The organism is Acinetobacter sp. GW821-FHT09D10 (assembly GCF_059416285.1).
Map to the genome: position 1 here is coordinate 173,015 of NZ_JBWKOW010000003.1, position 57,671 is coordinate 230,685.

Genomic DNA, 57,671 nt, shown 5'->3' on the forward strand with positions numbered 1-57,671 from the left:
TGATCTAGTAAAAATTTTTCTAACCATTCAATACTTTCAACATCTAAATGGTTCGTTGGTTCGTCTAGAAGTAATACGTCCGGTTGCGTCAAAAGAGCGCGAGCTAATAAAACACGGCGTTTACGTCCACCAGACAGGTCTGCCAAGTCGGCATTTGGATCGAGACCCATTTTGCTTAGAAGAGCATTTACTTTATTTTCGAGTGCCCAACCGTCTAGTTGGTCTAGCTTATGCTGAAGGTTACCCATACGGTCACAGGCTTCCATATCTCCTAGCATACAAGCGTCAGTCGCCTCGTGATAAGCTCTGAGTACTTCTGCCGCTTCTCCTGCACCATCTGCCACAATGTCGGCTACTTTGCCAGAGTCCATGGGAACGTCTTGGGCTAACATTGAAACAGTTAGACCATTTTGAATGGAAACTTCACCAGAATCTGGTAATAGGCTTCCCTCGATCAGTTTAAGTAAAGTAGACTTACCTTCACCATTACGACCAATTAAACAGACTCGTTCGCCACGTTCTAGATTAAAGTTCGCGCCATCGAGTAGGGCAGGTCCTCCAAAAGCAAGTTGGACATCCCTTAGGGTAATATAGGCCATAATGTTTTCCAGAATCTCAAATGAGGATTTAAATGACTAAACCACCATATCATGATGATCAAGCGTCATTGTCCGCACCCATTGAAGATTTGCAAGTGCGAATTACATTTTTGGATGATTTAGTTGAAGAATTAAATCAACAGCTCGCTATTCAGACTCAAGAAATAGCTGATTTAAAAAAACAAATGCAATTTCTTTATCAACGTATGGAATCATCGGATTTATCAGAAGGTATTGCCGCTTTTGACCCATTAACCAATAAACCTCCTCATTATTAATAAAATGGCAAGTTCAATACTTGCCATTTTATTAGGGGATATTTATGAATTTTGTTTAAAAACCATGTAATACGATCTTCCCTTTTGTCGTACCACTTTCAATTTGCTGGTGAGCCATTTTTAGGTTTTGAGCATTAATTGGGCTTAAAACTTGCGAAACAGTGGTCTTGATTTTACCTGCGTCAACAAGCTCGGCAACCTCATTGAGTAATTCACTTTGTTTAACCATGTCTTGGGTTTGATACATAGAACGAGTGAACATAAACTCCCAGTGCACTGATACAGACTTAGATTTAAAAGGTTTAATATCTAACTGTGCCGGATCATCGATTAAGCCAAAATGACCTTGCGGTGCAATCAACTCTACGATGTCTGATAAATGTTGGTCTGTTTGAGTGGTCGAGAACACATATAAAGGTGCATTTAAACCTAATTGCTTGATTTGTGCCGTTAAAGGTTGACGATGATCTAACACATAATCAGCACCGAGTTGCTTAACCCATTCTTTAGTTTCGGTTCGTGATGCAGTAGAAATAATAGTGAGATTAGTCAACTGTTTGAGTAGCTGAATTGTGATTGAGCCTACTCCACCAGCTCCCCCAATCACTAAGATTGATGTATTTTCTGGGGCAACTTTTGGGACCTGTAACCGATTAAATAACATTTCCCACGCCGTGATGGCAGTTAAAGGGAGAGCTGCTGCTTCTCTTGGTTCTAAGGTCTTTGGTTTATGACCCACAATGCGTTCATCAACCAACTGTAATTCACTATTACTGCCTTGATGATTGAGTGCACCCGCATACCAAACCACATCTCCGACTTTAAATTGTGAGACTTTGTCTCCAATGGCTTCAACGACACCTACCGCATCCCAACCAAGAGTCTTCCACTGATTATTATCTGCGCTTACATTCTTACGAATTTTTGTGTCTACAGGGTTCACAGAGACCGCTTGGACACGGACAAGTAGATCATGACCTTCTGCAACAGGTGTCTCTAGTTCGACGTCAACCAGTGCCTCTGGTGATGTAATCGGACCTGCTTTTTGATATGCCACAGCTTTCATAATAATAATTCCTCTTGTTGGGAGTTTGATCATAACGTAAGCTTAAAATAAGTGACTACAGACAAATAACGCTCATAGTGTCAAAAAGGATACTGTAAAATGGCAAAAGCACGACATTCAAGTTTTGATTGCTCTCCGGGTTGTTCAGTTGAAGCAGCCATTAGTTTGATTGATGGAAAGTGGAAATGCGTCATTCTTTGGCATTTATTTAATGAAGGCACCTTAAGGTTTAATGAAATCCGAAAGCGTGTTCCAAGCATTACCCAAAGAATGCTGACAAATCAGTTACGTGAGTTAGAACAAGACGGGATTATTCATCGAGAAGTTTATCCTCAAGTTCCGCCTAAGGTTGAGTACTCTCTAACTGATTTAGGACAAAGTCTAGAGCAAATCTTGTTTGCTTTAAAACTGTGGGGAGATGTCCATCTTGATCGGTTTGGTAAATTGGTATTAGTTGCGAGCAATCGGAACCCTTAAACATATTTAAATAATCTCATGGCAATTTGCTCCGTGAAATACCGATATTTTGGGTCTTGTGATCTTATCAGGGATTATTTTTATGATGTAACTTGCGTTTTCTGGTCAGCTTATGCAACTCTAATAAAAGAGATTAATAGGTTTTGCTATGGACAATATGGGAATTTGGGTTACCGTTATCATTGTTCTTTTCGTAATAGGCTCCATTTTTGGTTTAAGAGTGAGTCCACGTGAAAAGGCGCTTGGTATTATGCGAGATAAAGCCCGTAAAATAGGGTTACATCCGCGTGTAATTGTTGCACCTGAATGGACACATGTCCCAATGGCCACTGAAAAACGTGCCAGCATGGTTGCTTATTATAGTGTATTGATTCCTGATGCCCGTTTATCTTTAATGCGTGCTCGTGTTATAGACGGCAAGTTAAAAGTAATTCAGGGTGATGAGAAATTTAATGATTCTCCCATTGCATTAAAAGGGATTTATGCTATTGATATGCAGGCAAACTGTGTAGGGCTTTATTGGGATGAGGAATCAGACCTAAGAGCGACACAATTAGATGAGATGAAGGCTTATCTGTTGGCCTTGGCTAAAGCCTGATTTTTAAATTTATTGGTATAGGAATAACATTTTATATGGCGAATACCTCGCGCTCTGCATCTCAAAGCACAGCATCTACTGCACCTGCTGCACATAAACGTGCCTTAGTGATTGTGGAGTCGCCTGCCAAAGCGAAAACCATCAATAAATATTTGGGTTCGCAATTCATTGTAAAGTCTTCTGTAGGTCACGTACGTGACTTGCCAACAGGCGGCAGTAAATCAACAGAGAAAAAGCCGGCTGCCCGGACTAAACTCACCGAAGCCGAAAAAGAACAAAAAGCTAGTCAGGCTTTAGTTAATCGTATGGGGGTTGATCCTGAACATGGTTGGGAAGCTCATTACGAAGTTCTGCCCGGTAAAGAAAATGTTGTTGCTGAACTCAAAAAACTCGCCAAAGATGCCGATGCAATCTATCTCGCAACGGACTTGGATAGAGAAGGGGAAGCCATTGCTTGGCACCTAAGAGAAGTTATCGGTGGTGATGACAGTCGTTATCACCGCGTAGTGTTCAACGAAATTACCAAAAATGCCATTCAAGAAGCATTTAAACAGCCAACACGTCTAGATCTAAATCGTGTGAATGCTCAGCAAGCACGCCGTTTCTTAGACCGTGTAGTGGGCTTTATGGTTTCGCCATTACTTTGGGAAAAAATTGCCCGTGGTTTATCTGCCGGACGTGTGCAGTCAGTAGCGGTGAAACTGGTTGTAGAGCGTGAGCGTGAAATCCGTGCGTTTATTCCAGAAGAATATTGGCAAGTTTTTGCAGATACTCAGTCCAAAAAAGATGATATTCGTCTTGAAGCATTTAGGCAGGCTGGTAAAACCCTTAAACTGAAAAATAAAGCTGAAACTGATGCTTTATTAGATGTTTTAAAAGGTGCTGAATATAAAGTTGCACAGCGTGAAGATAAACCAACTAAGGTCAATCCAAGCGCACCTTACATTACTTCAACTTTGCAACAGGCTGCGAGTACACGTTTAGGTTTTTCTGTGAAGAAAACCATGATGTTGGCTCAGCGTTTATATGAAGCAGGTTTTATTACCTATATGCGTACTGACTCAACTTTCTTGAGTGATGATGCGGTAAGCATGGTACGTGCGCATATTGAAAGCCAATATGGTGAAAAATATTTACCGGCAAAGCCAAACCGCTATGGTAACAAAGCGGGTGCTCAAGAAGCCCATGAGGCGATTCGTCCATCAAATGTTGCACTTACTGGCGATCAGCTTGCGGGTGTAGAGCGTGATGCTCAACGCCTATATGATTTGATCTGGCGTCAGTTTGTTGCGTGTCAAATGACACCAGCAGAATATTTATCTTCTACTTTGATTGTTGAAGCAGCGAATGTTGAGTTAAAGGCGAAAGGCCGTACGCTTGTATTTGAAGGCTTTACTAAAGTGCGTGGCGCGAATAAGTCAGATGACGATATTATTTTACCTGCTATTAAAGTAGGCGAAATCTTAAAGTTAGAAAAGTTAGATCCAAGTCAGCACTTTACTAAACCACCTGCACGTTTTACTGAAGCATCTTTAGTTAAAGAGCTTGAAAAACGTAGTATTGGCCGTCCATCGACCTATGCAGCTATTATTTCTACCATTCAGGAACGTGGTTACGTTAAGTTAGAAAACCGTCGTCTTTTTGCCGAGAAAATGGGCGAGATTGTGACAGATCGTCTGGATGAAAGTTTTAATAACCTGATGAATTATGCCTTTACGGCAGATCTCGAAGGCCAGCTTGATAAAGTTGCAACGGGTGAGCGTAACTGGAAAGAGTTGCTAGACACTTTCTATGGCGACTTTAAAAAACGTTTAACTAATGCTCAGGGCGAGCAGGGAATGCGCCGTAACCAACCGGTTGAAGTACCAGCAGTACATTGCCCTGAATGCTCACGTCCAATGCAGATTCGTACGGGTACAACTGGTGTATTCTTAGGATGTTCTGGCTATAACTTGCCACCTAAAGAGCGTTGTAAAGGTACACTGAACTTAACACCTGTTGAGTCGTTAGCTGCGCTATCTGATGATGATGGTGCAGAAACAGCAGACTTGATGTCAAAGCATCGCTGTGAGAAATGTGGCACTGCCATGGACAGCTATGTGATTGATGGTGGTCGTAAACTGCACGTATGTGGTAATAACCCGGACTGTGATGGTTTTGAGCTTGAAGAAGGTGAGTTCAAGATTAAGGGTTATGATGGCCCAACGATCCCATGTGATAAATGTGACGGTGAAATGCAGCTCAAGACTGGTCGTTTTGGCCCGTATTTCGCTTGTACCAGTTGTGACAATACCCGTAAAGTCTTGAAGAGTGGTCAACCTGCACCTCCACGTGTAGAGCCAATCAAGATGGAACACCTACGTTCAGCGAAACATGATGACTTCTTTGTGTTACGTGATGGCGCAGCAGGTTTATTCTTGGCTGCGAGTAAATTCCCGAAAATTCGTGAAACACGCGCACCAAAAGTTGCTGAGTTACGTAGTGTTGCAGCTCAGCTTGATCCAAAATATCAATTTATCTTGCAAGCACCAGATGTAGACCCAGAAGGTAATCCAGCAGTTGTGAAATTCAGTCGTAAGAATCAATCACAATATGTAGGCTCGGAAACACCAGAGGGTAAACAAACTAAATGGAGCCTAATTTATCAAGATGGTAAATGGGTTGAGGGCTAATCAAGTCCAACATAAAAAATGCTAGCTCAGCTAGCATTTTTTATGTCTAAAACAATAAAAGAAAATTTTAATTTTATGGGGAATAAGAATGTGGAAAAACATTCGGATCTTATGCTTATTAATTATTTTATTGATTGTTGCTGTTCAGGCATGGCGAGATCAAAATCAAGATTGGAATCACACAGTTGTAGTCGTTTTACATCCAGTGAATGCTGATGGTTTACAATCAACGCAGAGCTATATTCATCAGTTAAAAAACGAAGATTTTTGGGCAATTAAAAACTATCTAGATGAATGGTCACAGCATTATCGTGGGCAAACAGGAAATTTTGCAATTCGCTTAGGACAACAGTTGCAGCAACGACCACCTGAGGTTCCTCAAAATGCCAATATCTTGCATGTTATTTGGTGGAGCTTAAAATTTCGGTTTTATGCATGGCGACAAAAACAACCCGAGGATAGTGGAGCCTCACTCAAACTTTACTTAAATTATTATGATCCAAATTATCAGAAAGTCTTGATCCATTCGACTGCTTTAGAAAAAGGTCGCATTGGTAGTGTTAATTTATTTGCGACCAAAACACAAGCTTCACAAAATCAGGTCGTGATTGTTCATGAGTTATTACATGGCTTTGGAGCACAGGACAAATATGATTTAAAAACAGGACAGCCGATTTATCCTCTAGGCTATGCTCAACCAGAAAAAATTCCTCTTTATCCGCAAAATCAAGCTGAAATTATGGGAGGTCGCACTGCCTTATCTGAGCAGAGCAGTAAAATGCCCAATAATTTACAAGAAACGATCATAGGTTTACCTACTGCCCGAGAAATTGGCTGGGTGAAATAAAACTGTGGATAAATACTGCTTTATCCACATCAATTATTAAAAAACGATGCAGATTTTATACAGACAAAAAGTGTGAAGTACATCACTATTGTTAGGTAGATGAAATTCTAATACCTGATAATAAGAGTAGCCATGATGAAAACTGTAGGTAATGATTTGGTACGTAATCAGTTACATGCTGACCGTAAATGGTATTTGATATTAGGCTTTGTGCTTATTGGTTTTGGTCTGATTTTATTTAGTTCATTGCCATTTGCGACTTTTTCTGTCGTTTTTTTATTTGGAATACTCATGATGGTCGGCGGTGTGTTACATCTCGTCGCGGCTATGAGTGTTTTTAAAGGCGCAAGCAGATGGTTGTGGGCACTGTTTGGTGTGCTTTATTTAATGGCTGGTTATTACGCTTTTTCTACTCCAGTCACTACAGCTGTGGTTTTGACAAGCCTATTATCAATAGCGCTTATTATTGCGGGTGCTATACGTACCATAAATGCAATTTTACTTAAGCCTATTACAGGATGGGGCTGGACCTTGTTTTCAGCACTGCTCACCTTATTTACTGGTATTTTAATTTTGGTTTCTAAAGATTCACCTTTTTGGGTGCTGGGAATGTTCCTTGCTGTTGATATCTTATTTCAGGGAATTAACTTCCTTGGTTTAGCTTCAGGCATCAAACATCTTCCATCTAGTTCAAAAACAGTATCTTAAAAATAATATCGACTCAAAGAGCACTTTAAGTGCTCTTTTTGTTTTTAGGAGGGGGCAGACCCATCCGTTGCTGGGCTCTGTTAAACTATGCCTTGGTGTGTTAGCGATATGTGTTATGAGTCTTGCAAAATTAATTAATGAACTAAATGCTCAGCAAAAAAAAGCAGCAACAACGTCTGCACAGAACTGTTTAGTTTTGGCAGGTGCTGGTTGTGGCAAGACTAAAACGATTGTTGCGCGTGCAGCCTATTTAATTGATCAAGGCTTACCAGCGAACCAAATTCAGATTTTAACTTTTACTCGACGTGCTGCTAGTGAGATTGTTGCAAGAGTAGAACAACATGTGGGAGCACAGGCAAAGGGTCTGAGAGCTTCAACTTTTCATACTTTTTGTATGTATTTACTGCGCCGTAATCCACAAGCTTTTGGGTTAAATCAATTTAGTATTATTGATCGTGATGATCAGTTGCTCATGTTTCGCTTATTAAGAGGCAAAGACAAAGATAACGTCTTACCTAAAGCCGCAGAGCTGTGTGATTTATATTCTTATGCCCGAAATACTCAAATAAAACTTTCTGAAGCGCTAATCAAACAGCTTCCAGAAGCCTATGAGCATAAGACTCAAATTGCAGATTTAATGAAAACCTATGAGCAGCGTAAAAGAGAACGTAATTTTTTAGATTATGACGATATTCTCTCAATTGTAGCTGTCCATTTGCAAAATTCTGAAGCACTCACCAACTGGGTTGCAGGTTTTTGTCAGGCACTGCTGGTTGATGAAATGCAAGATACCAATCCTTTGCAGTGGGCCTTATTACAACCATTGATTGGCAAAGTGAAGTTGTTTTGTGTTGGCGATGATGCCCAGTCGATTTATGGTTTTCGCGGTGCTGACTTTGAAAATATCCATTCTTTTAAAGAGCGGATACCTGACGCAGTCATTCATACACTGGATTTAAATTACCGTTCGACTCAAGAAATTTTAGATTTATCAAACTGGTTATTAGCAAATAGCCCAATTGATTATCAAAAACAGTTACAAGCACATCGTGGTCAAGGCCAAAAGCCTCAGCTACACCTATTTGGTAATGAGTATGAAGAAGCAAACTGGATTGCACAGGATTTAATAACGCGACATCAGCAAGGTGCAAACTGGCACGACCATATGATTTTAGTGCGTTCCGGCTATAGTGCACGATATCTGGAAGGGGCCTTTATTGCTGCTGAACTACCTTACCGTTTTATTGGTGGTGTAAAACTTCTTGAGTCGGCCCATGTAAAAGACGTGCTTAGCCTGCTACGTATTGTGAGTAATCCTCACGATGATTTGGCGTGGATGCGTTTCTTAACTTTGTGGGATGGTATTGGTGATGTTGGAGCAAGTAAGCTCGCTCAAGAGCTGATGGGAATTGTTGATGTTGAGGAGCGCTGCAATCGTCTAGAACGTCATGGCAAAGTTCCTTTACAAGCGATTTTAATTTTAAAACAGCTAGATGTATTACAGCAGCATGTTGAAGCAAGTATTGGCTTAGCACTCGATGCTTTAGGTGAACAGCTAGAGCAAAATTATAAAACTAAAGATTGGTCACGCCGCTTAAAAGACTTTGATTTGGTCAAGCAACTTGCGCGTAAACATGCATCGTTAGGTGAGTTTCTTGAAGAATATGTGCTTGAACCTATTTCAGTTTCTGAAATTGAAAAAGCAGCTGATCAGGATTTAGTCACTTTAATTACGATCCATTCAGCTAAAGGTGCTGAACAGAAAGTCTGCTATGTACCTCATGTATCGCCAAATCAATATCCTTATGCAAGGGCACAGGGCGATTTTGATGATGTCGAAGAAGAGCGCCGCGTATTGTATGTTGCATTAACACGTGCAGAAAATGAATTAATTTTGACCAAGCAAAACCTCAATACATGGTCAGAAGACAATTACGATGAGCAAGGTCGTAAAATCGAAAGTTATTTCCTAAATGATCTTCCTGCACATTTGGTTCAGGCAAAGATTCATAGGCAAGTACCTCAGCCATTTGCTAAAAAGCAATGGAACCGTTCCCCAACAGTAAATTTAGGTTTTGGTATCGATCTGGATTAAACTACTGTATAAGACATTGTGATTACTTAAATATATTGGCTGCTCCCTTTTATTGCCAATTAAGGTTAGAAAATGAAGATATTAGTTCGTAATTTAGATCGTGCTGTGAGTGAAACTGAAATTTTAGAGTTATTCAAAGCATTTGGTAAAGTTGAAACGTGTGTTCTTGTTACTGATAAAGACACAGGTAAATCGAAAGGTTTTGGTTTTGTTGAAATGCCTAACCCACGTGAAGCAATTAAGGCAATTAAAGGCTTAAACCTGCTTAAAGTTAAAGGCAATGGAATTCGCGTTAAAGCAGCTGAAGAGTAAGTCTTTGTTGTGAAAAGACAGTTTTTAGCTCTTTCGATTGTCGCGCCAAATGGTACTCGTATCGCTGAAGGTATAAAAACACTTGAAGTGCGTTCATGGGTACCTACAAAACTGCCAATCAAAGATCTATTAATTGTCGAGAACCAAAATTTTTTGGTCAAAGATACTGATGAAGAACAGGGAGTTGCTGTCGCTTTGGTTGATATCGACTCTATTCATGCTTGGCGAAATGATGAAATTGAGCCAGCATGTGCAACTGCTTGGGGCGAGGGATATTTTGCTTGGGTTTTAAGTAATGTTCGTCCTATAAGGCAGCCATTAAAAACTTTAGCTAAACGTAAAATTTATCAGGTTGAGCTGGATTTACCATAAATAACGTTGATTTTATTAATGGAGTCGTTAAGCTAAAGATTAGCTGTTGCAATAGCGATTTTAAAACAGGAAAGTTTAGTTATGTCACGTGTTGCTCGTTATCATGCCGATCGTACCAATCAGAAGCTCTATTTTGCGCGCTTAGCGTGTCAACAGGCTGAACAGACCGATCATGTGCAGCAGATACAAGCTCACCGTGAAGCAGCTGTATTTCACCTACATGGTGCAATGTTAGCTTTCTTGCAAGAATTGGTACGTTATTATCGTTTAAATGATTTACAACCCACCTTAAAATCTATTGAGGAACATATGGCGGCAAAAGGGCAGGTTTCTCCTGAAGTCTCTGTTTTGCAGCAATTGGCAAAAGATGGTTTCGTTGCTGAGTTAAAGCGAGCTTATCGTATGTGCCAATATGCGCCGGAACCAAAAGAGCCGACCCCCGAAGAAGAAACATCTTCTAACCTGATTATCAAAGTAACTCAAGGTCCTCAATCTTGGTTGCCTGATGTTAAAATTTTGCGTGAATGGCATCGAGAATTAACCCATTTAATTGATGGTTTTCGTAATGAAATGGTCGAGTTCTAAAATTAAACTGTCCTAGTGCTTGAAATTTAGTGTGGATGTGCCTATATAAATAAGACAAGAGATGCAAAGTGCAAGGGTGCTTTGCCACCATGTTGAAACATGGAGGAAGTATATGTCTATACAGCAATTGAAAGAGTTATTTGGAAATCAAGAAGCAGTGTTGGAATTAGTCCAACTCGAAGGTGGTGAACTTGCCTTGCGTAATGCCGGTTCTGAGAATGAACCCTTGGTCAAAATTCAATTTAGCGATGAAGTAAAAGCAATCTTAGGTGAACAAACACCTGTGGTTGCCCAACATATGATTCAGGCTGCATTGTTTGGACTGCTTGAGAAGCAGGTAAATGAGTGGCAGGCTGAGGTAGTAGACGAACAGCCTAAATTCTTGAGCTAATAAAAAGCGTACTCTTGAGTACGCTTTTTATATCAGTTAATGAATAGTTGACTGATGGGCAAGCTCGATCTGATTTACTATATGATGGCTCATATTCTTTGCCATTTCCTCTTTAGCATAGAACACTTCACCAATATTCTCATCTCGAATGATAGCCGCTTCTTCTTTACTTTCTGCGCAAATTAACACCTGAATTTGAGGGTTTAATTGCTTAGCAATCGCCACAATACGGTGAATATCTAAAATATCCATAGGTGAAATCACCAAGAGTCTTGCATGCATAATATGTGCTTGAATTAAAACACTTGGTTCAGTTGCAACACCACTGACTGCTGCAATATTCGAATGACGTAGCTTTTCTACGATTTCACGATTCTCTTCGGCAATAACGACCTTAATATTCTCATTAATTAAATTTTCAGTGATACGTCGCCCCACACCGCCGTATCCCACAATGACGACCTGATCGCGTAAATAAGCTTGATCAACTTCATCAGGTAACATTGCTAATGGGTCACCACTACGTTCAAGCAGACGAGCCAAGTGAGAGCGCTCACGAATCCAGCGTTGTACAGGCTCAATTGCAGAGAATATAAAAGAGTTCAGCGTAATTGAAAATAAAGCGCCAGCTAGAATTAGGTTTTGTGCTTCTAAAGTTAATAAACCTAATGAGACACCGAGAGTTGCTAAAATAAATGAGAACTCACCAATTTGGGCCAAACTCGCGCCAACTGTAAGGGCTGTATTGATGGGGTAACGAAAGAATAAAACCAAAGCCATTGCCGCAATTGTTTTCCCCACCATAATAATGGCGATAACGGCCAAAATATGTAGTGGACGTTCTACAAGAATACTTGGGTCAAACAGCATCCCCACAGAAACAAAAAACAGAATTGAGAAAATTTCACGTAATGGAAGTGTTTCTTCTTCTGCGCGGTGGCTGAAGTCTGATTCTTTAACTACCATTCCTGCAAAGAATGCGCCTAGTGCCATGGAAACCCCAAAAATGGCATAAGACCCGTAGGCAATTGAAACAGCAGCAGCAACAACGGTCAGGGTAAATAACTCTCTTGAACCTAAACGAGCAACAAACTGCATAATAATAGGAACAACGCGTTTACCTACAATCAGCATAAAGGCAATGAAGCCAACTACTTTTAATAAAGTGAGCCCAAGGGTTAACCAGATATTACCATCTGCACCTTCTGGTGCTTTCCCGCCGAGTAAAACTGCTGTAGCTGGAAGGAGTACTAAAACAAGTACCATGACTAAATCTTCGACTAACAGCCAACCTACAGCAATTTTACCGTTGACTGAATCTAAAAGACCTCGGTCTCCTAAAGCTTTTAATAATACAACAGTACTCGCACACGACAGACTTAAACCAAAAACGAGTGCAGAACCAAAGCTCCATCCCCAGAGCATGGATACGCCAACTCCCAATAGAGTAGCGACCGCAATTTGTAAAATCGCGCCTGGTACAGCAATACGGCGAACGAGCAATAGGTCATTTAATGAAAAGTGCATTCCTACACCAAACATCAGAAACATTACCCCGAGTTCTGCAAGCTGGTTAGCAAGATGCATATCAGCTTCTATGCCGGGTGTATTTGGACTAATAATAATTCCGGCAATTAAATAGCCGATAAGAGGGGGAAGTCGTAATCGGGCTGCAAGATAACCAAAGAAGAGGGCAACACCGAAACCAACAGCAAGTAAAACAATTAAATCTACGTCATGCGGCACTAAAAACTCCTTTTACGTGAGTTAGGCTAAAGACAAGCATAAAAAATGCCAAGGCGAAATATGTGGAAAGTTTAACAAAAAAAAGCCAGGTATAAAAAAAATGCAAAAAAAAACGACCTCATTGTGAAGTCGTTTTTTTCGAGGCTAAAATTATTTGATTTTAGCTTCTTTGAAAATCACGTGTTGACGGATTTTTGGATCAAATTTTTTGATTTCCATTTTTTCCGGCATAGTACGTTTGTTTTTAGTCGTGGTATAGAAATAACCTGTACCAGCTGTAGAAACGAGACGAATCTTATCACGCATTGTTCAGACTCCTTAGATCTTTTGACCTTGAGCACGAAGGTCTGCAACAACCTTTTCGATACCCAATTTGTCAATAATACGCATACCTTTAGTGGTTAAACGAAGACGTACAAAACGTTTTTCGCTTTCTAACCAGAAACGGTGGTGGTGCAGGTTCGGCTCGAACCGGCGCTTGGTTTTGTTGTTGGCGTGTGAGACGTTGTTACCAACGACTGGACGCTTGCCGGTAACTTGGCAAACCTTAGACATGGTGTAACTCCATTGATTCAGCCAACAGCAAATCTGTGGCCAGTCATACTAAATGTAAACGGATGAATTCATTCAAGGGGCGTTTTATACCAAAAATACGATTAAAAGACAAGCGGAATTGGTAAAAACGAGGCATGATTTAGTATAACAGATCATGCCTTGATCAGTTAGCGCAACAAGGTTTTCGAAATGAAACGATGAATGGGCTTATTAAAGGGTGGAAGAATGTATTTAAGACTATAAAGTTTTGGATTTGACATCACCGAACGTTCATGAGAAAGGCTAAAAAAGCCCTCTGGTCCGTGATATTTACCCATACCTGATGCCCCAATCCCTCCAAAGGGTAAATCATCCTGAGCCACATGGGTAATGACCATGTTGATTCCGAAATGCCCTGAGTGGGTGTGCTGTGCAACATAATCAGCACGCGCCTGATCATAGTCGAAATAATACATGGCTAAAGGACGTGGACGACTATTAATAAATTCGATGACTTCTTCTATTTGGTCATATTCTAAAATTGGTAGAACGGGACCAAAAATTTCATTTTGCATAATATCCATTGCCGTAGTGACTCCAGTCACTAAAGTTGGTGGAATTTTGCGTACATCATCTAAAATTTCATTTTGAGGGTTAATTTCAACAATACGAGCACCTTGATCGCGGGCATTTTCAAGATAGCCCTGAATGCGGTTGTATTGTTTGTCATTAATAATAGAAGTGTAATCTTGATTATTGCGGAAATGTGGGTACATACCAGCCACAATCAATTTAAAGTTTTCGATGAACTCAGCAGTTTTCCCGCGTGGTAAGAAAATATGGTCAGGTGCAACACAAGTTTGTCCTGCATTCCATAATTTACCTACAGCAATACGTTGAGCCACATCTTTCATATCCATAGATGCATGCACAAGAGCAGGGGATTTGCCGCCTAACTCAAGAATAACAGGAACCAGATTTTGAGCTGCGGCTGCCATCACTGTTTTACCAACAGAGGTTGAGCCTGTGAAAATCATTTTGTCAAAAGGCAAGTGACTAAAAGCGTCTGAAATAACGCCACCACCATTCACCACAGCAACTAATTCTTGTGGAAAGGCTTCTGCTAATACGCTTTCAAGGACTCGCCCAAAATTTGGAGAAGCACTAGAAATCTTGATCATGGCATGGTTGCCTGCTGCCAGCGCACAGATTAATGGTCCAACTGAAAGCAGCAATGGGTAGTTCCATGGTGTAATAATACCAATTACACCCATAGGTTGATATTGTACCCAACCTTTTGCTGGTTGATGTAATACACTGATATGGCGTTTTGAAGGTTTCATCCACGCTGTCAGATGTTTACTATAATATTTGATTTGTTCCAAACTGGTGAGTAACTCACCAATTTTTGTTTCCATAACTGCACGATTGCCATAATCAAGGTTAATTGCTTCGGCAATCTGATCTTGATATTTTACCAAGACTCTTTTAAGACGAGCTAAACGATCAATACGCTCTTTAGCAGTGGGTACCGGATGACGTAAATAAGCAAGCTTTTGATGTTCAAGCAAGTCATGTAAATGCTTAACATCATAAGGAAGCTGAGTCTCTGGATTTGTTTTTGTTTGACTGTTCATCGGTACTTACCAAATACATTGATATGTTTATTTTTTAGAGTAAATACTCTAAATAGTCAAGTCAGTTTATGTGTTCAAGTCTTAACCATTTGAATTATTAAAGGTTATTAAAATGTCTCAACCTAAAGCTCTGAAGACAAAAGACCGGATTTTACAAATCAGTTTGCAGCTTTTTAACGAGCGAGGTGAACGGTCGGTTACAACCAATCATATTGCTGCGGAGTTAGGTATCAGTCCCGGAAACTTGTATTATCATTTCCGGAATAAGCATGAAATTATTAAGGAATTAATGTATCAATATCAGGCCGAGACTTTGGAAGTACTTTCTTTACCTGACGATAGACCATTAACAACTAATGATAAAATCAACTATTTTCAAGTGCTAAGTGGCCAGTTATGGAGTTACCGTTTTATTCATCGTGATGTTTATCATTTAGTTGAAAGTAACGAAGACTTTAAAAAGATTTATCCACGTTTTGCAGGGCAAGTCATGCAGCAGGGGCAAAGAATTTATCAAGCCTTTGTAGATGCAGGCCTTATGAAAATGACGCCATCGGAAATCGAAGCACTTATTATTAACCTTTGGATTGTATTAACAAACTGGACAAACTTTTTATATATGTCTGGTCATATTAGTGACAATAACCATTTAGAAGAAAAATGGGTTTGGCAAGCATTACGTCAAATGGTTTTCCTTGAAGGCCCTTATCTTATGGGTGAAAGCCGAGCAACTTATGAGCAGTTGCTTGAATCTCTTGGGCCTTCAGATCTATTTGCTAGCTTATCATCCTTAAAAGACGAATAGTTGTGCTTGTTTATTTAGGGCGCTAGAATACTCGGCCTATTAAAAAATTTATCTCAATTAAGTGATATTAACCAAATGAATATGACCACTGCCAATACAGCCCGTTTACTGATTACTTGTGAAGACAAGCCAGGGATCGTACAAGCGGTATCGAGCTTTTTGTATCACCAAGGTGCAAACATTACCGCGCTTGATCAGTATGCGACGGAAGCTCAGGGCGGACGTTATTTCATGCGTGTTGAATTTGAACTTGATCATTTACAGTCGCGTAAAGATGCATTAATTCAAACTTTTGCTGCGAACGTTGCGGAGCGTTATAGCATGCAATGGCGTCTTGCTTTCGTAGGCGATGTTAAAAAAGTTGGTATTTTAGTTTCTAAAGTTGACCATGCATTGCTTGAGTTGTTATGGCGTCATGCACGCGGTTCGTTACCTTGTGAAATTACTCATGTCATTTCAAATCATGAAGATTTACGTGAATCTGTTGAAAACTTCGGTATTCCATTTTCTGTAATTAAAGTCACCAAAGACAATAAAGCTGAAGCTTATGCGCAAATTGATGAAATGATGCAAGGCAATGATTTATTGGTTCTTGCACGTTACATGCAGATTTTAAGCGAAGATTTTGTTGCAAAATGGGAAATGAAAATCATCAATATTCACCATTCTTTCTTGCCAGCTTTTGTGGGTGCTAACCCATATAAGCAAGCTTATGAAAAAGGTGTGAAGTTGATTGGTGCGACAGCTCACTATGTGACTGCTGACCTTGATCAAGGCCCAATTATTGAGCAAGACGTTGAGCGTGTGAGTCATGACTATAATGTTGAGCAATTACGTGAGTTAGGTGAAGATGTAGAGCGTAATGTATTGGCTCGTGCAGTAAAGTGGCATTTAGAAGATCGTATTATTGTTGATGGTAATAAGACTGTTGTTTTTTAAATAATGCTTATTATAAAAAAGCACGCTTCTTGCGTGTTTTTTTATATTTAAAATTAATTTGAAATGATATAACGTATCAATAATAAGTGGGTTTATTGTAGGATTAGATCTGTTCGTGGTGCAAATAGCTAAACTATTTTAAGTTTGACTAAACAAATTGTGAACAGGAGGTATCTATTGATGTAACTATGAGAAAAGTAAAGCAAAGATACTGAGCAGGCACGAAGTCATAACACAGAGTAAATGTTTTTCTCAAAAAATAGTTGCAAATGAAAACACTTCTCATTTATTATTGTGGCACTTTATTGTTCTATCCGATGTTTGAAATCGTTTCTATAAATAGAAATCTGAAATCATCGTCCATTAGGTAATTAGATTCTTATGAGTCAATCTTCCGCAGCCTTAAACGCTCCCAATCCGATGAAAAAGAAAGTCATCACAGCACTAATTGCAGTTGCAATTGGTCATATCGGGGTCTTATGGGCAGTTAGCCATATTAAGCCTGCTGAATTAAAGCCAATCGATAAGAAACCTTTACAGGTACGTTTCGTAAAAATTCAAGATCAGCCAAAACCATTACCTCCTAAACCAAAGGAACCGCCAAAAAAACCGGAACCTAAAAAAGAGGTAAAAGAAGTTAAAGTTGTTGAAAAACCTGTAACACCACCTAAAAAAGTGGAAAAAATTCAACAGGTGAAAAAGGCTGAAACACCAAAACAAACAGTAAAGACAGAACCTAAAGTTGAAACCAAAGTGGTGACAACGACGACTACTGTTACTGAAAAAGTCGTTGAAAAACCAAAGCCAGTGGTACAAGAAGCGCCTAAAGCTCAACCCGCTCCAGATCCATCACCAAAACGAGTTTCGATTGGTGGTTCGGGTGTACAGTGGAGTCGTTCACCACGATTAACAGTTTCTTCAAAAGATTTACAAGGCGAAGCACGCTCTGTCATGGTACTGATTGAAGCCGATGAAAAAGGCAAGATTATTAATGTGCGAGTGACTAGAAGTAGTGGTATTTCTAGTCTAGATGATAAAGTTGTCCGTGCTGTTCGCGGTGCGAAATTTAAACCTTATATGGAAAACGGGGTTGCTTACCCAATTAAAGCAGAGCAACCTTTTGATTTAACCCCTTAAATGAATTTGAGTCCCAACGGCTAACCTTAATCAGGAGTTCATATGAACTTTTCAATCTATTGGCAACATGCAGATGCAGTGAGTAAAACCCTGTATTTCATCTTATTGGCAATGTCGATTGCTACTTGGACAGTTTTCATCTTACGTTTGATGGGGACTCGCCAATTAAAGCAACAAGCTTATACTCAACTTTCTCAGGCTATCACTTCGCTAAAAGCAAAGTTACAACCATTAAGTTTTGAGCAGCGTAAAGCGGTTGCAGAGCAGGCTCTACTTCGTCAAATTTCTGCTGAAAAAGTCAATGCTGAGAAAGGTATTTCTGTTTTAGGAACAATTGCTTCAATTGCACCATTCGTTGGTTTGTTTGGTACGGTATGGGGTATTTTCCATGCACTTGTTGCAGTAGGTAAAAGTGGACAAGCAGGTTTGGCTCAAGTGGCTACACCAGTAGGTGAAGCGCTTATTATGACGGGTCTTGGTCTTGCAGTTGCGATTCCTGCGGTATTAGCTTACAACATCTGTGTACGTGCTAACCGTGGTCTTGCTCATGATTTACAAGATCAAGCACACAGCTTGTTAATTGACACGATGTTGCAGCAAGATTCTACTGTAAAGTCTGATGTTAAAACTGCACAGCAAAGTTATGTTGGAGGTCAAGCTTAATGGCTTTTCAATTGGGTGAAGACCACGATAGTGGCATAAATGAGATGAACCTCATTCCGCTAATCGACATTATGTTGGTGTTAATGATCATCTTTTTGGTCACAGCAACAGTTGCCAACCCATCGATTCCATTAACGCTTCCTAAAACAACTGCTGAAATTATTGATCCACCACCAAAAGCAATTACGATTAGTATTAATGCAAATGGTGAAGTGGCTTGGGATACTCAAGTAATTAGCCTTGATGAGCTTCAAAAACGTTTTCAAGAAGCAGGTCAAGGTGATGTTAAACCCACAGTTCAACTTCGTGCTGATAAAGAGTCGAAGTACGATACTGTTGCACAGGTAATGTCTCGCGCCAGTGAAGCCGGACTGAGCGATATTGCCTTTGTCAGTGAAAACTAAAATTTAGTTTAAGCAATAAAAAAGCAACCTCATCGGTTGCTTTTTTATTGCTTTGATTTATTGATCTTTCATGAGGTGCTGGAATTTACTATATAGCTTGAGTAGCTTAGGTGGAATCGCAAAGTTGCAATAACCTTGTGAAGGATTCTTTGCATAGTAATTCTGGTGATATTCTTCTGCCGGATAGAACGTCGGGACTGGAGACAACTCAGTCACAATATCAAGCTCATCATCTTTTAGCGTTTGAATCGTATGTTCTGCTGCCTGCTTTTGCTCTTCATTATAATAGTAAATAACAGAGCGGTATTGCGTGCCGATATCATTACCTTGGCGATTTAAAGTCGTTGGATCATGAGTCGCGAAGAACACATCGAGTAACTGGGAGTAGGTTACTTGCTCTTCATCAAAATCTACCAAGATCACCTCAGCGTGCTGGGTGTCTCCTTGGCAGACTTGCTCATAAGTTGGATGAGTTGTATGCCCACCAGCATAACCACTAGTTACTTTTTCTACACCACGAATTTGTAAAAAAACGGCTTCGACGCACCAAAAGCAGCCGCCGCCAAATAAGGCCTGTTGCATTGTTTTTTCCTCTATTTCCTGCCTATTACAATAGGGGTTATGTATTTAAAATACAAAGTAAAGCATGTATAAAAAAGTAAAGAAAAGTGCATTACTTATTTCGGTTTTGGTAAACCTTGTCGAACGATTTGAGAGAAATGTTCGCTACTCTGATCTGAAAGCTGTTCAAAATTTTCAGTACGTGGGTTGATATGTGCAATTTGATACCACTGTTTTAAACTGATAGTTTGATTAAGTGCTTTAAGATCATATAAATAATTAGGTAAGTAACCTGAAGCGATTAGACGGTAATCTTTAGGAAGTTGATAGGGGTTAATCGCTTGAACCATATCAAAAATTAAGGTGGTGCAGTTACTGGTGAGGGTGTTGTACCACTTTGGTTCTGCACGAAGTTCATCTGATTTCTTTAGATATTCTAAAAATAAAGCCTTTTGTTCGCGACGTGGCATATTGATAGGGAAATTATAAACTTGCTCTTTGCGGATGTTACTGCGCGTGTACACAATATCTTTTTCATCAGAAGCAATTAGACTAAGTTCATATTTTCTAAAAAATCCACCAATTGCCGAAAATTCTTCGGTTTTTTCTTTACGAATCTCGATTGAGAAGACTAAAGGTTGCTGATTGGTAAATTCAAAGCTGACCAGTGTATGAGCAATTTGTGGTCCCATCCAGTAAGAGGCAATGATGTTTATGCCATTCAACTGGTTGAGGTCAAAAGTTCGAGTTTCCCACTGCACATCATAAGTACCATCGGGATGCCAGTTGAAGTTACGAACATTATGCAGGGTAATCACATCGCCATGCTTTTCGTAGCTCAGCATATTGGCAACTTCAGGGTTCCAGTCGCGGTCTTGGCGTGCAGTAATCGAAAAATACCAAACAAGAGAGCAGGCAAATGCCAAAAGATAAATCAGGATGTCTGTACGGCGACTAATAATATGGCCTTCAACATATAAGCCAGCCATACTGAGCGCAAAAGCAATCCAGATGCCAATGAGTATGCGGCTGCCTAACCAGCCAAAAGGTTGTTGGACCCAGAGCGCTACACATATCCAAATGCTGGAGAGCACAATAAACAGCGTGAATAGACTATGTAATAGCCCCAAAAGTAGGGCAGTAATAAATTCACGTGTTCCGATATTGTGCATAGGCATCCATAGAATTATTTTTTATATGTGGCAAATTCGAATGAAGTTCCTGATTTTTCATCAACTTGCTGTTCACTCGCAGTTTTATGAAATTCACTCGGTATTGTTGGATAATGTGCATCACCTTGCACATCTAAGTCAACATGAGTGAGTTCAAGACGGTCTGCAATCGACAAAGTCTGCTTGAATATCTCGCCGCCACCAATGATGAACAATGCCTGTTTTTCAGTATTTTTCACATCTTCTAAAGCTGCATTTAAAGCATCTTCAATTGAATAGGCAATTTTAACACCGTCAAATTGCCAGTTAATGTCGCGGGTAATGATCCAGTTCACACGGTTGGGTAGCGCACGGCCCATAGACTCAAGGGTTTTACGCCCCATCACGACCACGCCGCCTTGTGTGATTTCTTTAAAGTGTTTTAAGTCGGCAGAAATATGCCATGGCAACGCATTGCCTTTACCAATACAGTGGTTTTTATCCATTGCCACAACGTGAACAACTTCTACATTTTGCCATGCCATAATCTTATTCTCTAAACCGTAACCTAATGAAATTTGAGACGTCGTTATACTGCAACTGGTGCTTTAATAGCAGGATGCGACTCATATCCTACAATTTCAACATCTTCAAATTTGAAATCAAATAAGTCTTTTACTTCTGGATTCAGTTTCAATTGGCATAGTGGTAAAGGCTCACGTGTCAATTGAAGTTGTGCTTGTTCAAAATGATTGACATAAAGATGCGTATCACCACCAGTCCAAACAAAGTCACCGACTCCTAAACCGCACACTTGAGCAATCATATGAGTGAGTAAAGCATAACTGGCAATGTTAAAAGGAACCCCTAAAAACACGTCTGCACTACGTTGATAAAGCTGGCATGACAATTTGTTATCTTGTACGAAAAATTGAAAAAGCGTGTGGCAAGGTGGTAAGGCTACTTGTCCAGCTTCATTTGGATTCCAGCCAGAAATAATTAAGCGACGTGAGTTTGGATTGGTTTTAATTTCATTAATTAACCATTTAATTTGGTCAAAACCATCTTGGTTATAAGTACCATCGGCATTTTTGGTTGCGCCGAAATTACGCCACTGATGACCATATACTGGTCCAAGTTCATGCTCTGGGCGGCCAAAACGAGCAGTTTGTTCTGCTGTTGCCCATTCATCCCAAATCGAAACTTTATTATCTTTTAGATATTGGACGTTGGTGTCGCCTTTTAAAAACCACAGTAACTCAATCACGATAGAGCGGAAGTGAACTTTTTTTGTGGTGAGTAAAGGAAAACCTTTAGAGAGATCAAAACGCATTTGATGACCAAATACAGAACGGGTTCCTGTGCCTGTACGGTCGCCTTTGTCGCCGCCATTATCAAGGATATGTTGTAGAAGGTCTAAATATGCACGCATAACACTCTCGAGTTCGGATTAATTCCATAAAATAAAAGGGGGAGATAGCTCAATGATAAATAATTACGCAATAGAGCTGCTTCATCATGAACCATTGAAGATGATACCTGTTGTAGCTCAAGATGAAAATCTAAAAATAGTTCTATGACATTTCAATGGGTGTAATTAATCAAATCGTTTAGCACGATTTTGATAAATCGAAACAAGAAAAAAGCCAACCAGTACAAAGCCTAAAGCTTGTAGCGCAAGAATCCATTTATGTTGAGCAGGAAGCAGATACATCAAAATAACAACGATAAAAATAGGATAGATGCTGCTTAAAATTCCAAAGCTCGATTTATATGATTTGTTATTTGAAATTTTGCTATTTAAGTAATGTCCAGCATGTAAACCAAAACCGAAAATAAGGCTGAGTACAGTATAGATAGGAGATAAAGGCTGAACTTGATTAGCTAGATAAACTGCAACACAAACGGCAACAATAAAGATAAGTTTGATATGGCGCGGAGCGTTGTACCAATAAGCCAACATGAAAACGAAACCTATTTCTTAAAAAGTGATTGAGGTGAAAAAATGAAAACTGCTAAAGCCATAAAGGCGATTCCCTGAACACCCCAGATGAGTAAATTAGGTAAGGCTTTAACAAAAATCAGCGCGAATAAAAGCGCAATAGGCACCCAAGTCAGCAGACGATAAAGTAAACCAGACGGATTTTTTTGAGCAAAGTGCAATTTAAAGTAACGGCAGATTAAAAAAATTACCCCAGTTCCAGTAAACATCAGAATCGTATCTAAAGGTAGCGGTTGGTATTGATATAGCGCAATACAAATAAGCAGCGTAATAATTAAAATCACTAGTTTTTTAAATGTCGGGACTTGCACGTTAAACCAGAATTCCAGCATGGTATATCTTCATTTTGGGAGAGTAAAAACTGTAGCATAAAAAAGAAAAGAGGAGCCGAAACTCCTCTAATTTAGATATTAACTATTCTTTTGTGGACCCCAGTCGTAAATTTTCTTTTGATAGGCATACCACATCATCCAAAGGCCAATCAGCAACATTGGAATTGTTAGAATCTGTCCTTTCGTCATCCAGCCAAACAGAATAAAACCTTGGTCGGCATCAGGCTGACGGAAGAATTCCATCACAAAGCGGGCAACGCCATATCCCATTAAGAATAGAGCAGAGACGGCCATACGTGGACGTGGTTTTGAACTAAACCACCACAAGATAATGAATAGAATTAAACCTTCACAAAGCGCTTGATAGATTTGTGATGGATGGCGGACTAGGTGTAACGGATCTGTCGGAAAAATCATACCAAATGGATAATTTGGGTCAGTTACCGCACGACCATATAACTCTCCACCAATAAAGTTACCAATGCGTCCGAACATTAAGCCAGTCGGTACACAAGGAGCAATAAAGTCGAGGGTTTGGAACCATGTTTTTTGGTATTTTTTACACCAAAATAACATTGCAATCATGACGCCTAAAAAACCGCCATGGAAGCTCATGCCGCCTGTCCAGACTTGAAATAGCCAGATGGGGTTTTCGAGGAATTTATCAAACTCATAGAAAAGGACATAGCCGACACGACCGCCCAGAACGACACCTAGAGCACCGTAAAATACCAGATCGGAAACCATGTCCGATGTCCAGCCATCACGCTGTTTGGCACGGTAGGAAGCAAGCCCCCAAGCACATAAAAATGCTAATAAATACATGAGTCCATACCAATGGACTTGAAGAGGTCCTAAGTGTATTGCGACCGGATCGATATTAGGATAGGTCAGCATTGCTGCTCCTTGATCTTACGTTTTGACAGATTGTAGCGGAATGATGTGAAAAATGTTGTACATTCAATGTGTAAAGATAGGGAACAAGAATTAATGTGTATTGTGGCTTTAGCATGGCATGTTCTGGATGATCTGCCCTTGTGTCTTATGTCAAATCGAGACGAGTTTTATCATCGCCCCACAGCTTTGTTGCATCAGTGGGAACATACGCCAATTGTTGCAGGGCAGGACTTACAGTCCGGTGGTACTTGGATGGGGGTTACGCCTCAAGGCCGGTGGGCTGTTTTAACCAACTTCCGTGATGGGCGAGACCAAAAAACTTATGAAACTTCTCGGGGGCATTTAGTTCAGGCTTTTTTAGAATCTGATTTATTACCTATTCGTTTTGCACAACAATTAGAACAGCAGCAACAGAACTTTGCTGGCTTTAATTTGTTTATGGGAAATGCTGATCAAGCTGTCTATATGAGTAACCGTGGTGAAGCTCCTCAAGTATTAGCCAATGGAGTATATGTGGTTTCCAATGGCCTCATGTCTGATCATTGGGAAAAAACCAGACATTTACGAACACGGTTTACGCAAGAGTTTTTGCCTATGCTTCAACACCAGACAGAAGAGTTAACCTTGCAACATGCAGCGTGGGATATTCTGGAAGATGAGCGTAAGGTCACAACGGCATTATTGCCGAATACTGGCATTCAAGCAGAAATGGAAGAGTTATTGTCATCTACCTTTATTCAAAGTCCCGTGTATGGGACCCGATGTTCGAATTTTTTAAGAATGACCAATAATGAATGGGTATGGTTGGAAAAGACTCAACAAGGTGAGCACAGCGGTCAAATTGTACAGCAGCAGGTTATCTTAAATCGATAGCAATAAAATGCCGATCAATTGACCGGCATTTTTATAAGCATAAACAAATTAGCCTGCGATCACACCGCCATCTTTACGGGTAATCACAACAGTTGCTGAACGTGGACGTGCAGTTTTATTGCTTGGATCTTTCTGGGTTGCTGGCCAGTTACTGTCTGGTGTCGCGTAGCTTGCAGAATCTTCGCCCGGATGTTGAACATTAATAAAGATTGCTTTGTGGTCAGGTGTCATGGCAATGCCTGTAATTTCACACTGTTTTGGTCCAACCAAGAAACGGCGTAATGTTGAGTCTGTAACTTTAGCACCGACTAGAGTTTGTTGACCATTTGAAGTCGTTGCAGTAGCCCCATCACCAATCTGGCCCGGTAGTGCAGCAAGCATCATACAGTTCGTAACATCGGTGTAGGCACCATCGTCTGTTTGAATCCAAAGCACACCACGTGGGTCGAACCACATACCATCTGGTGAAGACAAATCATTATTGTCTGTCAGACCCGATAAGTTGATATTTGAAGCCATAGATGCTTCTGCACCAAATAGGTAGATATCCCATTTGAAGGTTTCAGCAGTCGTTTTATCATCGGTTTCTTTAAAACGGATAATATGACCGTTAACGTTACCTTTTTGCTCTTTGGTGCCGTTATATAAATCTGTGTAGTTACGTGGGTTGGCTGCATCTGTTGGGTAGTCTTTACCACGATTTGAGTTGTTGGTAAGAGTTACATAGATTTCGCCATTCACTGGGTTAACCGTACACCATTCTGGGCGGTCCATTTTTGTAGCACCGACAGCGTCGCCAGCCAAACGCGCAAATGTTACAACATCTGCTTGAGATTTGAATGGGTAAGTGGTGTTGCTTTCATTTAAGCCATTTTTGCCATAGGCAAGTTCAATCCATTGACCTGAACCATCGTTATTAAATTTGGCAACATACAATTTACCTGCGTTCATATATTTGTCACCGACCGTATAGCCGCCGTTTACATCTTTGGCATCCCATACAGCGGTAGAGACAAATTTATAGATGTATTCTCCGCGAGAATCATCACCCATATAAAATGCTAATGGTTGACCTACAACGGCACGGCAAGCACTATCTTCATGTGCAAAGCGACCTAATGAGGTACGTTTAACTGGATTTTGGCGAACATCAAACGGATCAATTTCGACCATCCAACCGAATGTATTAGGTCCATTGCGGTAGTCTTGTGTTGCCTGCGCAGCTTTTACATCAGCATTCCAACGATCATATAAGTCTTGTGATTCAACTTGACCAATTGCCGTTTCCCAGCCATAACGCGAACTTGTGCCGAAATAAATTTGTCTCCCTTGTTCATCAACGTTAGGGATTAACTCACCATTTTTATCTTTTAAATAAATAACCTTGCCATCTTTATCTTTTTTAGGCGCACCTTTTTCATCTTTCTCGTAAAGATAAGGTTCATCTTTTTTAACGCCTAAACCGTAACGTTTTAATGCAATTTTTTCTGCATCTGTACGTGCATATTCATCGCTACCAGAACGTTGGAAATAACCAATAAAGTTTTCTTCGGTAGTTAAATACGTGCCCCAAGGGGTATAACCATTACCACAGTTATTATGTGTGCCGCGAGTTTGACGTCCAGCAGGCGAGAAACGAGTTGAAAGCAAACTAGAACCAGCAGCAGCACCAGCAAATTCCATAATGGTTGATGCTGTAATACGTCGGTTGAAAATTGATTTTTTAACAATTTCTACTTTTTGAGTTGCTGCATCTTTTTTGATATGAACGACAGATACGCCGTGTGCATTGGTTTCACGAATTACTTCATCTTCAGGGCGACGTCCATCAACTTTTGTTGGACCTTTGGGGTGAAGGAAGGTCTGATTAATATATTCGTGATTCATGACTAACAAACCTTCGGCTGAAACACTTTCATCAAAGTCTTTTGTCGAAGTATTTAAACCAAAGAAATGCATGCCGTCATGGCAGTCGCCAGAGCGGAACTGGAAGCTTGGACCTGATGGAATATTATTATCATCCCAGTCACCAAAAGCAGGGTTGATTGAATCACCTAAAGCGTAAATGACATTGGCTTCATAACCTTCAGGTACAGTCACAATATCGTTGTGGTTTTTTGCGACTGCCGTAAAGGTTAATTTTTCTGGCTTTTTATTTGGATCAACAGGTGGGGTTCCACCGTTGTTAGGACCTGAGTCATCATTACTATCATTACAGCCTGTTAAAGTAGAGGCTAAAGTTAGAGCTACGGCACCGCTTGCTGCTTTAGTAATTAAACTACGGCGACTTACATGTTGTTCTAAAATGTCACGAAAGTGGAGGTTGTCAGAAGTATTATTATCCAGTTCTTGGTCTTCATGATATGGCGTCAGCTCTGTCATGGGAAATTCCTAAGTAAGTAAATAAAGAGATTGTTCTAAAAGTCTTCATGAGCTTAGGTTGTGAATGTGACGTGGCGTTGACGTTTTGATGATAAGTTAGTGAAATATTTGATTGTTTAGTCAAAAATAAAAGAAACCTGCACAAGGCAGGTTTCTTTTATTTTGGTGAAAGAAATTATTTCTTCACAACAGATGGAGCAATTGGGTCGGCAGTGATATAGCCAACTGCTGCTGCAAATTTGTTGCTGTAGTTTGTATTAATTGCTGTATCAATTTGCGCAAGTAAATCTGCACTGATACCAGTACGAACACCATTAGTTTCTTTGTAGAAACGGTTCCATTCATCACCTGGATGTTGGAAGTTACTCATGATGTAAGTCCAACCATTCACTTCATCGACTGCGTGTAGACCAGTCGATTCTGCACCTGCTGGTGTAGACAAGATACGAATGAGCTGTTTAGTGTCGACATTATAAGCCCATAAGAAGTTATTCAAATGGTTACCAGAGTCTTCACCAATAAATAACGTACGTAGCTTTTCAGAGAACTTCAAGTTATCTGGGCTAGCGATCTGTTCTGGGTCAGCAGTGTTACCTAAAGTGTCAAAGCTAATATCTTTACCTTTAATGAGAAGGCTAGATTGGCTGGGTACCCATTCACTATTGATTGCGACATTTAAGCTGTCTTTTTGGCCGCCTGTAAGCTTATGCTCCAAAATACCACCAGCTGTGATTTTCGGGAATTTAACGTTGTGTTCAGCAAGGTAGCCACTACCGCCTTCAACCATTGAATCAACAATGTTAGCTAAAGCCGAATATGCTCGTTTATCTGCAATATTTACAGTCGTACCTTCGTTCTTAGTCAATGCCATTGAAGCACCGACGTAAGCAGCATAGCGGTGTGTTTCAAGGAAAGCAGCGGCAAGTTTAGTTTTGTCACTGTTATCTTTAAGCTTGAGATAAACACCAGTTTTGCTCAAATAAGTAAATTTGAAACCTTGTGCTTCCAATTCTGTTTTTTGAGCAGCTTGTTGGATTTTTAAGCGATCTTTTGCAGCTTTTGCTAAAGCTTGTTGTTCAGGATTACCTTTGTCACCTGCATCAATAGCATCTTTTTCTGCTGTTGTTGCATCGCTTGGATATTTAGCAATTTGTAGAACTGATTCAAAAATATCAGTTCCTTTAATACCGCTCTTGATCAGATTTTCAATCTCTACACTCGTTGCATGACCCAGCTTGATCCATGAGATCTGACCCGTCGTTGTATCTGTAAGCACTGTTGTATATTTTGCAACGTAGAGGGTACCCGCAGATAGGTCTTTCTCTTTATCTGCAACGAACATGAAGAGACCACCATTGGTATAGTCGTCACCCATTAATACAGTACGGTTATCTGGGAAAACTTGCACAAGCTCATGTGAAATACGGCCTAAACAGTAGTGCTTTGTCACGTGACCCGTACCATCTGCATTTACGGTAATTTCTGGTAAATGACCATAGTTATATGGATTAGCTGCATTTTCATCACCATACACATTTTTACTGAATGCTTTAAGTGTTGAAAGTGATTGACCTAACTTTTGGTTGAAAGCATCTGGTTCATATTCTTCACTCGATAAATGAGTTCCCCATGGTGACAAGCTTGCACCACAAGTAATCCATAAACCATGCGCATTTGAAGTGTCTACATTGTGATATTTAATTAAAGTCAAATGACCAGTTTTCGGGTCTTGGTCTAAAGTAAGCACAGCAATCGGAGATGATAATTTACCGTAAGTATCACCACCATTTTGGTCCTTCGATAAATATTCAAACTGAACCACATGGAATACAGGGTTACCCGTTACACCTAATGCTTTCTTGTCTGCATCTGTGAAATCTTTGCCAGTCGCTTGTTTGAAGCTAATTAGAGAACTACCATCTGGACAGTCAGAGAAGAACTGACGCTCTTTACCCGCAACTGATTTGTCGATAATTGGCTGATTATTAATATCGTAATAACCACCCGCGATAATCTTTCCGCCTTTACCATCAGGAACTTCTGTACCTGTTAAAAAGAATGGTTTGTAAGCAAGTTGGTATTCAGTTTTACTGCCATCTTCCCATGAAATCGCAAGTTTTGATGCACATGCTGTCGTTGCCATCTCTGCTACAGCAGAAGGAGCTGGCATTGAAGTGAACGTTGCATTTTTAAAGTTAATTGGTTTTGATGGAGTCGTAATGTCTGAATCATCATTACTATCGTTACATCCTGCTAACGTTGCTGCCGTAGCCATCGCACCTAATGGAAGAAAAGGAATCCCCGTAAACCATTTTAAAATATCGCGACGTGTTGGGTGGTTAGAAGCAGTTGTCATAATAAATCCGTAACTTTTGTGAGTATATTTGTTGAGTTGATTCTATGGACTAGAAATGACACTTTTCTTACACTTTTAAGTCACTTTGAAGACAGTTTATGGGTTTGTAGATTAAAAAGTGGTCTATATGAAAAGCCTGAACTTTGAATTTCAGGCTTTAAAAAAATATGATTTGTTATTCAGCAGATTGAGCTTTTCTTTTCTCAAGAATTTTACCGAATAATAATCCAAGTTCAAAAAGCAACCACATTGGGATGGCTAACATCACCATAGAAATTGCATCTGGTGGTGTAATGAACATGGCTACAAAAAAACATCCCACAATAATAAAACGTCTTTTTTCAGCCAGACTCTTTGTATTCACCACACCTATTAAAATAAGTAAGAGGGTCGCGATTGGAATTTCAAAAGTCACACCAAAAACTAAAAATAACTTTAAGCAAAAGCTTAGGTAGCTATTAATATCCGTCATAGGTGCTACGGTTTCAGGCGATACACTAATAAAGAAATGTAAAATTGCAGGAAGGGTAATGTAATATGCAAAAGCAACGCCGGCATAGAACAAAACAATGCTACCAATAAGTAACGGAAGTGCTAAATGACGTTCTTTTTGATACAATGCTGGACGCACAAAAGTCCATATTTCATAAAGAATAAATGGCATTGCCAACACGAGCGCGACAAATAAATTGAGCTTGAACGGCGCCATAAAGGTTGCAGTCACATCTGTAGCAATCATTGACGATGATGCAGGGAGCTGTAACCTTAAAGGTTCGGATAATAATTGGTAAGTGTTATTTCTAAAGGGTAATAAGCAAAAGAATAAAAATAATGTTACCCCGACAATCCTAAATAAATGACGTCTTAAAACCACCAAATGGTTCATGATTGGCATTTGGTCTAGATTTTCTTGCGTATTTACAGTCGTTGAAGGCAGTTGGTTCATACGGCAATCTTCAATTTAACGGGGGGTGTTTCTAAAGTGTCGCTTTGAGATGCCAAAGGTGTAAATTTGGCAAGAAAGGGCACTTCATAATGGCCCGATACAGGGGAGTACATTGTAGACTGAGATATAGTTTCAGCTACCTCAGCTTTTTCTGATTTGTCTGAAGTAGTCTGTTTTTGTATTTCTTCAAGTTGTTGTTGTACTTTGCGTTCAAGTGCTTCAATGCGGTTGAGTTCTTCTTGCATTTCTTTTCGAAATTCAGAAAGACGCAACTCTTGATCAATCTCATTTTGCAAATTGGTAATATAACGTTTTAGACGGACATACCAACGACCAGCAAAGCGTGCGGCTTCTGGAAGTTTATCCGGACCTAAAACTAAAATTGCAATAATTGCAAAACAGAGTAGCTCTGTCATTCCTACATCAAGCATGGTGGAAAACCTTTAGCTTTTCACTGATGTGCTGTCAGGGGTTTTGACTTGGGCATCAATTGTACGTGGAGTATTAAGAGCAGCAGTTTCGTCTTCTTCACGAACTGATTTTTTAAAGTCTTTTACTGCACCACCTACGTCTTTACCGATATTTTTTAATTTAGATGTACCAAATAATAAAATAACGACAATTGCAAAAATAACAACGTGCCAAATAGATAAACCGGCCATGATCTTATACCTCTTTTCAGTTTGGTTTATCTCAACAGGTTGCTATGACAACAATGTGACATTTATATGTCATTTTTAAGACAATGGCCGTCAGTCAAAATCTAAAAAGATGGGTTCTAGAAAGGATGTGTTTGGTTTTTTACTTTAGAAAGAGTTAAAAAAGAGAAGCTTAAATTACTTGAAAAGGAGAGTACATTTCATTTTGAAAAGGTGTAGCATAACAGGCTGGTTTTGATGGGTGAGAGGAGAAAACGTGGCATTAATACTCCCAATATTTGCTTTTATTGTTGGACTTCTGCTTGCCCAGACTTCTCTTTCAGAAACGATAAAACCTGTTCTTTCCGCTTGGCTTGCCCGCTTACTTATTCCAGTTGTTATTATTTACAACATGGTATTTTATCAGCCGGGTAGTTTGAGTTTAATGCTCTTTAGCTTTGGTTCAGCATTTCTTATTTTCTTTGCTTATTTAGCTTTATTTAAAGACAGATTATTAGCACTTTGCGCAAGTTATACCAACATGGGGTGGCTCGGCTTTCCTTTTGCCATGGCTTTATTTGGGCCCCAAGCTACGGCGCCTATTGTGGCGTTATATATTGGAATGTCGCTTTTTGGCAATGCTTGGGCTGTGACTGCTGTAACAACTGCACCGCAAAGTAAGCTCAATATATTAAAAAAAGTTTTGTCTTCTCCACCATGTATTTCAATATTCGTTGCGCTTGTGCTCAGGCTTTTAGGTGCCCAGCATCTCGAACATCCTGCCATACACTGGGTCTATGAAGTTGCCAAGTTTGTGATGACTTTTGCTGGGATGTGTGTGTTGGGAATGTGGCTGCGCCGTACCCGAGTTCATGTAAAAGACTTAATTTACAGTACAAAAGCTCAAGCTTTTAAGGTGGTATGTGGGATTATTCTTTGTGGACTTACTTATAGATTTCTACCGATTCCCAATATGAGCCAGCACATTGGTGTGATGTTTTTAATGTTCTGTTTGCCACCAGCTGCCAACATTGTAGCCCTAGAAACCCATTATCAAGGAACGGGAAGATCTGCGGCTTATATCGCCTCTGGGACGATTGTGAGCTGTGTGTGTATTGCAATTTATGCGGTATTTTTGCACATGTTCGTCTAATTAATTATTTAATTCTAGCCCTACACTTGCTTGTGCTAAGGCGGCATGGATGCCGCCATGTCACTGCGGTAGCAAGGATGTACCGTCAGTGACAGAAATGGTTTTGTTACTTTTGCCTAAACAAAAGTAAAGTATTGCCTATACAAAGCCGAATATTCTCTAACGTGGTATTCAAAGGCTATATGAAAAGAAAGTTTATACTAAACTCTCTCTAAATAACTGCATCGCTTGTCCACGATGACTAATCTTATTCTTGTCTTCTTTAGACAGTTCAGCGCTAGAAACTTGCAATTCAGGCAACCAGAACAGTGGGTCATAGCCAAAGCCATTTTCACCACGAGCAGCTTCTAAAATTTCACCGTGCCAAATGCCTTGGAAAATTTGTGGCAAAGGGTCTTCTGCATGAGTCACTAAAGCAAGTACACACACAAACATGCCTTCAATCACTTCACCATTTTTACGAAATGGTAATAAATCATTAAGTAACTTGGCATTATTTGCTGCGTCGTCACCATGTTCTCCAGCATAGCGTGCTGAGAAAATACCGGGTGCGCCACCTAAGACAGAAACGCAAATACCAGAGTCGTCAGCCATAGCAGGTTTACCTGAAATTTGAGAGGCATGACGAGCTTTAATAATGGCATTTTCAATAAAGCTTAAACCATCTTCAATTGCATCGGGAATATTAAGGCGGCCTTGAGGAATAATTTCTACAGGTAACTTAAGCTGTTCAAAAAGTTTTTCAAACTCAGCGACTTTACCTTTGTTATTGCTGGCAAGAACTAAACTGCCCTGATCAAACCAATGTGGGGTAGACATAATAAAACCAAACTTTATAGCTAATATCGAACTTGAGTTATGTTACGTGTTTTTTAAGAGGGGATATAGAGGGAAATAAATAGAATAAAAATGGATATCTAAACTAAAGCCACCTTGTAGAGCATACAAGGTGGCTTTAGTCGAGTAAGGTTTTTTACGGATGAACCGTTATTATTGTGCTTGAATCCATTTGTCTGCACGGTCACGCGCTGTACGGATTTGTTCTTGAGTTAAGTTCGCCGCTAGAGCAGTTTTCTTACCTTCTGATAGGCTAATTACTTTATTGTCGAGCATGCCATCACGAGTTGAAAGCTCATACCACTGGTAAGCACCTACGTAGTTTTTCTTTTGCTCTTCCATCATTGCGAGGTTATAGCTTGCACGGTTATCACCATTGCTTGCCGCTTTCTCGAAGTATTTACGAGCCATTGACTCATCTTTTCTAACACCAATGCCGTCGGCATACATACGGCCTACGTTTAATTGTGCTGGCGATAAACCTTGATCAGCTGCTGCTTTAAACCATGTGAAAGCTTGCTTTTCATCTTTTTCTACATCTTTACCATATTGGTAATGTGTACCAAGGTAAAATTGCGCGCCTGCTTGACCAGCTTTTGCAGCTTTCTGAAGGTCATTAACCCCCATTGTTGAAAAGCGTGCAGCCTGACTCGCAACCGATTGTGGCTGGGCGATATAATCTGCATGAGCCTGCATACTTAGCAGTCCTGCAAATAGTGTGCTAAATAATGTCTTTTTCATAGTGCACTCACTCGATAAATAGCGACTTCACCAAACAAATTAGGAACATGTTTGCTTAACAGGCTTCCCTGCTGATTTCCATTGACGGCGAGTCGATTAATAATTTGTATCTGATTTTCCACACATAGTGCTTCGAAATCTTTAAATGTACATAAATGAATATTGGGGGTGTTATACCACATATATGGTAGAGCATCCGATACAGGCATCATACCTTTTAATGCAAGAAAAGAACGAGTCTTCCAATGCGCAAAGTTTGGAAAAGTAATAATTGCCTGTTTACCCACACGCACCATGTCTCTTAATAAAACATCCGGTGCATCTACAGCTTGCAAAGCCTGTGCCATAACCACATAGTCAAAAGACTGGTCAGCAAAACGGCTCAAACCGAGATTCAAATCTTGTTGAATAATATTTAACCCGCGACTGACGGCAATTGCAATCTTTTCTTGATCAATTTCTAAGCCATAAGCACGAATTTGATGCTTTTGGCTCATATGAGCGAGTAATTCACCATCACCACAGCCCAAATCGAGTACGCTTGAGCCTGGTTTAATCCACTTTTCTGCCAGTTGTTGATCAATACGCATTAGCTTGCCTCCAGTGACGTCGATTTTAAGTGTTCTTCACCGCCTAAGAAAGCGCGCATGGTTTTGACATACAATGGAATCGGGAATAAGAACGAGTCATGTCCTTGTTCGGCATCAATATCGAGGTAACTTACTGGCTTATGATTGGTAATGAGTGCATCAACAATCTCTTGAGAGCGACTTGGTGTAAAACGCCAATCTGTTGTAAAAGAAACAATCAGGAACTGACATTTTGTTTTACCCATCGCGTCTGTTAACGAGTGGTTGTATTCACGTGATGGATCAAAATAATCCAATGCTTTGGTCATGATGAGATAAGTATTGGCATCAAAGTTACGGCTAAATTGCTCGCCTTGGTAACGAAGATAACTTTCGACCTGAAACTCGACATCAAAACCATACATAAATTTGCCTGATTTTAAATCACGGCCAAATTTTTGTTTCATGGCTTCTTCAGAGAGATAGGTGATATGACCTACCATTCGGGCCAAAATCAGGCCACGCTTAGGATAGCTATCATTTTCCAAATAACGACCATGATGGAAGTCTGGATCAGACAAGATAGACTGGCGTGCAACCTCATTAAAGGCAATATTTTGTGCTGAAAGCTTTGGCGCACTGGCAATGATGACACATTTTTGTAAGCGGTCAGGATAGTCAACCGACCATTGTAGTGCCTGCATGCCCCCTAAAGAGCCACCAATAACGGCATACCAAATATTTACACCCAACCGGTCAGAAAGCATGGCCTGAGTTTTTACCCAGTCACGTACCGTTACTAATGGGAAATCTGGTCCATAAGGGCGATTATCATTTTCAGGATTTGGGGAAGTTGGGCCAGTTGAGCCATTACACCCACCAATATTATTTAGCGAAACTACAAAAAACTTATTCGTGTCGATTGCTTTACCCGGGCCAATACAGCTATCCCACCAACCAGCTTTTTTATCATCTTCGTGGTGATAACCCGCTGCATGATGATGTCCGGAAAGAGCATGACAGATTAAAATAGCATTTGATTTATCTGCATTTAAAGTGCCGTAAGTTTCGACCATTAATTCAAAACGTGGCAAAACACGGTCACATTCAAGATGTAATGGTTCTTCAAATTGGAACTTTTGCGGAGTGACTAACCCCACTGAATCAGCTGGAAAAGACACGGGAACATTTCGCCTTTTAAATCTTTCAGGAATAAAAAGAAAGGATACCAAGCTAGGTATCCTTTCCAAAGTCTTTTTTTTAATTAAACAGCAGCGGCAACAACCTGATCTGTACTTAAAACACCTTGATCAATCAAACGGTTAGTACATGCAATAATTGCTTCAATTGATGAGGTGACTGTATTGTCATGAACACCGGCACCAAATGAACCTCTGCCTGTACCTTTGACTTGAAGTTCAATTAAGGTTAACGCTTTCGCATTTGCACCTGAGCTGATACTGCGTTCTTCATAGTTCAACACGTCAATTGGTAACTGAAGCGCATTTAAGAATGCAGAGATTGGTCCATTACCTTCACCGCGAAGTTGTTGTGTTTCACCTTCGACATCAACATCAAGTTCGATGATTTGAGTACCATTAATGTCAGATAATCTGTAGTTTTTGACTGTGTAATGGTGGTTTTTTACATCAACATACGTGTCTTTAAATAAGGTCCAGATTTCTTTTGCATTAATTTCTGTACCGTTATCATCAGCATATTGTTGAACAACCTGACTGAACTCGATTTGTAAACGACGGGGCAACACAACGTTGTAGTTCGCTTCTAATAAGTAAGCAATACCGCCTTTACCAGACTGGCTGTTTACACGAATAACTGCATCGTAGTCGCGGCCCAAATCTTTCGGATCGATTGGCAAGTAAGGCATATCCCAGATTTCTTCGTTTTTCTGGTACTCAAAGCCTTTTTTGATTGCATCCTGATGTGAACCAGAGAATGCAGTAAATACCAAGTCGCCTGCATATGGATGACGAGGGTGTACCGGTAAGCCAGTACATTCTTCAACTGTTGCAATCACTTCATTAATGTTAGAGAAATCTAACTCTGGCGCTACACCTTGGGTATACATGTTCAATGCAATCGCTGCAACGTCAACATTACCTGTACGTTCGCCATTACCAAACACACAACCTTCAACACGGTCAGCACCTGCCATAATTGCAAGTTCTGATGCAGCAATACCACAGCCGCGGTCATTGTGGCAGTGAACAGAAATGATCACGCCATCACGACGTGCCAAATTACGATGCATCCATTCAATTTGGTCTGCATAAACATTTGGTGTAGACACTTCTACAGTCGCAGGTAAGTTTAAAATAACTTTATGGTCAGGACGTGCATCCCAAATTTCTGTGACGGCATCGCAGACATCTTTAGCGACTTCTAATTCTGTTGCAGAGAAACACTCTGGACTGTACTGGAAAATCCAGTCAGTTTGAGGATACTGCGCCGCATACTCTTTAACTTTTTGAGCCGCATTAATTGCTAACTGTTTTGCGCCATTAACATCTACATTCAACACCTTTTGACGGAAGGTTGGAGAATTAGAATTATAAATATGCACAATCGCACGTTTAGCACCTGCTAAAGACTCAAAAGTACGTTCAATTAAATGGTCACGCGCTTGAACCAAAACTTCAATGTATACGTCATCAGGAATATGATTTTCTTCGATCAACATACGGGTAAAATCGAAGTCGATTTGAGATGCAGAAGGGAAGCCGATTTCAATATGCTTAAAACCGATTTTTACAAGCATTTTGAACATTTTGAATTTTTGTTCCATGTCCATTGGTTCAAAAATTGCTTGGTTACCGTCACGTAAATCGGTGCTCATCCAGATTGGCGCTTTTGTAATTTCGTTATTTGGCCATTGGCGATCTGGTAAATCCACTCGTTGGTACATACGGCGGTATTTTTTGCTTGGGTCAGCCAACATCATGAGAAAACTCCTTGTCTCGTAGCGCGGTTGCTCTGAATATATTTAAAAGGCAACGTCTCTACGGTTATATATGGTATCTAATTGAGAAAAATTAAAGGTAATTTCGAAGTGCTGCTTTAAAAAGCAGACAAAATATTTATACGCGCGCGTGGCGCAGCATCAGGAGTTGCAGATGATGTCTTGCTTGAGTAGGCTGGGCAAACAAGTAATTCGTTTTCATCTCTAGACCGTGAAATAATAAGTTTGGTGGTTTGCTAATATGTTTATCATTTAGATATATCACATCTAAACAATGATTACACGTTGTGCAAAATTCTTATAATAATTTTAATCTCGGAAATTAGAAAATAATTTTCTAATTTTGCGCTACTTTCTAATTTGTAGGAAATATTTTTCGATATTTTGCCTTGTTGAGGAAAAAAAGATTGCATGATCTCAATAAGGCAAAAATAAATGTAGTTACAGTTCTGACCACATGCGAATTAAGTTGTGGTAAATATTGGTGAGTTTCATAACTTCAGTATAACTATCACCGTGTGTCTTACGCAGTGCTCTGATACTTTCATCTAAATTAAATAGAAGGTGTCGCTTACTATCATCGCGCACCAGACTTTGAACCCAGAAAAAAGAAGCAAATCGAGTACCAGATGTAATACTACTCACCTCATGTAAGCTAGTAGAAGGATAGAGTACTACATCGCCTGCTGGTAATTTGACTTCGTGATAACCATAAGTATCTTCAATAACCAGATCACCACCTTCATATTCATCAGGTTCACTTAAAAATAATGTACAAGATAAATCGGTACGAATTTGCTCAGAAGTACCACGGATAAGGCGAATTGAGTTATCTACATGGAAGCCAAAGCTTTCATGTTCATCATATCGATTAAAAAGTGGTGGAATAATTTTGTGAGGTAGGGCTGCGGCCTGAAACACAGGATTTTGCCAAATTGCTTTAATCACAATATCACTTAAATTGTGTGTAAGCGGGTCTTGTTCAGAAAGTTGCTGATTTCTTTTAACCGAAGCCGATAGGGTGCCAGCAGTAACTTTCCCACCTACCCAACTCGCTTCTTTCATGAGCTTACGAAACTCAGCAACTTGCTCTTTGCTTAAAACACTAGGGATATGATGAATCACAGCAAACACCTTTTAAATAGATACTTCATTTGTAAAAATAGCCTCGTGATGAGGCTATCTTATATGAACTTTAATTAATTCCATAAAGCTATTATGGAATTTAAACTTAGTACTTAAAGTTAATTGCTAACACTGCGTTACGGCCATTACCTTCAAATGCATAGTGGGCTGCATGTGCACTCGTGAAATAGCGCTTATCAGAGATATTGTTGATGTTAAGCTGTAAATTTACGTTCTTGTTAACGTCGTATTTAGCCATCGCATTGTAAATAGTATAGGTTGGCAAATATTTAGGCGCAGTCGTGTTTACAAATACTTGATCACGATATTCAACACCAGCTCCTAAAGTCAATTGAGGCATTACTCTGTAAGTAGACCATAAGGTAGCGCTGTTTTTCGCTACAAATGGTAATGGCTTACCTTCTTGAGCAATCGAATTGTATGCAGCATCTGTGATTTCGCTGTCTAAATAGCTATAACCTGTCGATACATCCCATTTGTCAGTAATCTTTCCGTTCAAGCTGATTTCAAATCCATCAACTTTACTTTTACCAGCGTTAGCAGTTGTTGTAGGGTCGATTTGGATACGTGTATTTTGCTTTTCTGTACGGAAAATTGCTGCGGTTAAATTTGCGCGGTTATTAAACAGATCCCATTTTGTACCTAATTCAAAAGTACGTGCTTCTTCAGGCTTAAGATTGTTAACAATATCTGTTGTACCTAGAGCGTTATCGCTACTATCACCTTCAGCTAAAACACCGACTGGGTTTGCAGAGGTTGCATAACTTGCATAGATGCTACCTGCTTCAGTTGGCTTAAAGACTAAGCCAGCTTGATAAGTGAAGAAATCTGAATCACTTTCGTATTTTGTTCCCTTCGGAATACTAATGGTAGAGTTATAAGCTCCGCCAGTTGTACCGTTGACATCTTTATTATATTTTTTCTCTGTTTCAAACTTATCCCAACGTACACCCAAATTTAAAAGCCATTGAGGATTAAATTCAATACTATCTAAAGCATAAAGAGAAACAGTGTGGCTACGAGTTGTAGATTGTCCTTTAATTGTTCCCAGTTTGTCAGTGAATGCACCGTTCCCTGGATTATTCAAACTCGTACACCAGCCATTTGAAGCAGCCGCAGCTGAAGTACAGTTGCTAATATTATCTTGTAAAATTGTCGAAGTTGTTTGTCCTGCCGCATTGGTAAATGTATACATACCTTGGTCAGTTTCTTGGAGACTCCATTCAGTACCGACATTAAAAGAATGTTTTAATGAACCAGTATTAAATTTACCTCTTAAAGAAAGTTGATCGCTATATGCATCGGTATCCAAGATACGACTTAAAGCACGGCGAGCGATGGTACCTCTGTAAATGTTACCCTTCGAGTCATCAGCATTGGTGTAAACATAGTCAGATTTAGATTTGTTGTAAGTCGCTACATTTGACAAGGTAAGATTTTCATTAAAGTCATGTTCTAATTTAAACGTACCAATATGGTTTTCACGTTTATCAAAGTCACGAGCTTTCCAGCCATAGTAAGTACCCGCTTTTACATCAACAGGCTTACCGTTACCAGGAGTCACAGTAACTCCAGCAGGAGGAGTAGTCGGGTTTGCATTGTTAAATGGAATACCCGCATCTGGTTCATCATTACTGCGTAAATAGTAGTAGCTAAGTGTTCCACGAGTTGCTGTATCTAGGCCAAATGCAAGACTTGATGCAATACCAGCACGAGCATATTCAGCGCCGTTACTCTGACCAGCTTTTTCATTTTCATGGCCCATAACAACAACACGACCAGCAACTCCGTTACCAAAGTCTTTGTTGGCATCGAGTTGAATATGACGATAGTTGTCAGTACCACCTTGAACACTACCTTGGTAAACGTCGCCTTCATGAGCAACTTTAGGAATTAAGTTGATACTACCACCAACACTACCGCCACCACCAAGGGCAGAAGAAGAGCCCTTAATAACTTCAACTTGTTCAATAGCAAACATATCGCGGCTTTGTGAAGTTGTATTACGAACACCATCAACATAAATAGAAGACTGTCCGCTATAACCACGAATATAAGGCATATCTGTAAATGGTGTACCACCTTCGCCAGCACCTAAAGTAATGCCTGGCTCATAGCGTAAAGCTTCGAGTAGGGTATTCGAGTTTGTATCTTTAATTAATTTTTGAGAAAGAATAGAGACTGATTTTGGCGTGTCTTTGAGGGGGGCCACGAATTTAGAGTTTGCAGACTGATCTACTTTTAAAGATTCTTCTTGAGTCGCTTGAGTATGAATCGTTGGTAATTGTGAAATTGCTTCTTGTGCCATGGCTGTTGTTGCAATCATTGATAGCGAAGAAGCTATCGCAGAAGAAACAATTTTTTTACGTGTTCTAATCAAAGACATGACTTCAGGACTCTAAAACTAAAAGGTTATGCGAATAATAATAATTCTTATTTATATGTACAGTTTGTGTTAATTGGATTTGCCAATTGAATTGTGAAGATAAAGTGAATGAGTGAATGCAGAATTGTACTTTTATGTAGCTAATCTACTGATTCTTAGTAATTGTTTGTAAAATCGATTAAAATTGGATTTTGATTGTAATTTTAGATTTATGAAGAATAACTAAAAAATTAGTTTTACTTAAGGCTTTATGAAAAATATTTAAAGAATCATAAAATTACTGTGAAATTTACTAGAATAACGACCTTCATTTAAATGAAGTGGTCGGTTAATTTTGTATATCTTGAAAGTTGTCATATAATACAGCACTTTTAAAAAAACTGTTCCTACTCACTAATTTTTATCGAGGAAGCCATGCAAGTAACGACTGAAGCGGTTTCGGGCGTTGCCCGTCGTTTAAATGTTTCTGTACCGACGAGCCGTATTAACGAGCAATTTGAAGCTCGTTTGAAGCGCACTGCCAAAACTGTGAAGATCAACGGCTTCCGTCCAGGTAAAGTACCTGAAAACGTTGTTCGTCGCGAATACGGTGCGGGCATTTATCAAGAAGTTGTAAATGACATCATTCGTGATAGCGTTTTTGAAGCAATTCAACAAGAAAAAATCAATGCGGTAGGAATGCCGAACATTGATAAAGTTGAACATAAAGAAGATGCTTTAGTTTTTGAAGCGACTGTAGAAGTTTATCCAGAAGTTACAGTACAAGCATTTGACGGTTTAGAAGTTGAACGTAAAACAGCTGAAATTAAAGATGCTGACGTTGACGCTATGATCGAAAACTTGCAAAAACAACGTCAAACTTGGGCTGTTACCAAGGGCATGGCGAAAAAAGACATGCAAGTGACTTTTGACTTTGAAGGCACTATCGATGGTGAGAAGTTTGAAGGCGGTTCTGCTGAAGACTTTAAACTTGTGTTAGGTTCAGGTCGTATGATTCCTGGCTTCGAAGACGGCATCATTGGCATGAAAGCTGGCGAAGAGAAAGTAATCGATGTTACTTTCCCAGAAGATTACCAAGCTGAAAACTTGGCTGGTAAAGCAGCTCAGTTCAAAATCACTGTGAAGCAAGTTGAAAAATCAAAACTTCCAGAAATTGATGCTGAATTCTTGAAAATCTTCGGTGTAACTGAAGAAGAAGGCGTTGAGAAGTTAAAAGCTGACGTTCGCAAGAATATGGAACGTGAAGTTCGCAATGGTTTACGTAACCAAGTTAAACAAGCTGCTTTTGATGCACTTGTTGCTGCGAACGAAGTTGAAGTTCCAACTGCAATGGTTGCTCAAGAAATTGACCGTCAACGTCAACAAATGGTTCAACAGTTCACTCAACAGTTCGGTGGTGCAGGCGCGCAATCTTTTGACAAGAGCATGCTTCCTGACGAATTGTTCAAAGAGCAAGCAGAGCGTTCTGTTAAGCTTGGCGTATTGGTAAGCAAAGTTTTAGCTGATGCTAAACTTGAAGTTGATCAAACTCGCGTTGATGCTTACATTGACGACATGGCTTCTTCTTACGAAGATCCAACTGAAGTGATTGAATACTTCAAAAATGATGCTCAACAACGTGCTCAAATCGAAGCAGTTGTATTAGAAGATCAAGTTGTTGATCACATCTTAGCTGCTGCTAAAGTGACTGACAAAGCTGTATCTTACGATGATTTGTTAAAAGAACAACAAGCTCGCCGTATGGGCTAATCTTTTAAGAAGTCAGAAAAAGGCGCTTTATGCGCCTTTTTTGTTTTTCACTATGTGGTTAATTTGAGTGCGACATTAAGTACTTAGGTATAAATAATATAATATTTCAGTGCGAACCTTTTGCAATTTGAGAAATTATCCCGCATATTGTTGCCATAGGTTAAGTCACAAAAAATTTAGGAATAAATAACGTATGTATGTTCCAACAATTGAAAATGCTTTAGTTCCTGTTGTGGTTGAACAATCTTCTCGCGGCGAACGTTCTTTTGATATTTATTCACGACTTTTACGTGAGCGCGTCATTTTCTTAACAGGTGAAGTTGAAGACAACATGGCAAATCTGATTGTTGCCCAAATGTTGTTTTTAGAAGCTGAAAACCCTGATAAAGATATCCACCTTTATATCAATTCTCCAGGTGGTTCTGTGACAGCGGGCATGGCTATTTATGACACGATGCAGTTTATTAAACCTGATGTCGTGACATATTGTATGGGTCAAGCTGCGTCAATGGGTGCATTCTTGTTAAATGCTGGTGCTAAAGGCAAACGCTATTGTCTAGAAAATGCCCGTGTCATGATCCATCAACCATTAGGTGGTTTCCGCGGTCAAGCATCGGATATTGAAATTCATGCGCGTGAAATTCTATTTATTAAAGAACGTTTAAACCGCTTAATGGCAGAGCACAGTGGTCAAGACTACGAAACCGTTGCTCGTGATACTGACCGTGATAACTTTATGACAGCACAGTCTGCTAAAGAATATGGTTTGGTTGATCAGGTGTTAAGTAAGCGTCCATAAGGACCTTCTGATGTAAATAACTTGAGATGTTGAAAAAGATCTCCATTTAGTTATTTATGCAGTGCATCTTGCCCTAATATTTAAGATTCTATTTGTGGAGTGAATATGTCCGAACATCCTCAAGGACAAAAACATTGTTCATTTTGCGGTAAAACGCAGTCTGAAGTCGGGAAACTGATTGCAGGTGAGGACGCATATATTTGTAATGAATGTGTGGATGTCTGCTTAGACCTTGTACAAACCAGCCAACAGGTTGAAGCAGGGGACTGGGCGAGTAAGGCATTGCCAAAACCACATGAAATACGTGCTGCGCTTGATCAATATGTGATTGGTCAAGATCTTGCCAAAAAGACGTTATCTGTTGCGGTTTATAACCATTATAAACGCCTAAAAGTTGGTCATAATGGCCATGTGTCTAAAGAAGTAGAAATTGCTAAAAGTAACATTCTACTGATTGGACCTACAGGTTCGGGTAAAACTTTACTTGCGCAAACATTAGCTCGCCTTTTAGATGTTCCATTTGCAATGGCAGATGCAACAACATTAACCGAAGCTGGTTATGTGGGCGAAGATGTTGAAAATATTGTACAAAAACTTTTGCAAAAAGCAGACTACGATGTAGAAAAAGCTCAGAAGGGCATTATCTATATTGACGAAATTGACAAGATTACTCGTAAATCTGAAAACCCGTCAATTACGCGTGATGTTTCAGGTGAAGGTGTACAACAAGCATTGTTAAAAATGATTGAAGGTACAGTGGCTTCTATTCCTCCGCAAGGTGGGCGTAAGCATCCGCAGCAAGAGTTTATCCAAATTGACACCTCGAATATCTTGTTTATTTGTGGTGGTGCATTTTCTGGTTTGGAAAAAATTGTACAGCAGCGTCAAGAGAAAGGCGGTATTGGTTTTACAGCTGATGTTAAAAACAAAGATGAAACCAAAAAACTTGCTGAATTGTTCCGTCAGGTTGAGCCAACCGACTTAGTGAAATTTGGTTTAATTCCAGAATTTATTGGTCGTTTACCAGTGATTGCTACACTTGAAGAGCTTGATGAAGAAGCATTAATGCAAATTTTGACTGAGCCAAAAAATGCATTAACTCGCCAGTATCAATATCTTTTCACTATGGAAAATGTTGATCTGATCTTTGAAGATTCTGCATTGCGTGCTATCGCGAAGAAAGCACTTGAACGTAATACGGGCGCGCGTGGTCTACGCTCTATTATGGAGAACGTACTGCTTGAAACCATGTACGATTTACCAAGCCGTACTGATGTTGGAACAGTCGTCATTAATGAAGCAGTGATCAATGGTGAAGCAGAGCCTGTTTATAAAGCTGAGCGCCAACCTAAAGAAGCTGTAACACATGAAAGTGTTGCTAAGGCAGATTTAAAGGTTATTGATTCGAAGTCTGCATAGATTTCATTCATCTAAAAAGCATGAATCGCGTGAGTGATTCATGCTTTTTTTGTTTTCAATTTATGTGCGTGGTGTTAATCTTAAAAATACAAAATACGCATAGTTTTGCGTTGTAAAAAATAAATCAAAAACAAAACGCTTTGAGGGATGCCATGCGTTATTTAATCGTATCTTTGTGCTGTGCCGGACTGTTTGTGGGCTGTCAAAGTTCATCTCATTTAGAAAAAAATACGGGTGAATTGACTGCAACCTTACCTAAAGTCGATGTTGAAAAAGAACCCGGACTATTAGACCAATATCACGTAGGTGGTTTTGCTGTGGGTGGTTGGGTTAATCAAAAATTGGGTCAGACATTTGTCCCGATCAAACCACAAAACGCACAAGCTGCTGTTGTTTATCTCTATCGACCAGATACGAAATGGAATCGTCAGGAAATCGCGGCGATTAACCTGTTTGTAAATGGCAAGCGAATTCCGAGCCTACTACATAACCATTATTATTGGATTGAATTGCCAGCAGGGACTTATCGTCTTTCTGCGAGCCGCCCTTTATTGGGGATTCATTTTCAAGAGCCAAAATATATGGATATAACTGTTGAGGCTGGAACGTCTTATTATTTGAAATATGATGAAGAAAATAAAATGGACCGAGGTGAACACACTGGGCCATTTATGTTAATGCAAGATAATATTGGCCGTAGAGAAATTGCCTTTACCGAATTGAAATCTTCAAGCTACAACTTTGTAGCAGAAGATGCTTCAGGCAAGATTCGGCATAAACCACAAGAATTAAAACCTGCCAAATATGATGAAAAATCAGATGTACATCTGATTAAACCATTTAAATTATGGAACCCTTTAACTTGGTAATGGCCTGCAAAAGATAAAGAAAAGTTAAGACTTTTCTTTATCTTTCATAAGCGGTGCAATAATTTTAAGCATCTCTTCTTGCATATGATCCCGTGCTTTAGGATCATTAAATGTCTGCTGTCCCAACTCCATCATATATTCTGAAATTTGCCCCATAATCTGTACGTTTTTACGTGTAATTGATTGGCCTTCTGGGGTTTTTAAGAATTTAAGATTCGCTTGAATCTCTTCTTCTGAATATGTCTTTAAATAAATATCTTGTAAAGCTTGTGCTGTTTTAGGATTGCTTATCAGTTGGTTACTTGAATCTTTCAATAGTAAGCCAAGCTTTTTCGCAGCTTCTTTTTCTTTCGGACCTAAAGTTTTGATACCCGTGATATTACTAACGATCTGTTCTGCCTGTTGATCATAGTAAGGCGTTAATTCATTAATTGATTCTTTAAGCAGGTAATCAATTTGGCTCATTTGCATGAGTTCTTTAACTGAACTTAACTTAGCAGGAGAGGCAAATAAGCTTGTAGTAATGCAGCTTAGGCAGAGGCTAATTGAAAGATTTTTAAGAATAGGGCGAATAGTCATGAAATGACCTATATTCAATATATGGCGAGAGAGTGGATTTATTAATAGCACAGATTGAAGAAGTAATTGTTACAATTCTTTTCAGGTTTCAAAATAAAAAAAGAAGGTATAAAAAAAGCACCGAATTCGGTGCTTTTCTTGATTAGCCTGCCGCAGCGTCGACTACTGGAATTTTTCCAATTTTCGCTTGCCAGATTTTTGGAGCAATTGCATGAATTGATGTACCGTTTACGTCAACCGCAACAGAAACAGGCATATCTTCAACTACGAATTTGTAGATTGCTTCCATACCTAAGTCTGCAAATGCAACAACTTCAGCTTCGCGAACAGCTTTAGATACAAGGTAAGCTGCACCGCCAACTGCCATTAAGTAAGTTGCTTTGTTGTCTTTGATTGCTTCAATCGCTGTAGGACCACGATCAGCTTTACCGATCATGCCAAACAAGCCAGTATGCTCAAGTACTTTACGTGTGAATTTATCCATACGTGTTGCAGTTGTAGGACCAGCAGGACCAACAACTTCGTCACCCACTGGATCAACAGGGCCAACGTAGTAAATAAACTTACCTTTAAGATCAACTGGTAATTCTTCACCGTTGTCGATCATTTCAACCATACGTTTGTGCGCAGCGTCACGACCTGTGTACATTGTTCCGCTAAGGAGTAATGTGTCACCTGGTTTCCAAGAATCCATTTCTGCTTGAGTAATGGTATCAAGGTTTACACGTTTAGATTTTGAAGAATCCCAAGTTACAGATGGGTAATCTTCAAGTTTAGGTGCTTGAATATGAGCTACACCTGAACCATCAAGCTGGAAGTGAGCATGACGAGTAGCAGCACAGTTAGGAATCATACCTACTGGTTTACCAGCAGCGTGGCATGGGTAATCTTTAATTTTAATATCAAGAACAGTGGTTAAACCACCAAGACCTTGAGCACCAATACCAAGTGCGTTTACTTTTTCAAAGATTTCGATACGAAGTTCTTCGATTTTGTTTTCTGGTCCACGGCGAAGTAATTCGTCCATGTTGATTTCTTCCATGAGCGCTTCTTTAGCAAGCATCATGGCTTTTTCAGCAGTACCACCAATACCAATACCGAGCATACCTGGAGGACACCAGCCTGCACCCATTGTTGGTACAGTTTTAAGTACCCAATCAACAATCGAGTCAGATGGGTTAAGCATCGCAAGTTTAGATTTGTTTTCTGAACCGCCACCTTTAGCAGCAACAGTAATATCTACTTTGTTACCCGGAACGAGTTTGTAGTGAATTACAGCAGGGGTATTATCTTTTGTGTTTTTGCGACCAAATGCAGGGTCAGCAAGTACAGATGCACGAAGAACGTTGCTATTTTCAAGGTAACCTTGGCGAACACCTTCATTTACTGCATCGTCTAAGCTCATTGTTAAATCAAATTTAACATCTAAGCCCACTTCAAGGAAAACGTTAACAATACCAGTATCTTGGCAAATTGGACGATGACCTTCCGCACACATGCGAGAGTTAATTAAAATTTGTGCAATTGCATCCTTTGCAGCTTGGTTTTCTTCGCGATCATAAGCACGGCTCATCGCTTGGATAAAGTCTTGCGGGTGATAGTACGAAATAAACTGTAGGGCGTCCTTGATTGATGTAATCAAGTCATCTTGTTTGATAATCGTTGTCATACCAAAAAATCTCTTGAGCGGGCTGTTAGCTAGCGGGCTAAATTATATGACAAAAAGATAGTTTTGTGGGAGATTGGTTGATCTTTTGACCGAAAGTCGCATAAGACTATATAGGGGGCATTTAAACGTCAGAGATAGGAAAATTATTTATTTTGAAAAGATTAAAATAAAAAAAGCCATTTGAGCGGACATCAAATGGCGAGAGGTAGAAGCGGATCAAATTATTAATTATTTAGCAGCAGCTTGCTGTTCAGCCTGAATTGCCGTTAATGCAATGGTAAACACGATGTCATCTACCAATGCTCCACGAGACAAGTCATTTACTGGTTTGTTTAGGCCCTGCAACATTGGTCCAACGCTCACTACATTTGCAGCACGTTGTACTGCTTTATAAGTCGTGTTACCCGTATTTAAGTCAGGGAAAATAAATACATTGGCACGACCTGCAACTCGCGAGTCTGGTGCTTTTTGGCGTCCAACACTTTCAACTGAAGCAGCATCGTATTGAAGTGGCCCATCAATGAGTAAGTCAGGGCGACGTTGCTGAGCAATTTGAGTTGCTTGCTGTACTTTTTCAACATCAGCACCTGTGCCAGATGTTCCAGTTGAGTAGCTGATCATGGCAATACGTGGATCAATTCCAAAAGCTTTAGCCGAGTCAGCAGACTGAATCGCAATTTCAGCCAGTTGTTCTGCGGTAGGGTCTGGATTAATTGCACAGTCGCCGTAAACATAAACTTCATCTGGTAAAAGCATAAAGAAGATTGATGAAACCAGTGAATATTCAGGGGCGGTTTTGATGAGCTGGAATGCTGGGCGGACCGTATTTGCTGTGGTGTGTACTGCCCCAGAAACTAAGCCATCAACTTCGTCTAAAGCTAACATCATTGTACCGAGCACTACGGTGTCTTGAAGCTGTTCTTTTGCTTGAAGCTCGTTGAGTTTACCTTTACGCAGCTCGACCATTGGTGCGACGTATTGATCGCGAATGCTATCAGGATCAACAATTGCTAATCCGACTGGTAATTCAATACCACGGGCTTTTGCAACATCCTGAACCGCCTCTGGTTTTGCGAGCAAAATACAGTCAGCAATACCACGTGCCTGACAAATTGCTGCAGCTTGAATGGTGCGTGGCTCATCACCTTCAGGCAGTACAATTCGTTTTTTCGCTGCAATCGATTTTTGCACCAGCTCATGACGAAAAGCCGATGGAGATAGGCGAGGGGTAGCTGCATTATTACTGTGCTGCTTAAGCCATTCGACATCAATATGACTTGAAACAAATCGAGTCACTTGTTCCGCACGTTCAGTATCATCGACGGGAATTTCATTACCAAAGTCAGATAAACGTTGAGCAGTTTCTAATGTATTGAGACGTGTATGTAAAATTGGTAAGCCTTGCTTGATCGCATTTTGGCAAAATTCTAAAAGCTCAGGAGCTGGTGCTTCACGTTCAGTCAGAACCAAGCCAGCGAGTGGAATACCATTGCTGGTCGCCAAACTGCTTGCCAGTAATACGTCTGTACGCTCAGACGCACTAATAATTAGTTCACCTGCAATAAATTTATTGAGTTCATATTCAATGCTTGAAGCAATTAAACTTGAATGCAAAATACGACGTGTTTTAGCTTCACCTTGATGTACCCATTGCCCATCAATCACATTCGCAATATCCAGAGTTCTAGGTACGCTCAGCGTATTACTAAATGGAACTAAACCAATAATAGGTAAGTCACTAGAACCAAAATAACGGTTATATTTTTGCAATTCTGTCGTAAATTTTGCGATGTCTTCTGTTGGGCGTAATGATGGATCAAACGCAACAGGAATTTGTGCTGTTTCTTCGGTTAATCCACGGGTACGCATAAAGAGTACACCCGCAGTACGATTTGACGCTGCACCGCCAAACTGGCGTAAATGAGCATCAACTTTTTCTGCGGCTTTTTTTGGGTTTTGAATATCTGCTGTACTGACCAATACGACTTCTGCATCAAGTGCTTGTGCAAGACTTGCGTTGAGTTCACTTGCGAAGTGATCTTGTCCGTTTGGTAATAAACCTTCCACAATAATGACATCATGGTCTGCTGCCACACTGCGATGTAGACTCACAGCTTCTTCAAGTAATTCATCTACTTCCCCAGCGGCAATAAGCTGAGTTAATTTTTCATGTGAAATAGATTTAACAGTTTTACCTTGAAATAAGTGACCAAATAAAGAAGTTGTGCGGTCAAGATGCTCTTGGTCTTCTTGAGAAAATGGTTTTAAAAAGCCTGCTTTAATCCCGTTACAATCAAGTGCGTAAATCATGCCTAGGCAGGCCGAGGTTAAACCAACCCCTTCGCCTGTAGGAATCAATAAAATTGTATTCATATCAGCCTATAAATAAATGAGTATCAAGTTTTCACAAAGATCTGATTAAGCAAGGCTTGCTACAGATGCGGTATTTTCTGCTGCTTCAACAACCTGACGAGTTTCTTTGGCAATTCGACCTTCTTCGTCTGTTGGAATGACCCAAATTTGTGGACCTGTTCCATTGTCGATTCGGCCTTCAGTGCCACGTTTTAAGTTGTTGTTTTGATCTTTGTCGAGCTGCAAACCAAAATGAGGTAAATACGCTAAAGTTTTTTCACGAATATATGCCGAGTTTTCACCAATACCACCTGTGAAAATGAGGCCGTCTAAAGTTGGTAAACCACAGCTAAGTGCAGCAAGTGATTTTGCAAGGCGATAACTAAATACTTCAATTGCAAGGCAAGCATCTTCATTGCCAATTTCTGCTGCTTCAATAACTGTACGCATGTCATTAGACAATTGCGATAAGCCAAGTAGACCACTTTCGTTGTTTAAAACCTTATCAATTTTAGCCAAATCCCAACCAAGATTTTTCGCAAGGAAACTATGTAAGCTTGGGTCAACGTCACCACTACGAGTTCCCATCACCACACCTTCAAGTGGAGTAAGGCCCATAGAAGTATCAACACTTTGTCCGTTCCAGACCGCACAAGTTGAACTACCATTTCCTAGGTGCGCTGTTAACCAACCGCCTTTTTTCAGGTTGCCCGCGAGTTCACTCGCTCGGTCAGACACATAGGCATGGCTTGTACCATGGAAGCCATAACGACGGACGTTATGTTCAGTATATAAGAACTTAGGAATTGCATAACGGTAGGCATGCGGTGGCATGGTTTGATGGAATGCGGTGTCAAAGACTGCAACTTGAGGTAATTCAGGAAATAGGCGTACGGTTGCGTCAATACCGATTAAATGTGCTGGGTTATGAAGCGGAGCTAAAGGCGTCGCAGCACGAATACGTTCAATAATTTCAGGAGTGAGTAATTCGGCTTTAGTTAAACTACCGCCGTGTACAACACGATGTCCGATTGCTTGCGGTTTATAGTTGGCAAGACGTGCAAGTAAAGTTTCTAAAGCTTTGGCATGGTCAGCATAAGGGATAGCAAGTTCAAGTGGTTCACCACCAACTGTCACTCCCTTAATACGAGCGTCAGCAGCTCCCAAGTTTTCTGCTAAACCGTAAATACGATCTTCACGACGTTCTGAAACTAGAGCATATTTAATAGATGAAGAGCCGCAATTGATAACTAATACTGATGTAGCCACGTTGAAATACCCACGTCCTGATTTAAAATAGTTTTCCTAACTTCCTGTTCAAAATGTATTATTTTCAGATACACGTTGAACAGGTTGTCATGTTTTAACATGTGTTGTTTTTCTGTCCAAGATAGACTTTAGCCCATTAGACTTAAGCACTATCGACCATCAAATTATTTGTAACTAATATTTATCCACTATAAACCTTAATCACTGTATTCCTTGTTTTTTTATAAGGATGCAAACGATTTTTTTGTATACATTTATGAAAAGTAAGCTTGAATCAAATTTCATTTTTAAATGTTGGGTATTGATTCTTTATTAAGAGGGCAGAAGTCTCTTTAATTAAATCTGAAAAATATATTACAAATAATATACGTAATTGAAATTAAGAATTAATAGTAGGAATGAGAATTATAAAGAATAAAACATAGGCTTATTAGAACTAAAAAATAGTATGAAAAGCTTATTATCTAGATGTTGTTAAATGTATTTCATAATATTGATATTACGATATTTTTACCATAATTTCTGAAGTTCAGTTTAAGCATAAATAATCGAGATTTTAAATAGGTTTTTGGTCTAAAACCTAAGCTTACTCTGCCTTTAAGGCTTGTGCTGAGACCATTACAGCAGCATTGACTGGGGTTGCATGTCGCTTTTCGCCTGAATAATATTATTCATCCTTTTTCAAATGATCAGAAAATATATCATTTGGTTTATTTTTATTTTCCGGCTTATCCGGTTGTACAGGAGCGTCCTGCATGGACTTGCCGAATCCCATACTGGCAAAAGTTACCGAGCGCGTAATTGCGCGTAGTCAAAAAACTCGTTCTGCATATTTACAACGTATTGAACATGCACAAGGCAAATTTCCTGCTCGTGGTGCACTCTCATGTGCCAATCTGGCTCATGGTTTTGCCAGCATGGAAGATAATGAAAAATTAATTATTAAAGTAGGCCGTGAGCCAAATATTGGCATTGTATCTTCATATAACGAAATGCTCTCGGCACATGCACCCTATAAAACATTTCCAGATCTAATTAAAACAGCCGCTCGTGAAAATGGTGGTGTAGCGCAATTTGCTGGCGGTGTGCCAGCGATGTGTGACGGTATTACTCAAGGTAATGCTGGCATGGAACTATCATTGTTCTCTCGTGAAACCATTGCAATGAGCACTGCGATTGCACTGTCTCATAACATGTTTGATGCAGCGTTATGTTTAGGTGTTTGCGACAAGATTGTACCAGGATTATTGATTGGTGCTTTGCAGTTTGGCTATTTACCTACCATTTTTGTGCCTGCGGGCCCAATGACAAGTGGGTTATCTAATGACGATAAAGCCAAAATCCGTCAGCAGTTCGCAACAGGTGAAGTTGGGCGTGATGCCTTGCTTGAAGCTGAATCAGCAGCCTATCACGGACAAGGTACCTGTACGTTTTACGGTACAGCCAACAGTAATCAAATGCTCATGGAAGTGATGGGTTTACACCTTCCAAGTGCTGCATTTGTTCATCCTCACACACCATTACGTGATGCCCTCACCGCAGAAGCTGCGATTCGTGTACTTGATTTAACCGTTGAGCGCGGAAACTACACGCCGATTGGTCATGTCGTTGATGAAAAAGCAATTATAAACGGCATTGTGGCGTTACTAGCCACAGGTGGATCGACTAACCATACTTTGCATTTGATTGCGATTGCTCGCGCGGCTGGCATCTTGATTGACTGGGACGACTTTGATGAATTGTCTGCCGTTGTTCCATTGTTAGCCAAAATCTATCCAAATGGTAAAGCTGATGTAAACCATTTTCAGGCTGCGGGCGGGGTTGCTTTCCTCATTCGTAATTTGCTTGAAGCTGGTTTGTTGCATAACGATGTAACTACCGTTGCAGGTAAGGGTTTACACCATTACACCAAAGAACCAAAACTGATCGACGGTAAGCTCACTTGGGTCGATGGCGTGGTTCAAAGCCTTGATGACAAAGTTCTGCGTAGTTTCGATGAGCCATTCCAACCAGATGGTGGCTTGCGTTTAATGCAAGGGCGTTTAGGACGTGGTGTGATCAAGATCTCTGCCGTTGCTCCAGAACATCGTAAAGTTAAAGCACCTGCAATCGTGTTTGATTCTCAAGAAGCAGTGCAAGCTGCATTTGATCGTGGAGAGTTACACCGTGATTTCATTGCTGTTGTTCGCTTCCAAGGCGCACGTGCGAATGGTATGCCAGAGCTACATCGTTTAACCCCTGTATTAGGTGTTTTACAAGATCAAGGTTTCCATGTGGCATTAGTAACCGATGGCCGTATGTCTGGTGCTTCAGGTAAAGTTCCAGCAGTGATTCATTTATCTCCAGAGGCATTGCTGAACGGTCCGATTGCTAAAGTGCAAACGGGAGATATGTTGGTGATTGATGCTGAAGCTGGTGTACTCGATATTGAGTTAGATGAAGCTGTTTGGCAGTCACGCCCTGTTGCGCAGCCAGAACATCAGGCAGAAAACGAAGTCGGCTTTGGTCGTGAATTATTTGGTGTGTTCCGTGCCGCTGCTGCACCAGCTGAGCATGGTGCTTCTGTGTTTGGCGCATTAGTTGGTGAAAGTGCTCAACCTTAGACTTTAATAATAATAGGAATAGAAAAGTAATGATTAAGATTGAAGATGTTGTTCAATTAGGACCCGTGATTCCGGTACTGGCATTTGATTCTGCCGAACAAGGTGAACATGTATCACGTGCTTTGCACACTGGTGGCGTAAAAGTATTGGAAATTACGTTGCGTACCGCGGCAGGACTGGCTGCTATTGAGCGTGTGAGCCAGTTGGCTGATGACATTGTGGTCGGTGTAGGTACGATTACCAAGCCAGAACATTGTGCCCAAGCCAAAAAAGCCGGTGCTCAATTTGGTGTGTCACCGGGTTTAACTAAAGATTTACATTTGGCTGCGCAAGATGCCGGTTTGCCTTTATTGCCGGGTGTGATGACGCCAAGTGACCTGATTCAGGCAATTGAATTAGGTTATGAAATTGTGAAGTTCTTTCCAGCTCAGCAAGCGGGTGGAGTCGAGATGCTAAAAGCATTTTATGGTCCATTTCCAAACCTACGTTTTTGCCCTACAGGTGGCATTACTGTAGAGACAGCACCGGAATTTTTAAAGCAACCGAATGTGGTGTGTGTTGGTGGATCGTGGTTAACACCGAAAGCGGCAGTTGCTTCACAAGATTGGGCAGAAATTACTCGCTTGGCACAATTGGCTAGTCAGTTGAGAGCTGATTAAGTGTAGTAAATATTTATAAAAAATGAAGCGCGTTTGATGTGCTTTAGAGCTTATGTCGATATGACCAGTAGTGATGCTGGTCATACCTAAATATAAAAAATTAGTGTCTCAACAGTAGGAATTATCCTGGTTGAAGACCTTTATTTGGGCTTAGTTGCTTAGATAGTTACTCCAAGGAGAAATGTCACATGGAGACGGTTCAGGGTGGCATGTTGCTTATCTATACTGTAATCGCGATTATTGCTTTAGTTGTCATGATCGCGAAGTTCAGAATTTATCCATTTCTAGTTCTTATTATTGTTTCACTCGGTTTAGCCTTAGCTGTTGGCATGCCAATGGGCGATATTGTTAAATCCTACGAAGCCGGTACCGGTAAAACCTTGGGTCACCTTGCGATTGTAATCGCTCTCGGAACAATGCTCGGTAAAATGATGGCCGAGTCGGGCGGCGCAGAGCGAATAGCAATTACTTTAATTAAATGGTTCGGTGAGAAAAATATTCACTGGGCCATGATGTTCATTGCCCTTATTGTGGGGCTGCCCGTATTTTTCGAAGTAGGCTTTGTTCTACTAATTCCAATCGCATTCAACATTGCTAAACGGACAGGTAAATCGTTACTAGTTGTTGGTTTGCCAATGGTTGCAGGTTTGTCCGTTGTGCATGGCTTAATTCCACCACATCCGGCAGCATTGTTGGCAGTACAGGCATATCACGCTGATATTGGTAAAACGATTGCCTACAGCTTATTAGTGGGCGTACCAACGGCGATTGTTGCAGGGCCGTTGTATGCATTATGGATCAACAAATATGTCAAATTGCCTGAGAACAATCCATTGTTTAAGCAATTTGTTGAGGTAGATAAGAAAGAAACTCGTGAGCTACCAAGCTTTGGAATTACCTTATTTACGATTATGTTGCCTGTCGTATTAATGTTAATCGGAAGTTGGGCTGATCTTTTCTTTGCACCACAAACTTTCGCAAATGACTTACTACGTTTCATTGGTACTTCTGATATCGCATTGCTTATTGCCGTACTGGTCAGCTTTATTACCTTTGGTACGATGCAGGGCTTTAACCGTGAACAGATCGAAAAATTCTGTGGCGGTTGTTTGGCTTCTATTGCTGGAATCATGTTGATTGTCGGTGCTGGTGGTGGTTTTGGCGGTATTTTACGTGACAGTGGTATTTCTAATGAGATCGTTTCTACAGCCTTGAAGGCAAACTTGTCACCGTTATTGTTGGGCTGGTTAGTTGCAGCATTGATTCGTTTGGCAACAGGATCGGCAACAGTCGCTATGGCTACTGCTTGTAGTATTGTTGCTCCGATTGCTGCTACAGCTGGTGTCGTCGTTAGACCGGAACTTTTAGTACTTGCCACAGGGTCAGGTTCATTAGTTTTCTCTCATGTAAATGATGCAGGATTTTGGTTAATCAAAGAATATTTTGGTATGACAGTAGGGCAGACACTCAAAACTTGGTCAGTATTAGAAACCATTATTTCGGTGTTGGGTTTGTCTTTCACGCTACTTCTTAGCACTATTTTATAATTAGAGGTAAGTAATCCATGATTGTGATTGCAATGGGTGTCTGTGGAACAGGCAAAACACTGATTGGTGAGTTGCTGTCGGAGCATTTGGCTTGTGAGTTTCTCGATGGAGATACACTGCATTCGACTGCAAATAAAAGCAAGATGAGTCAGGGTATTCCTTTAACTGATGAAGATCGCATGCCTTGGTTACACGCGATTCGTAAAGCTATTGAAGAGAAGCAGCAGGCAGGTGAGACCGCAGTATTTACTTGTTCTTCACTCAAGCGGGTCTACCGAGATATTTTACGCGGCCATGACCAGAATGTGCAGTTTGTATATTTAAAAGGGTCATATGAGTTATTAAAACAGCGCCTTGCTGAGCGAGCGGGCCATTTTTTCGATCCTTCGTTATTGCAGACTCAGCTTGATACTTTAGAAGAACCCGATGTTCATGAGGCAATTACGATTGATATCGCATTGACACCAGAACAAATAGTTGTGCAGGTCATGCAGAAACTAGGGGTAACTGACAGTGTGTGTCGGGGTTAACCTCATTTAGAAACATTGCAAAGTCTTGATTGATTTGTGGTGCGGCTCAAGCAAAGTGAATACCAGTAATGGTACTGGTATTCACAGGAACAAGGTCTGATCGTAGCGGGCTAGGTTCGAATATATAAATACATAAATATATAAAACTTGGAGATAACAAGAATGAGTCATTCAAATAATTTGCAGCAGAAATTTCCCGTAGTAGATAGTATTCCTGAGAACGTGCGTCTGCCATCCCAGATTCATCAGCGTGTCTCATTAGTAGATGGTGAGCTGAAGTTGTGGGCTGGTGCAACCAAGAAAACATTGTCCCCAATCTGGACTCAGCAGTCTGATGGTAGTTTGCAGCAAGTTGAGCTTGGCAGTTATCCAATCATGGGTGAGAAGGAAAGCGACGAAGCACTAGAAGCAGCAGTACGGGCCTACAACAATGGTCGTGGTGAATGGCCAATGATGAAAGTTGGTGAGCGCATCGCCTGTATGCAGAATTTCATTCAGCGTATGGTGGAGCGACGAGACCTGATTGTTAAACTGATCATGTGGGAAATTGGCAAGAGCTTGGCTGACTCTGAGAAAGAGTTTGACCGCACTGTCACCTATATGCGTCAAACCATTGATGCGCTGAAAGACCTAGACAATGCCAACTCTCGCTTTGTGATTGCTGAAGGTACCATTGGTCAAATCCGTCGTACCCCGTTGGGTGTCGTGTTGTGTATGGGGCCATACAACTACCCGCTGAATGAAACCTTTGCTACCCTAATTCCGGCTATGCTAATGGGCAATACCATCGTCTTCAAACCACCTCAATTTGG

The 57,671-nt window shown here is 40.2% G+C and carries 57 protein-coding genes and 1 pseudogene (2 of these 58 running past the window's edge); 27 read left to right on the top strand and 31 right to left on the bottom strand.

Translation table 11 applies throughout. The annotated features are described in order from the left end of the window. On the bottom strand, window positions 1–599 hold the 5' end (the start) of the coding sequence (locus tag AC07M3_RS09830) for an ATP-binding cassette domain-containing protein (RefSeq protein WP_092707249.1). 1,312 nt of this gene lie to the left of the window's left edge; the window shows 599 of its 1,911 coding nt (coding positions 1–599); its start codon is at window positions 597–599; its stop codon lies beyond the left edge, outside the window. Window positions 600–631: 32 nt separating this feature from the next. Between AC07M3_RS09830 and AC07M3_RS09835 the strand changes: the two genes are divergently transcribed. Beyond that, the gene (locus AC07M3_RS09835; protein ID WP_003654743.1) at window positions 632–877 is read left to right on the top strand and encodes a SlyX family protein; all 246 of its coding nucleotides are present in this window, start codon (window positions 632–634) and stop codon (window positions 875–877) included. A gap of 55 nt (window positions 878–932) precedes the next feature. Here the strand turns inward: AC07M3_RS09835 and AC07M3_RS09840 are convergent, their stop codons facing one another. Continuing rightward, entirely contained in the window at window positions 933–1,943 is a 1,011-nt protein-coding gene (locus tag AC07M3_RS09840; RefSeq protein WP_494567184.1) for a zinc-binding alcohol dehydrogenase family protein, read from the bottom strand. Window positions 1,944–2,042: 99 nt separating this feature from the next. Between AC07M3_RS09840 and AC07M3_RS09845 the strand changes: the two genes are divergently transcribed. From AC07M3_RS09845 to AC07M3_RS09890, 10 genes are all read left to right on the top strand, one after another. Beyond that, entirely contained in the window at window positions 2,043–2,420 is a 378-nt protein-coding gene (locus AC07M3_RS09845) for a winged helix-turn-helix transcriptional regulator (RefSeq protein ID WP_494567185.1), read from the top strand. A 148-nt stretch (window positions 2,421–2,568) separates the two neighbouring features. Further along, window positions 2,569–3,018 carry a hypothetical protein gene (locus AC07M3_RS09850; RefSeq protein ID WP_017391320.1) on the top strand — a complete coding sequence of 150 codons (450 nt, stop codon included), beginning with the start codon at window positions 2,569–2,571 and terminating at the stop codon, window positions 3,016–3,018. 35 nt (window positions 3,019–3,053) lie between these two features. Continuing rightward, window positions 3,054–5,690 (top strand): type I DNA topoisomerase, encoded by a 2,637-nt coding sequence (gene topA / locus AC07M3_RS09855; RefSeq protein ID WP_080026257.1) that lies wholly within the window; start codon window positions 3,054–3,056, stop codon window positions 5,688–5,690. A gap of 88 nt (window positions 5,691–5,778) precedes the next feature. Next, a complete protein-coding gene (locus AC07M3_RS09860) occupies window positions 5,779–6,537 on the top strand; it encodes a hypothetical protein (RefSeq protein WP_494567186.1) in 759 nt (252 codons plus the stop codon). A gap of 135 nt (window positions 6,538–6,672) precedes the next feature. Further along, entirely contained in the window at window positions 6,673–7,245 is a 573-nt protein-coding gene (locus tag AC07M3_RS09865) for an HdeD family acid-resistance protein (protein ID WP_494567268.1), read from the top strand. A 115-nt stretch (window positions 7,246–7,360) separates the two neighbouring features. Continuing rightward, window positions 7,361–9,340: an ATP-dependent helicase gene (locus AC07M3_RS09870; RefSeq protein ID WP_494567187.1), complete on the top strand. Its 1,980-nt coding sequence runs from the start codon at window positions 7,361–7,363 to the stop codon at window positions 9,338–9,340. 72 nt (window positions 9,341–9,412) lie between these two features. Then, window positions 9,413–9,652, top strand: coding sequence for an RNA recognition motif domain-containing protein (locus AC07M3_RS09875; RefSeq protein ID WP_003654760.1), 240 nt, complete (start codon window positions 9,413–9,415; stop codon window positions 9,650–9,652). 9 nt (window positions 9,653–9,661) lie between these two features. Then, window positions 9,662–10,024, top strand: a complete 363-nt coding sequence (locus AC07M3_RS09880) for an ASCH domain-containing protein (RefSeq protein ID WP_494567188.1) — start codon at window positions 9,662–9,664, stop codon at window positions 10,022–10,024. Between the two features lie 81 nt (window positions 10,025–10,105). Next, a complete protein-coding gene (locus AC07M3_RS09885; RefSeq protein ID WP_003654765.1) occupies window positions 10,106–10,609 on the top strand; it encodes a DUF6586 family protein in 504 nt (167 codons plus the stop codon). A 112-nt stretch (window positions 10,610–10,721) separates the two neighbouring features. Next, a complete protein-coding gene (locus AC07M3_RS09890; RefSeq protein ID WP_003654767.1) occupies window positions 10,722–11,000 on the top strand; it encodes a hypothetical protein in 279 nt (92 codons plus the stop codon). 36 nt (window positions 11,001–11,036) lie between these two features. On the opposite strand, the gene AC07M3_RS09895 is transcribed toward AC07M3_RS09890, so the two are convergent. From AC07M3_RS09895 to AC07M3_RS09910, 4 genes are all read right to left on the bottom strand, one after another. Beyond that, window positions 11,037–12,746, bottom strand: coding sequence for a cation:proton antiporter (locus AC07M3_RS09895; protein WP_375037249.1), 1,710 nt, complete (start codon window positions 12,744–12,746; stop codon window positions 11,037–11,039). A gap of 150 nt (window positions 12,747–12,896) precedes the next feature. Next, complete coding sequence (rpmG, locus tag AC07M3_RS09900) at window positions 12,897–13,052, bottom strand: 50S ribosomal protein L33 (protein WP_003654787.1); 156 nt, start codon at window positions 13,050–13,052, stop codon at window positions 12,897–12,899. A gap of 12 nt (window positions 13,053–13,064) precedes the next feature. After that, window positions 13,065–13,301, bottom strand: coding sequence for a 50S ribosomal protein L28 (gene rpmB, locus AC07M3_RS09905; RefSeq protein ID WP_000048256.1), 237 nt, complete (start codon window positions 13,299–13,301; stop codon window positions 13,065–13,067). Between the two features lie 167 nt (window positions 13,302–13,468). After that, window positions 13,469–14,917 carry a coniferyl aldehyde dehydrogenase gene (locus AC07M3_RS09910; RefSeq protein ID WP_494567189.1) on the bottom strand — a complete coding sequence of 483 codons (1,449 nt, stop codon included), beginning with the start codon at window positions 14,915–14,917 and terminating at the stop codon, window positions 13,469–13,471. Window positions 14,918–15,029: 112 nt separating this feature from the next. On the opposite strand from AC07M3_RS09910, the gene AC07M3_RS09915 reads away from it, so the two are divergent. The 5 genes from AC07M3_RS09915 (at window position 15,030) to AC07M3_RS09935 (ending at window position 18,865) form a co-directional block, all read left to right on the top strand. Beyond that, a complete protein-coding gene (locus tag AC07M3_RS09915; protein WP_004641034.1) occupies window positions 15,030–15,722 on the top strand; it encodes a TetR/AcrR family transcriptional regulator in 693 nt (230 codons plus the stop codon). Between the two features lie 75 nt (window positions 15,723–15,797). Beyond that, the gene (gene purU / locus AC07M3_RS09920; RefSeq protein WP_004641036.1) at window positions 15,798–16,661 is read left to right on the top strand and encodes a formyltetrahydrofolate deformylase; all 864 of its coding nucleotides are present in this window, start codon (window positions 15,798–15,800) and stop codon (window positions 16,659–16,661) included. 381 nt (window positions 16,662–17,042) lie between these two features. Beyond that, a complete protein-coding gene (locus tag AC07M3_RS09925) occupies window positions 17,043–17,798 on the top strand; it encodes an energy transducer TonB (RefSeq protein ID WP_494567190.1) in 756 nt (251 codons plus the stop codon). A gap of 42 nt (window positions 17,799–17,840) precedes the next feature. Continuing rightward, the gene (locus AC07M3_RS09930; protein WP_003654797.1) at window positions 17,841–18,461 is read left to right on the top strand and encodes a MotA/TolQ/ExbB proton channel family protein; all 621 of its coding nucleotides are present in this window, start codon (window positions 17,841–17,843) and stop codon (window positions 18,459–18,461) included. After that, window positions 18,461–18,865 (top strand): ExbD/TolR family protein, encoded by a 405-nt coding sequence (locus AC07M3_RS09935; RefSeq protein ID WP_003654800.1) that lies wholly within the window; start codon window positions 18,461–18,463, stop codon window positions 18,863–18,865. The genes AC07M3_RS09930 and AC07M3_RS09935 overlap by 1 nt, the downstream gene beginning before the upstream one ends. Window positions 18,866–18,922: 57 nt before the next feature. On the opposite strand, the gene msrA is transcribed toward AC07M3_RS09935, so the two are convergent. The 7 genes and pseudogenes from msrA to lgt form a co-directional block, all read right to left on the bottom strand. Continuing rightward, window positions 18,923–19,447 carry a peptide-methionine (S)-S-oxide reductase MsrA gene (msrA, locus tag AC07M3_RS09940; RefSeq protein WP_199990042.1) on the bottom strand — a complete coding sequence of 175 codons (525 nt, stop codon included), beginning with the start codon at window positions 19,445–19,447 and terminating at the stop codon, window positions 18,923–18,925. A gap of 95 nt (window positions 19,448–19,542) precedes the next feature. Continuing rightward, window positions 19,543–20,598, bottom strand: coding sequence for an Lnb N-terminal periplasmic domain-containing protein (locus AC07M3_RS09945; RefSeq protein ID WP_494567191.1), 1,056 nt, complete (start codon window positions 20,596–20,598; stop codon window positions 19,543–19,545). A gap of 14 nt (window positions 20,599–20,612) precedes the next feature. After that, a complete protein-coding gene (locus AC07M3_RS09950; protein ID WP_004794794.1) occupies window positions 20,613–21,122 on the bottom strand; it encodes a dihydrofolate reductase in 510 nt (169 codons plus the stop codon). A gap of 44 nt (window positions 21,123–21,166) precedes the next feature. After that, entirely contained in the window at window positions 21,167–22,009 is an 843-nt protein-coding gene (gene thyA / locus AC07M3_RS09955) for a thymidylate synthase (RefSeq protein WP_003654809.1), read from the bottom strand. A 161-nt stretch (window positions 22,010–22,170) separates the two neighbouring features. Beyond that, window positions 22,171–22,540 (bottom strand): annotated as a pseudogene (locus tag AC07M3_RS09960) (hypothetical protein); the annotation flags it as partial. 11 nt (window positions 22,541–22,551) lie between these two features. Further along, window positions 22,552–22,911, bottom strand: a complete 360-nt coding sequence (locus AC07M3_RS09965; protein ID WP_494567192.1) for a hypothetical protein — start codon at window positions 22,909–22,911, stop codon at window positions 22,552–22,554. Between the two features lie 78 nt (window positions 22,912–22,989). Beyond that, window positions 22,990–23,808 (bottom strand): prolipoprotein diacylglyceryl transferase, encoded by an 819-nt coding sequence (lgt, locus tag AC07M3_RS09970; RefSeq protein ID WP_017388422.1) that lies wholly within the window; start codon window positions 23,806–23,808, stop codon window positions 22,990–22,992. A gap of 93 nt (window positions 23,809–23,901) precedes the next feature. On the opposite strand from lgt, the gene AC07M3_RS09975 reads away from it, so the two are divergent. Beyond that, window positions 23,902–24,681, top strand: coding sequence for an NRDE family protein (locus AC07M3_RS09975; protein ID WP_494567269.1), 780 nt, complete (start codon window positions 23,902–23,904; stop codon window positions 24,679–24,681). A 48-nt stretch (window positions 24,682–24,729) separates the two neighbouring features. Here AC07M3_RS09975 and AC07M3_RS09980 read toward each other — a convergent pair whose 3' ends face one another. From AC07M3_RS09980 to AC07M3_RS10000, 5 genes are all read right to left on the bottom strand, one after another. After that, window positions 24,730–27,063 (bottom strand): PhoX family protein, encoded by a 2,334-nt coding sequence (locus tag AC07M3_RS09980; protein ID WP_494567193.1) that lies wholly within the window; start codon window positions 27,061–27,063, stop codon window positions 24,730–24,732. Window positions 27,064–27,238: 175 nt separating this feature from the next. Next, the gene (locus AC07M3_RS09985) at window positions 27,239–29,419 is read right to left on the bottom strand and encodes a PhoX family protein (RefSeq protein WP_494567194.1); all 2,181 of its coding nucleotides are present in this window, start codon (window positions 29,417–29,419) and stop codon (window positions 27,239–27,241) included. A 175-nt stretch (window positions 29,420–29,594) separates the two neighbouring features. Beyond that, window positions 29,595–30,365 (bottom strand): twin-arginine translocase subunit TatC, encoded by a 771-nt coding sequence (tatC, locus tag AC07M3_RS09990; RefSeq protein WP_004794778.1) that lies wholly within the window; start codon window positions 30,363–30,365, stop codon window positions 29,595–29,597. Next, a complete protein-coding gene (gene tatB / locus AC07M3_RS09995) occupies window positions 30,362–30,796 on the bottom strand; it encodes a Sec-independent protein translocase protein TatB (RefSeq protein WP_494567195.1) in 435 nt (144 codons plus the stop codon). Before tatB ends, tatC begins: the two co-directional genes overlap by 4 nt. A gap of 12 nt (window positions 30,797–30,808) precedes the next feature. Beyond that, on the bottom strand, window positions 30,809–31,027 hold the full coding sequence (locus tag AC07M3_RS10000; RefSeq protein ID WP_004794775.1) for a Sec-independent protein translocase subunit TatA: 219 nt from the start codon (window positions 31,025–31,027) through the stop codon (window positions 30,809–30,811). Window positions 31,028–31,280: 253 nt separating this feature from the next. On the opposite strand from AC07M3_RS10000, the gene AC07M3_RS10005 reads away from it, so the two are divergent. Beyond that, entirely contained in the window at window positions 31,281–32,156 is an 876-nt protein-coding gene (locus tag AC07M3_RS10005) for an AEC family transporter (protein WP_494567196.1), read from the top strand. A gap of 195 nt (window positions 32,157–32,351) precedes the next feature. Here the strand turns inward: AC07M3_RS10005 and rdgB are convergent, their stop codons facing one another. The 7 genes from rdgB to AC07M3_RS10040 all read right to left on the bottom strand — a co-directional run bounded on the left by rdgB (window position 32,352) and on the right by AC07M3_RS10040 (window position 40,815). Continuing rightward, window positions 32,352–32,975, bottom strand: coding sequence for an RdgB/HAM1 family non-canonical purine NTP pyrophosphatase (rdgB, locus tag AC07M3_RS10010; RefSeq protein WP_494567197.1), 624 nt, complete (start codon window positions 32,973–32,975; stop codon window positions 32,352–32,354). A 171-nt stretch (window positions 32,976–33,146) separates the two neighbouring features. Further along, window positions 33,147–33,734 (bottom strand): tetratricopeptide repeat protein, encoded by a 588-nt coding sequence (locus AC07M3_RS10015; protein WP_016801941.1) that lies wholly within the window; start codon window positions 33,732–33,734, stop codon window positions 33,147–33,149. Beyond that, on the bottom strand, window positions 33,731–34,324 hold the full coding sequence (gene metW, locus AC07M3_RS10020; protein WP_009393021.1) for a methionine biosynthesis protein MetW: 594 nt from the start codon (window positions 34,322–34,324) through the stop codon (window positions 33,731–33,733). The genes AC07M3_RS10015 and metW overlap by 4 nt, the downstream gene beginning before the upstream one ends. Beyond that, window positions 34,324–35,484: a homoserine O-succinyltransferase MetX gene (gene metX / locus AC07M3_RS10025; RefSeq protein ID WP_003654837.1), complete on the bottom strand. Its 1,161-nt coding sequence runs from the start codon at window positions 35,482–35,484 to the stop codon at window positions 34,324–34,326. The genes metW and metX overlap by 1 nt, the downstream gene beginning before the upstream one ends. Window positions 35,485–35,567: 83 nt before the next feature. Further along, entirely contained in the window at window positions 35,568–37,265 is a 1,698-nt protein-coding gene (gene leuA / locus AC07M3_RS10030; RefSeq protein WP_004641067.1) for a 2-isopropylmalate synthase, read from the bottom strand. Window positions 37,266–37,724: 459 nt separating this feature from the next. Then, window positions 37,725–38,408 (bottom strand): Fe2+-dependent dioxygenase, encoded by a 684-nt coding sequence (locus AC07M3_RS10035; RefSeq protein ID WP_494567198.1) that lies wholly within the window; start codon window positions 38,406–38,408, stop codon window positions 37,725–37,727. Between the two features lie 106 nt (window positions 38,409–38,514). After that, window positions 38,515–40,815, bottom strand: coding sequence for a TonB-dependent receptor (locus AC07M3_RS10040; RefSeq protein WP_307011875.1), 2,301 nt, complete (start codon window positions 40,813–40,815; stop codon window positions 38,515–38,517). 414 nt (window positions 40,816–41,229) lie between these two features. On the opposite strand from AC07M3_RS10040, the gene tig reads away from it, so the two are divergent. The 4 genes from tig to AC07M3_RS10060 all read left to right on the top strand — a co-directional run bounded on the left by tig (window position 41,230) and on the right by AC07M3_RS10060 (window position 45,651). Next, window positions 41,230–42,564 (top strand): trigger factor, encoded by a 1,335-nt coding sequence (gene tig / locus AC07M3_RS10045; RefSeq protein ID WP_005036955.1) that lies wholly within the window; start codon window positions 41,230–41,232, stop codon window positions 42,562–42,564. 193 nt (window positions 42,565–42,757) lie between these two features. Beyond that, a complete protein-coding gene (gene clpP / locus AC07M3_RS10050) occupies window positions 42,758–43,363 on the top strand; it encodes an ATP-dependent Clp endopeptidase proteolytic subunit ClpP (RefSeq protein WP_003654845.1) in 606 nt (201 codons plus the stop codon). A gap of 105 nt (window positions 43,364–43,468) precedes the next feature. After that, entirely contained in the window at window positions 43,469–44,782 is a 1,314-nt protein-coding gene (gene clpX, locus AC07M3_RS10055; protein WP_045434957.1) for an ATP-dependent Clp protease ATP-binding subunit ClpX, read from the top strand. A gap of 152 nt (window positions 44,783–44,934) precedes the next feature. Then, a complete protein-coding gene (locus AC07M3_RS10060) occupies window positions 44,935–45,651 on the top strand; it encodes a DUF2846 domain-containing protein (RefSeq protein WP_005036950.1) in 717 nt (238 codons plus the stop codon). A 24-nt stretch (window positions 45,652–45,675) separates the two neighbouring features. Here AC07M3_RS10060 and AC07M3_RS10065 read toward each other — a convergent pair whose 3' ends face one another. From AC07M3_RS10065 to AC07M3_RS10085, 5 genes are all read right to left on the bottom strand, one after another. Further along, a complete protein-coding gene (locus tag AC07M3_RS10065; protein WP_003654848.1) occupies window positions 45,676–46,230 on the bottom strand; it encodes a DUF2059 domain-containing protein in 555 nt (184 codons plus the stop codon). A 142-nt stretch (window positions 46,231–46,372) separates the two neighbouring features. Beyond that, window positions 46,373–47,899, bottom strand: coding sequence for a fumarate hydratase (locus AC07M3_RS10070; RefSeq protein ID WP_004641080.1), 1,527 nt, complete (start codon window positions 47,897–47,899; stop codon window positions 46,373–46,375). A gap of 228 nt (window positions 47,900–48,127) precedes the next feature. Continuing rightward, on the bottom strand, window positions 48,128–50,272 hold the full coding sequence (gene pta / locus AC07M3_RS10075; RefSeq protein WP_494567199.1) for a phosphate acetyltransferase: 2,145 nt from the start codon (window positions 50,270–50,272) through the stop codon (window positions 48,128–48,130). Window positions 50,273–50,317: 45 nt separating this feature from the next. After that, a complete protein-coding gene (locus AC07M3_RS10080) occupies window positions 50,318–51,520 on the bottom strand; it encodes an acetate/propionate family kinase (protein ID WP_375037237.1) in 1,203 nt (400 codons plus the stop codon). Further along, window positions 51,502–51,621: a hypothetical protein gene (locus AC07M3_RS10085; RefSeq protein WP_133747612.1), complete on the bottom strand. Its 120-nt coding sequence runs from the start codon at window positions 51,619–51,621 to the stop codon at window positions 51,502–51,504. The genes AC07M3_RS10080 and AC07M3_RS10085 overlap by 19 nt, the downstream gene beginning before the upstream one ends. Window positions 51,622–52,275: 654 nt before the next feature. Between AC07M3_RS10085 and edd the strand changes: the two genes are divergently transcribed. The 4 genes from edd (at window position 52,276) to AC07M3_RS10105 (ending at window position 56,859) form a co-directional block, all read left to right on the top strand. Next, window positions 52,276–54,123 carry a phosphogluconate dehydratase gene (gene edd / locus AC07M3_RS10090; RefSeq protein ID WP_494567200.1) on the top strand — a complete coding sequence of 616 codons (1,848 nt, stop codon included), beginning with the start codon at window positions 52,276–52,278 and terminating at the stop codon, window positions 54,121–54,123. A gap of 29 nt (window positions 54,124–54,152) precedes the next feature. Beyond that, the gene (gene eda / locus AC07M3_RS10095; protein ID WP_494567201.1) at window positions 54,153–54,782 is read left to right on the top strand and encodes a bifunctional 4-hydroxy-2-oxoglutarate aldolase/2-dehydro-3-deoxy-phosphogluconate aldolase; all 630 of its coding nucleotides are present in this window, start codon (window positions 54,153–54,155) and stop codon (window positions 54,780–54,782) included. A 188-nt stretch (window positions 54,783–54,970) separates the two neighbouring features. Beyond that, window positions 54,971–56,329 carry a GntT/GntP/DsdX family permease gene (locus AC07M3_RS10100; RefSeq protein ID WP_005036945.1) on the top strand — a complete coding sequence of 453 codons (1,359 nt, stop codon included), beginning with the start codon at window positions 54,971–54,973 and terminating at the stop codon, window positions 56,327–56,329. Between the two features lie 17 nt (window positions 56,330–56,346). Beyond that, window positions 56,347–56,859 (top strand): gluconokinase, encoded by a 513-nt coding sequence (locus AC07M3_RS10105; RefSeq protein WP_005036944.1) that lies wholly within the window; start codon window positions 56,347–56,349, stop codon window positions 56,857–56,859. A 46-nt stretch (window positions 56,860–56,905) separates the two neighbouring features. Here the strand turns inward: AC07M3_RS10105 and AC07M3_RS10110 are convergent, their stop codons facing one another. Continuing rightward, the gene (locus AC07M3_RS10110; protein ID WP_494567274.1) at window positions 56,906–57,094 is read right to left on the bottom strand and encodes a hypothetical protein; all 189 of its coding nucleotides are present in this window, start codon (window positions 57,092–57,094) and stop codon (window positions 56,906–56,908) included. On the opposite strand from AC07M3_RS10110, the gene AC07M3_RS10115 reads away from it, so the two are divergent. Beyond that, window positions 57,022–57,671: the beginning of an NADP-dependent glyceraldehyde-3-phosphate dehydrogenase gene (locus tag AC07M3_RS10115; protein ID WP_205469912.1), read on the top strand. Its footprint extends 979 nt past the window's final position; the window shows 650 of its 1,629 coding nt (coding positions 1–650); it begins with the start codon at window positions 57,022–57,024; the stop codon falls past the right edge of the window. The genes AC07M3_RS10110 and AC07M3_RS10115 overlap by 73 nt on opposite strands.

Coding starts and splice junctions, on each gene's coding strand:
- AC07M3_RS09835 (WP_003654743.1), top strand. CDS start 632: ATGACTAAACCACCATATCATGATGATCAAGCGTCATTGTCCGCACCC.
- AC07M3_RS09840 (WP_494567184.1), bottom strand. CDS start 1,943: ATGAAAGCTGTGGCATATCAAAAAGCAGGTCCGATTACATCACCAGAG.
- AC07M3_RS09845 (WP_494567185.1), top strand. CDS start 2,043: ATGGCAAAAGCACGACATTCAAGTTTTGATTGCTCTCCGGGTTGTTCA.
- AC07M3_RS09850 (WP_017391320.1), top strand. CDS start 2,569: ATGGACAATATGGGAATTTGGGTTACCGTTATCATTGTTCTTTTCGTA.
- topA (WP_080026257.1), top strand. CDS start 3,054: ATGGCGAATACCTCGCGCTCTGCATCTCAAAGCACAGCATCTACTGCA.
- AC07M3_RS09860 (WP_494567186.1), top strand. CDS start 5,779: ATGTGGAAAAACATTCGGATCTTATGCTTATTAATTATTTTATTGATT.
- AC07M3_RS09865 (WP_494567268.1), top strand. CDS start 6,673: ATGAAAACTGTAGGTAATGATTTGGTACGTAATCAGTTACATGCTGAC.
- AC07M3_RS09870 (WP_494567187.1), top strand. CDS start 7,361: ATGAGTCTTGCAAAATTAATTAATGAACTAAATGCTCAGCAAAAAAAA.
- AC07M3_RS09875 (WP_003654760.1), top strand. CDS start 9,413: ATGAAGATATTAGTTCGTAATTTAGATCGTGCTGTGAGTGAAACTGAA.
- AC07M3_RS09885 (WP_003654765.1), top strand. CDS start 10,106: ATGTCACGTGTTGCTCGTTATCATGCCGATCGTACCAATCAGAAGCTC.
- AC07M3_RS09890 (WP_003654767.1), top strand. CDS start 10,722: ATGTCTATACAGCAATTGAAAGAGTTATTTGGAAATCAAGAAGCAGTG.
- rpmG (WP_003654787.1), bottom strand. CDS start 13,052: ATGCGTGATAAGATTCGTCTCGTTTCTACAGCTGGTACAGGTTATTTC.
- rpmB (WP_000048256.1), bottom strand. CDS start 13,301: ATGTCTAAGGTTTGCCAAGTTACCGGCAAGCGTCCAGTCGTTGGTAAC.
- AC07M3_RS09910 (WP_494567189.1), bottom strand. CDS start 14,917: ATGAACAGTCAAACAAAAACAAATCCAGAGACTCAGCTTCCTTATGAT.
- AC07M3_RS09915 (WP_004641034.1), top strand. CDS start 15,030: ATGTCTCAACCTAAAGCTCTGAAGACAAAAGACCGGATTTTACAAATC.
- purU (WP_004641036.1), top strand. CDS start 15,798: ATGAATATGACCACTGCCAATACAGCCCGTTTACTGATTACTTGTGAA.
- AC07M3_RS09925 (WP_494567190.1), top strand. CDS start 17,043: ATGAGTCAATCTTCCGCAGCCTTAAACGCTCCCAATCCGATGAAAAAG.
- AC07M3_RS09930 (WP_003654797.1), top strand. CDS start 17,841: ATGAACTTTTCAATCTATTGGCAACATGCAGATGCAGTGAGTAAAACC.
- AC07M3_RS09935 (WP_003654800.1), top strand. CDS start 18,461: ATGGCTTTTCAATTGGGTGAAGACCACGATAGTGGCATAAATGAGATG.
- msrA (WP_199990042.1), bottom strand. CDS start 19,447: ATGCAACAGGCCTTATTTGGCGGCGGCTGCTTTTGGTGCGTCGAAGCC.
- AC07M3_RS09945 (WP_494567191.1), bottom strand. CDS start 20,598: ATGCACAATATCGGAACACGTGAATTTATTACTGCCCTACTTTTGGGG.
- AC07M3_RS09950 (WP_004794794.1), bottom strand. CDS start 21,122: ATGGCATGGCAAAATGTAGAAGTTGTTCACGTTGTGGCAATGGATAAA.
- thyA (WP_003654809.1), bottom strand. CDS start 22,009: ATGCGTGCATATTTAGACCTTCTACAACATATCCTTGATAATGGCGGC.
- AC07M3_RS09965 (WP_494567192.1), bottom strand. CDS start 22,911: ATGCTGGAATTCTGGTTTAACGTGCAAGTCCCGACATTTAAAAAACTA.
- lgt (WP_017388422.1), bottom strand. CDS start 23,808: ATGCTGACCTATCCTAATATCGATCCGGTCGCAATACACTTAGGACCT.
- AC07M3_RS09975 (WP_494567269.1), top strand. CDS start 23,902: ATGTGTATTGTGGCTTTAGCATGGCATGTTCTGGATGATCTGCCCTTG.
- AC07M3_RS09980 (WP_494567193.1), bottom strand. CDS start 27,063: ATGACAGAGCTGACGCCATATCATGAAGACCAAGAACTGGATAATAAT.
- AC07M3_RS09985 (WP_494567194.1), bottom strand. CDS start 29,419: ATGACAACTGCTTCTAACCACCCAACACGTCGCGATATTTTAAAATGG.
- tatC (WP_004794778.1), bottom strand. CDS start 30,365: ATGAACCAACTGCCTTCAACGACTGTAAATACGCAAGAAAATCTAGAC.
- tatB (WP_494567195.1), bottom strand. CDS start 30,796: ATGCTTGATGTAGGAATGACAGAGCTACTCTGTTTTGCAATTATTGCA.
- AC07M3_RS10000 (WP_004794775.1), bottom strand. CDS start 31,027: ATGGCCGGTTTATCTATTTGGCACGTTGTTATTTTTGCAATTGTCGTT.
- rdgB (WP_494567197.1), bottom strand. CDS start 32,975: ATGTCTACCCCACATTGGTTTGATCAGGGCAGTTTAGTTCTTGCCAGC.
- AC07M3_RS10015 (WP_016801941.1), bottom strand. CDS start 33,734: ATGAAAAAGACATTATTTAGCACACTATTTGCAGGACTGCTAAGTATG.
- metW (WP_009393021.1), bottom strand. CDS start 34,324: ATGCGTATTGATCAACAACTGGCAGAAAAGTGGATTAAACCAGGCTCA.
- leuA (WP_004641067.1), bottom strand. CDS start 37,265: ATGATGTTGGCTGACCCAAGCAAAAAATACCGCCGTATGTACCAACGA.
- AC07M3_RS10040 (WP_307011875.1), bottom strand. CDS start 40,815: ATGTCTTTGATTAGAACACGTAAAAAAATTGTTTCTTCTGCGATAGCT.
- tig (WP_005036955.1), top strand. CDS start 41,230: ATGCAAGTAACGACTGAAGCGGTTTCGGGCGTTGCCCGTCGTTTAAAT.
- clpP (WP_003654845.1), top strand. CDS start 42,758: ATGTATGTTCCAACAATTGAAAATGCTTTAGTTCCTGTTGTGGTTGAA.
- clpX (WP_045434957.1), top strand. CDS start 43,469: ATGTCCGAACATCCTCAAGGACAAAAACATTGTTCATTTTGCGGTAAA.
- AC07M3_RS10060 (WP_005036950.1), top strand. CDS start 44,935: ATGCGTTATTTAATCGTATCTTTGTGCTGTGCCGGACTGTTTGTGGGC.
- AC07M3_RS10065 (WP_003654848.1), bottom strand. CDS start 46,230: ATGACTATTCGCCCTATTCTTAAAAATCTTTCAATTAGCCTCTGCCTA.
- AC07M3_RS10070 (WP_004641080.1), bottom strand. CDS start 47,899: ATGACAACGATTATCAAACAAGATGACTTGATTACATCAATCAAGGAC.
- pta (WP_494567199.1), bottom strand. CDS start 50,272: ATGAATACAATTTTATTGATTCCTACAGGCGAAGGGGTTGGTTTAACC.
- AC07M3_RS10085 (WP_133747612.1), bottom strand. CDS start 51,621: ATGTTAAAACATGACAACCTGTTCAACGTGTATCTGAAAATAATACAT.
- edd (WP_494567200.1), top strand. CDS start 52,276: ATGGACTTGCCGAATCCCATACTGGCAAAAGTTACCGAGCGCGTAATT.
- eda (WP_494567201.1), top strand. CDS start 54,153: ATGATTAAGATTGAAGATGTTGTTCAATTAGGACCCGTGATTCCGGTA.
- AC07M3_RS10100 (WP_005036945.1), top strand. CDS start 54,971: ATGGAGACGGTTCAGGGTGGCATGTTGCTTATCTATACTGTAATCGCG.
- AC07M3_RS10105 (WP_005036944.1), top strand. CDS start 56,347: ATGATTGTGATTGCAATGGGTGTCTGTGGAACAGGCAAAACACTGATT.
- AC07M3_RS10110 (WP_494567274.1), bottom strand. CDS start 57,094: ATGGCAGACGCACGTTCTCAGGAATACTATCTACTACGGGAAATTTCT.